Here is a 57,671-nt window from a genome sequence, read left to right as displayed (position 1 = left end):
TCCTTGTTTATGTTTACATGAATCAGATTGTCCGGGATTTCAGGTAAAGTTCTTTCGCTGGCCTTAATTCCAAGTGCCACTATGCAGTCCGCATTTTCAAATGCGTATTTTGCACGAGGGGTTGCGCGTATTCCAACCAATCCAAGGTTCAAATCGTCCTTTTCTGATATTATGCCCTTTGCATGGAAGGTTGTTGTCACCGGAATGTTGTATTTTCGTGCAATGCGCTCGATGTTGGATTTTTCTGAAATCGCACCGGCACCGAGGATGAATAAAGGTTTGGATGAAGAATCTATCAGCTCCTGAGCTTTTGTGAGATTTGACATGTCATCCTCACACAGATAGCACAAGTCAAAGTCCTGAAACTCCTCTGAGAGCAGCACATCCTTTGAAAGGTTGATGTGGATAGGCCCTTTTGGAAATGACTTGATCTCATAGATTGCCGCCCTTAAAACGTACATCGCTTCGGTTCCGTTTAAAGGATTGTATGAAGCGCGTGTGATGTTTTTAAAGACTTCAACCTGAGGCAGGCTCTGGAAATGGTCACTTCCCCTGTATTTAAGCTCATTATCACCGGTTATGACAAGAATCGGAACGTTGTCCTTGTATGCAGTTGCAACCGCCATCGTAAGGTTGAATGCTCCCGGAGAAGCCGTTGCAATGCACACCCCAACATTTCCGCTTGACCTTGCATATCCGTCTGCAGCATGTGCAGCCGCCTGTTCGTGGCGTGTGAGAATGTGTGTAATGTCTGATTCGCTAAGCGCCTTGTAGAGAGGCATTATCTGCTCGCCAGGTATTCCGAATACCTCTTTGATGCCTTCCTCTTCAAGGATTTTGACCAGATTGTCTGCAACATTCATTCTTCCTTCTCCTGATATGACCCGTCATACTCCCCTGAGCCCTTAACGTCGAAAACGACTGCCTGAGCAATCCTGTCACCGGATTTTATCTTATATTCGAAATCCCCGTGATTGTAGATCATGAACATCAGCGTTCCGTAAAAACCTGGGTCTCCAACGGCAGTCTGGACTGAGATGAATGATCGCAGGAGGGTTGAACGTGGAAGGTAAAGCATAGTGTAGCCTTTAGGAATCTTTATTTTCCTTTTGATGCTTGCAAGATATGCAGTATGCGGCTTTAGCGTGTATATGTCGCCTTCAAGCTCTTCAATTTCAGGCAGCTGCTTTTCGTTGTCAATAAGTGAGCCTCCTGAGGTCTGCACATAAATCTTATCCAATTCCAAATCGATTCCGGACGGCTGAACCAAATCGGCGAAATCCGGAAACACCTTAACAAGTTCTTCTTCACCAAGCATAATATCAAAACCTTTTAATAATTTATTTATACTATCTTTGTAATAAATTTTAATTGGTGATAAAATGCCTGTAATAACAATAGCTGGAAATGACGGAATTAGTATTGAGAAAAAAAGAGAAATGGTTAAGGAAGTATCTGAAGTTGTTGCAAAAGCATATGATTTGCCAATCGAAGCAATAACCGTACTTGTTCAGGCTTATCCAAAGGAAAGCATTGGAGTGGCCGGAGAATTGCTGTCTGATAGAGAATAATTATTGAATTGAAGGGAAATTCTTGTGAATTTCCCATAGTTCAAACCAAAAAAGAACTAGTATTTGCCTTTGCAAATACAATATGATATTGGTTTGGACGCTATTTATAAATTTGTTTTTTTATATCCCGAATCTGTTTTTTCAACAAGACCTTTGTCAATCAGGCTTTCAAGGTTTCTTGTAATCTTATCCTCGAAGTTTTTAGAGCGGTATCTGATAAGGGATTTTTTGATATCGTCAATTGAGGCTTCATTACCTATTGCATCATAAACGCTCTGCTCGAATGGCGTTAGGGTGAAAATCACATCCGTAAGTACTGACTTTTCATCGTTAATGTGCGAAAATGACCACACATCATCAGTTGCCTTTACTCCCAGTTCACTTTCAAGCTCTCCAATCAAGCCTTTAAGCTCATCGAGGTGCGGATGACTGGCCAGCCCTAACTTGTGCTTTGATATTTTCGAGAGGAATTCGCTATAGACATTATCCAAATCGAAATCATCTGTTTTTGACGAATCAAGGACATAGACCTTATCGTCAATGACCTTTACGACCTTATATGTCTGTGTTTCATCGCAGAAGTTGACAATGTCGAATTCGTTTACGTTCCAGCAGTGGTCCATGAGGAAATTCCTCACAAACTGGGCATCCTCCAGATTATCGTAATATCCGAAGATGTAATCGTCACTTGCAATCTGCTTTTTGATTACGAAGGTGTCGAAGACCCTTGTGATGTTCAAACCGTATTTGGAGTTGTTCGGATTTCTTTTATGCCTTTTGACCAGTTTATTAATAGTTTCCTGTGACGGTTCGCTTTTGTATTTGGCAATCAGATGGATTTTCCCATCAAGAACTGTTAAAACAAGATAATTATCGTTGAATTTGACTGTCTGAGGGATTTCATCAAGATTCCAGTCGTTTTCTATGAGTAAATCCCTGATGAATACCGCATCGTCCAGATTGGCAATTTTGGCATATGTTTTTGAGTTCTTGACTATACTGCAGGAGTTGACGTTTTCTCGGATGTACTTTTCGCTCATTACTTATAGGTTTATCTTAGGGATATATAATTTAATCCATTATTATAAATTTAGGCATACCTAAAAATTTAAATATGAAAAAAGTCATAGAATAACATAAGTGAAATAACACTCCAAAGTTATTTCAAAAAAATAACCCTAAGGAGGAAAACTATGATTATTGGAATTGAAAATCTTAAGGAAAAAATAAAAGAAAAAGAAGAGACGGAATAACCGTCTTTTTAACTATTTTTTAACTACAGCAGTCTTTTTGACTGTGTCTTTAAGGTAACTGCACTGATAGGTTACTTTACTTTTAACTTTGAGCTTTTTTAAAACCCCTGATTTTACTGTTACTTTTGCAATGCCCTTCTTATTGGTTTTGGCATTATATGTCTTGCCGTTGAATTTGAAAGTGACTTTTTTGTTTTTAAGCAATGTCTTGCCTTTTTTGAGTTTGGCTGAAAGCACCAGCTTTTTGGCTGATTTTTTGACTGAAACTGACTTTAATGTGATTACATGGACATTGACGGTTTTTGTTGACTTTGAGGTTTTGTATTTGGCGGTTATTGTGTGCTTTCCCGGCGCCAATGTCAATGTTGCAATGCCTTTTGAATTGGTCTTCACCTTTTTGGTGGCCTTGTCAACCTTGAGTGTGACATATGCGTTTTTGACAAGCTTTCCGTTGACATGGACCTTCATCTGGGCGTTTTGGCTTGAAACCTTAACGGCAGTCAATGTTATCTTCTCCGGCAAAATCTCAATGAATGTAAGGAGTGTAGCATTAAATCCGTTATCCCCAATATAATATGCCCATACATCGTCATAATTTCCTGCAGGGATATTTTTAAGTGACATCCTTGCCTTACCGTTTGCAAGCTCTGCAGTGTAGTTCTCATCGCCAATGGCGAAGATTACCTTTCCCTTTGCCTCTTTAATGGCGGTTACGGTGATGTATTTGTCCTCTCCGACATACATCTCATACGGACACTGGATTTCCGGGCGAATTTCAATCACTGCTGATTCATCGCTTACGTTAAAATCATCGCCTGTGTATCCTGCAGTGAGATTGTACCTGCCGGGAATCAGATTATCAATCCTTATTTTGGCCTCCCCTCCAACAAGCTTGGCGCTTTTGTAAAGTTCACCGTCAACATACACTTCAAGGCTTCCTTTTGCTGATTTTGGCAATACCAGTGACACCTCATTTTCCAAATCGAAATGTATTGCTGCCGGAGTGATGATCTTGTACTGGATTGTGAAGTTCAGGGATTCCCTCCATGGGAAGTATTTCTCATCACCCTTGAAGCTGAAATCAAAGGTATGGTTTCCGATATCCAATCTTGACACGTCAATCTCAATCCATCCTGAATTATCTATGCTGAAGTCCTTGTACGGCACGGAGTCTATGCTTATGTTAATCAGGCTCTTTTTGAAGTCTGTCGGAACGATTGCTATAATCTGGCTGTAGTCCCCATATATGAATGAGCCGAAGCGGGAGATGTCGACATAGTAGCTTGCATTGACATCAACGATTTTAGACCTGCTGAATTTGCCTGCATCGTATCTCACTTCCACCGTATGCTCACCGCAGGTCATGTCCTTGAATAGGGAGTGTATGAGGTCGCCATTTTCCTCCAGCTTATCTTTAAAAACCAGTCGATTATCCACATAGACAGTGACAATACCATCACGATTCTTGATGGTTTTTATGCTTATGCAATCGTCATGTTCAAAAACTATGTTTTTAGGCACGTGCATAAGGATATCCACCACCGTAAAATTGAAAGTTTTAGTGAATTTCCTGTAATAGCTATCCCCCATATAGACTATGGTGACGTTATGATTTCCAAAAGCCAGGGAATTGAACCTTGTCTGGTTGAGGAATGTGTAGTGGCTGGCAGTGAGATTGAAAGCATACTCACCGTCAATGTAGATTCTGATTTCGCCGTTTGCTGATTCAGGAAAGTACAGTGACACATAACCTTCAGGGTCATCCCTTAAAATCTCTTCGGCAAAGCCTCCGACAGTGTAGTTCGGTGCAAACCTCATGACCTTCAGCGTGTAGTTGGCGATTTTAATGTCATTGAAAAAGAGATTGATGAAATAATTAGCATGGTCTGAGTCCTTGTTTGCCACATATAATGAAATTGCCTCCTTAGGGATTGTTATTGCAACCTTGACTGAGGAGGATATGTTTTCATTGTAAAACTCCACATTGTTGACTGTTGCCTTGAGATTGCCTGAAGTGTTGTCGGGCAATTCAACGTCGATTGATCCCAAATCCTTTTCATAGACGGATTCATTGTATGAAACCTTAATGTCATCGGCGATTTGAGTGTCATTGACACTGTCTGAAGCCGCAACAGGACCCAAGAGACAAATAGCCATCAGAAATATGAAAACTAAAATGAGTTTTGATTTGTACATATTATAAAATATGTTACAACTACTATATAATAATAAAAAAAGAAAAAATAATGAAATTAATCATTATTTTGCAACTTTAACGCTTAGTTTTACGGTTGCCTTCTCATAGGTGGCCTGATAATTTACAGTATTTCCAACTTTGAGAGCTTTAAGAACATTAGCCTGAACAGTTGCTGTTGCAACTCCTTTTGAGCTTGTAAAGACAACATATTTATGTTTACCGAACTTGAAGGTGATCTTCACGTTGTTTATGCTTTTGCCCTTTACCTTCTTGAGGGTTGCTGTCAATTTCAGGCTTTTTGCTGATTTCTTGACTGTAACCTTCTTGAGTGTGAGGACCTGCTTTACGGTAACCTTCTTGGTGAGTGTGGTTGCCTTATACACTGCCTTGACTGTATGTTTGCCCGGAGCGTGTGTCAATACGACAGAGGCATAACCTTTAGCATCGGTTTTGGCAGTAGTGACAAGTTTGCCGTCAACATAAAACTTGACGCTCTGACCTTTTTTGACCGCTTTGCCCTTATAGTCCTTTACCTGAACTTTGAACTTGGATCCGTCAAGATAAAACATTGACATGTCCTTTCCAGATATTGATGCCTTTTTGGCGGTTACAGTGTAGTTTGCAGTATATTTAAGACTGTCCCATCCGTCATAGACTATTGAAAGCTTATGTGTACCTGCAGAAAGGCCTGCAAGTGATATTGACTGTTTTCCACCATCCAAATCAACTGATTTCAATTTGTTGGCTCCATCGTAAACTATGATGCTTCCGACAGGATTGGCATCTGAAGTCACGGTGATTGCCTTGTCGCCGTCAATGATTGTTGATGTCGGAACGCTTATGGCCGGATAAACGAGAATTTCAGCTTCATAGTCAAAAGCGCAGCTTCCGTAATAAGACAATTCGAAATAATGCTGACCGACACCGAGTTTACCGAAATCAATTGTTGCAACTCCATTTACGAATTCCACAACATCTGAGTATTCGCTGTCAAGTGAAACGTCAACTGCACCTTCAGCATAAGGCAGTGTTATTGTCACTGTTGCCTTTTTGCCGTATTGGACGTATTTATCGAATTTCAAATCAAGATTTACTGATATTTCCTTGTATTCGTCAGCGACAACATAGTCTGTACCTGAGTAGCTTATCTTCATCTTGTGGTTTCCGAATCCCAGATATGAGAGCGGAATTTCAGCTATTGACTTGTCGCCATAAGGTGCGAATCCGAAACTGGTGACTGCAGCATATACCTTGTAGTTTTCATCATATTCTGAGAGAACCAGTCTTCCCTGCGGATCTTTAGGCAGAACCAGTGAAATATGGTTGTCTTCACCAATCTTGATTTCTGAAGGCACGTTGATTTTACCGGCAACACTTATTGTCTTTTCAACTGAAAGAGGATAGTAATTGCCTTCGCCAGGGTGTGATATTGATATTACATGGTTTCCCATTTCAAGGCCTGATGCGTTGATTCCGACTTCAGTGCCGTTTTTGATTACTTCATATTGGACATTATCGACTTTAACGACAAGCTTGTCTGTACTTAATCCTTCAGGAATGTCAATGACATATAATTCATCATCTGAATAGGCTGCGGTCTCTTCAGCCGGCTTGAATGTGTATGAAACATTCATGACAACTGTCTTTGAAACTGACGGGAGATTTCCTTTCTCATATGAAACCTTGACTGTGTAAGTTTTGAATGGAAGTGATGCCATGCTTACGCTTGCATATCCGTTCTTAATTGCTTTACGACCAAATTCCTTGCCGTCAACATACACGACCAGATTTCCTGTTACGCTTGGAAGTGATTTGACTGATATTTCATCATTCTCGCCTATTACGATTGCCTCAGGAATGGTGAACACCAAATCTGTGGCCACTAAATTCACTGATTTTTCCAATGGAGAATATCTGTTGTTTCCAGAAAAGCTTAGGGTCACATTATGGTTTCCTGTGTTGAATCCGTCTTCAATATTGAATTCAAGTGAATTTAAATCTTCACATTCGAGAACGTCATAAAATTCGCCGTCAACATAGAGTGTCATCAAGCCGTCTTCTGCAGTAAGGAAATCGACTGTGATTGGGATGTTTGCCTGATTTGAAAGCACGGTTTCGGGAGCGGTAATGTTCATTTCAAAGATGTCCTTGACATATCCGTCGGCAGACATGCTATAGAAATAGCCGCTGTTTGAAGAGTATGTGATGTCAAACCTGTAATGTCCCCAGTAGAATGTTGAAAGCGGCATTACAAATCCGTCTTCCACCTGTGCACTTTTTGTTTTTTCATCAGCCACAAATGACACTTCACCTTCAATGAATCTTGAAATCTTCACGTTCATTTTACCGGTTTCGCCTTTTGGAAGGTTGATTTGAATGCTGTTTTCATCCTGAGGGGTTTTGAAACTGTTGACTATTATCTCAGGAGTTATTTCAAAGTGACCTTCGGCATTCTCGCATGCATAGTCATTACCTGTGTATCTTGCCTTGAAGTCGTGGCCTCCAAGTGCGAGTCCGTCTAAACTGATTTCAGCCAATCCATTTGTGAGCTTGGATGTCTTGACATCACCGTCGACTGAGACTTCAAGATTTCCTACTGCATTGGCCGGCAGTCTTAGGATGAATGTGGCATTGTTGAACTTCATTTGAGGAGAATATATGATTCCCGGTTTGACATTGACTGTGAGCTTTGCGGATTTGGAGCCGTATTTGTCACTCCAGGAGCAGGACACCGGTATCTGGTTTGTTCCGAGCTGGAGATTTTTCAAAGGAACTGTGATGGATGATTCCCCGTCGTTAATCTGATATTTTTCATTTCCTACTGTTATGGTTCCGGTTGCTCCGAACGGGAAGCTGATTTTTGCGGTTCCAACCTGGCCGTAGATCACGTTTTCGTTTTCGACTTTGGCGTCGAAGTAGTAATCATTGATATTATATGTCTTTGACTTTGCAACAGGAGAGTATTTGTCGTCACCGTAGAACTGGAATTTTACTGTGTTCTTTCCGAATTCATCAATAAAGACCTCGTAAGGAAGGTTTGCCCTTGCATCCTGACCGCTGTCCACCCTTTCATTGTTAATGAAAAGAAGCACTTTGGATTTCATGTCTTCAGGCAGCTTGAATGTGATTTGTGCAAATTCCCCTGCCTTTATTTCATCCGGCCAGTTCACTTCCACGTTAGGATTTACGGTTCCTGTACCATACTCGTATTCATCAAAATCCTCTTCTCCATCATCGTCATCGTCCGCCACGATATCCACATCGTCGGCAGATGTGACATTGTCTGAAATTGCTGTGTCTTGCGATGCGCTTACCGCACCCAACGTTAAAATCAGTAATAATAGACTAATCAATATGATTTTATCAATCTTCATTGTCAAAACCCCTAATTATATATTATATAATATAGGCTTGAACATTTATAAAATGATATGTAAAAAATATTTTTTAAAAAAAGAAAGGAAAGGGATTTGAATCCCTATTTTAAGATTTTGGCAGTCTTTTTGACAGTGTCCTTCAAGTATGTCGCCTGATAGGTCATCTTATTGCCGACTTTAGCATTCTTAACCACATTAGGGTTTTTTATGGTGATTTTTGCAACACCTCTTGAATTGGTTTTTGCAGTTGCCACCTTTTTGCCGTTGATTTTGAATGTGATTGATTTTTTAGCAAGATATTTGCCGTTGACCTTAGCCAATGTTGCCTGCAGAGTAAGCTTTTTGGCCGATTTTTTAAGTTTTGTGGTCTTGATGGTCACTATGTGTTTTACTGTCAGCTTTTTGGTTTGTGTTTTTCCAAGAGCTGTTGCGCTGATCTTGTATGTGCCCGGAACGTTTTTGACAGTGTAGGTTGCAACACCATTGCTGTTGGTGGTTGCTTTTCCGACCTGTTTTCCTGCAATCTTGAAGATGACTTCAGTGTTTGGAGCAGGGTTTGCGTCAGTGCCGTACACTGTAACTGAGTATTTGGCGTTTGCAGTGTATTGGACGCTTGTGTCCTTGGCCTGGATTTCAGGGTCAGTGAATACTGTAAATGAAACTGTTCTGTTTTCAGCCAGGTATTTTGCATCCCCTTCAAAGGATATGAAAGCATCATAGCTTGCAACCTTAAGGTTAGGGATTGAAACGCTTGCAGCTCCACTGTCAACAGGAGTCTTGTAATTGACCTTGTCGAGTGTCAGTGTAATCTTTCCTTCGGATTTCGGAGAGGTTATGTTTATGACCACGTCATCGCCGAACTTTACCTTTTCGGTTACTGTGACATTGATGTTTGCTTTGGCTTTTGAAACCTTAACCATTGCGGTTTTCTCATCCGCCTTGAAGTATGTATCACCTTCGTATGCGACTGCATATGTGTAGTTGCCTGCAGTCAGGTCTTTTACTTCGTATTTGGCGGCTCCGTTGACTACTGCTACTTCCTCACCGTTTACTGTGATTTTGCCTGTTGCATTCTTGCTGATGGAGATGCTGATTATGGCAACGTCACCGGCAGTGATGTCTGCACCAGTAGCTGTCAATTCAGCGTCCTTTTTGGCATATACTGTGACTTTAGCGGAGTTGGTTGAGTTCAGGTATCTGTCATCGCCCAGGTAATCGACTGTAATCAGCAACTCACCAACGCTAACGTTTTTGAGGGTTGCTGAAGCTTTGCTGTTGTTTAGAAGTTTTTCCTCACCGTTTATGCGGACAGTACCGGTTGCGCCTTCAACTGTCACTTCAACTTCAAGGTCGCTTCCTTCAACGACACTGTCCTCAACGCCGATTACAATTTCAGGAGCTGCAACCTTAGGTAGTGTGGAGACTCTGAATCCTTGGAAATATCTTTCGAATTCACCGTAGTTTCCATTGTAGATAACGCTGTATCCGTAGAAGCCAGGTTCTGCAATTATTTCGTTTAAGTCAAATGATATTGTGCCGTCGACTGTGACTTCGAATGTCTTGATTGCGTCAGGTTCGCCTTTTGAGTAGTTTGCATATACTGTCACTGTGGCTTTTCCATTGGCATCGGAAGGTAATTCTATGCTGACAGGTTCAATCTTGCCGATCTCTGAGTTTTCAATGCTGGATTGACCATATGGATACTGAACACGGAAATAGGCCCCTCTTTGGAAATCTTTAGCTTCTCCGTCGAGAGTTTCTTCGGTTGCAAAGACATGATAGTAGCCGGCCGGCAGACTTGTGAATGAATAGCTGGCCCTGCCGTCAACGATTGGAACAACGACAGTTTTGTATACATTTTCAAACTCACTATCATCATCTGTGATTATTGAAAGAACAATTCTCAATTGACCAGGTCCCTTTTCAGCTGAAACGAAGGATATTGTCTTGTTATCACCAAGGTTTGTGTAATATCTGCCCCAGTCTACACAGTCAATCCAAATATAGGTTGATACTTCCTCAACGTCATAATCATCACCGGTGTATGAAGCCTCGAAATTATATTCCCCAATACTTAAATTGGCGAATGAGTAATATGCCTTGCCGTTTTCAAATGAAACGAGTTTGCTGTCTACTACGACATTCACCATAAATCCTTCCTCATCTTCTGTTTCCTTTATGACCTTTACATTGAACTTGCCTTTTGCATCATCAGGCAACATCAGATAGGTTCCATTATCATCTCCAACAAGCATATTATTTGATACCAGCTGAATTTCAGGGTAAACTTCAAGGACATATTTGAATTCATCGGCAGGATAGAAATCGTCACCTGAGTATTTGGCCACGACTGTGTGGTTTCCAATTGAGAGCCTGGACGGATTGACTGTGAATTTTGATGAGTTTCTCACAAAGTCCATTATCTTTCCGTCAACAGTTATTGTCAACTCGCCGTTTCCCAAATCGCTTGGCACATAGACTTCGATGATGTTGTCTTCACCATAGAGGTAATTTCCTTCCATTGAAATTGCATATCCGAAAAAGACCTCCTTGCTTTGTGTGGCGATTCCGTATCTGTCATCGTCATAGATTACAGTCACGTTGTGCATTTCACGGGAAATTTCAGCCAATGAATATACGTACTGGGTCTGTTCGGTAGCACCAGCGTCAATCTTTTCTGTGAGATATGTCTTGCCGTCAACCAGGATTGTGACTGTTCCTTTGGCATCATCATTTACGCGAACTTCTATGTCGTTTGCTGAGACGTGGGTCCTGTTGTTTAGAACCATCCTGTCCGGAATGTAGATTGCTCCTGAAACCACATTGAATTTTGCTGAATCTGAGGACATTCCCTGATATTCGCTTGTGAAGTTAACTGAAAGTGAGTGTTCACCCAGGGCGAGTCCTGTGGTGTTGAGGTAGAAGTATCTTGTAAAGTCATAACCCTCTGTTTGGGTGGTTTCCACCGCTTTTCCATCCACATACAATGTGAGATTACCGTCGGCATATCTTGCTATGGTGAATTCGACATAATTGCTTGGATTGTCCTTTATTGCTTTTTCTGTAACATATGTTATGTTAACGTTGATGTCATATTTGTCGACCACATACATGGTGTGCCAGGTTCTGTCAAAATCATCCTTATTCACCTTATCATAGTAATAATTCACCACAATTGAATATTCGCCTTTGTTTAAACTGGACAATGGGATTTTAGCCTGACCGTTTACAACTTCTGCAGTAGCGAAAACCACATAATCCCCCTCAAACTCATAGTCCTGACTAAGCAGGTAAAATGCTTCTGCAAGACCATTTGCATTTTCAGAGACAGATACTGTAATATATTCCTCACTGCCGGCAATCATTGATTTTGGAAGATTGACTAGAGGAGAGATATACATGGAATAATACTCTTCCTGAACCTCATAGGAGCCGTTGAAGGAAACGAAAAGCTGGTTTACGCCCACTTTCAAATCGTTCAATACAACAGTGGCGACACCGTCTTTTGCTTCGCCGCTGCCAAGTAGATTGTAAACTTCACCGTCTTCCCCATTATAATCAATTTCATAGACACTCAAAGTACCTGTTGCATCCTTAGGCAGATTGACATAATACTTGTAAGGTTCTCCCCAGATGCCGCTTCCTTCAGATTTGATAGGCGCTTTCACTGTGATATTAGCATCGGCAGAATATTCACCGAATTTCCTATCGCCCGGATAATAGATGTGTACTGTATTCAATCCGAAATTCAATTCTGATGCATTGCAGTAATATTCTCCCATTTCCTCATCGCTAATTACATTGAATTTTTTGCCGTTTATGGTAATTACAATATCGCTTTGATTCAATACCGGACTATAAACATAGAAATAGCGACTTCCATACTCGACTTCATAGTTTGTTGAAATGCGATACATGGAGTTTGTTATATTATATTTGAAGGTGATTTCAGCCGGATTGAACAGTTCGCTTCCGGTATACACCGCCCTGAAGTCATGTTCTCCGAAGCGGTTGAAGAAATAATAGAAGTTAGGATATTCGACGTCCAAAGTATCGATCTGCTCGCCGTTTGAATAAACCTCAATCTCACCGCCAACGTCGAATTCCTCACCAGGACCTTCGCCATTAACGGAAATCCAAAATTGGACATTTTCATCATAACATACTTCGTCATACACTGTGACCTCCATAGTCACATTGTATTTCTCTTCAGGCACGTCGCCCATAACATCCTCTTCGATGCCGTCGGCGACGACCTCTTCATCAACTGGAGATTCGATAACATCTCCAGCGTCGTCATCAGCTGCCACAACGTCAACATCACCTGCTGCGCTGACAGCCCCAATTGTTAAAACCGCTAGCAACAGCAACGTTGCCAGCATTATCTTTCTGTAATTCATAATAAAACCCTATAAAAAATATATTCCATTGAATATACTTTTATTTTAGATTGCTATTTTATATATAAATTATGATTTAAATCGAATGAAATCAGCATATTTTTTAAACAATGTAAATATTTTAAAAGAAATTATAATATTTGATATAAAATATTTAACAATTTAGTAAAAAAAATAGAATGATTGTTAATTAGTGTTAAAAAAAAGTTACAATATTTTGGATTATTGGAAAATTATCTGCGCGGAATAACTTTTGAAATTGCTTGCGAGTTGAAATTACATGAAAAAGTAAATATTGATGCAATGACAATGGGAAATTAGTGTATGAAGAAGTAGACTCAAGAGTGGATTGGGAAGATCCATTCATTAAAGTATTTGCAATTAAAAAAGAGGCATATTCCTTTTTAACAGGCGTTAATGAAGATTTTGAAGGAAATGTTAAAGGATTCATTGAAGAATCACACCAACAATTCATTAACAAATTAGAAAAACAACTAAAAAAGAATAACTTCACATCAGAACACATAGAAAAAATAATATACATTTCCAAACCTTTAATCACAAACCAATGCAAATCTATTAATAATTCTATTGAAAAATACAAAAAAGACACCCTAATTTATACATCTGAATCCATTGAATATTTGTCAAATATGATTTTTTGTGATTTAGCAGAACATCTATTAAACTAACTGGATTAAAACAAAAAATATCCTCTGAATTAGAAACAGTTAGTATTGAAACTGATGTTAGACAAATAACAAAATCAAATAATTTTAAATGGATAAAAAGGAATAGTGAAAAAATTAAATATTAAAAAATATATAATTTTAAGAAGGCGGTACAATGTTGTTCATGCCAAGGAAAAAAGCTATAGAACTAAAAAAAAATCTACAAAAGGATCATGCCGAGAGATTGCGAAAAATGAATGAGGAAACATTTAGAGACAAGAAAAAATAATATCTCTAATTAGATGAAACCCCAAAATACAAAAAAAGATTTCCTCATGAAAAATAAAATTTTCAAATAATCGCTCCAAACCAAACCATTACTTTCGCCAAAATCATTTGAAGTTCAAATCATGTCAATAACGGAAAGGTACATTTCAAGTGTAAAGGCCGAAGAGTCCTATTTTTTTAAATTAAACGATTTTGAATGACATTTCCAATACGAATTCCTAATTTTCAAAAATCCACATTAACACTGCCCAAAATGGAAAACATGTGAAAAATCAGGATTTACTGGCAAAATTTTTCCATACAGTAACTGACATTAACACCCTGAAATTGAAATTAAAGACTGAAAAATCAAAAATTTGATAAATTGAAAATATCAAATTCACCAATTATCCTCCAGATGGAATTTGACATTAACATCCCACATCGGAGATTTTTGGATATTCGAGGTTGAAGCTTGAAAACAGAGATTAATGGAAAATAATTCAATTCTAGATATTGAACGAAATAGTGTTTTTAACTGATTGAAAGCATTATAATCTCATTTGAGAATTTTAAATCAAAAATCACTTCCAACTCGGCAAATGCACCATTGAAAATTAATCGACATTTAGTACCCCAATAATCTCCACTGAATATTTTTGCGAATGCAATTCACTAAAATTTTCTTCATTTTTGAGTTCATTTTCAAAATTTTTCACAATACCGACCCCCAGTAAAATGAAAATTTAAAGGTGAATTTCAAGTGTAAACGTCTGACGGCCTATTTTTGAAAAACGAAGCCCATTTGAACCTTTTTTGAAAAATTATTTTTCAACTTGAAAACGGAGATTCCACATCACTCCAAAGGGGGAAAATGTGAAAAATTCCGATTTACTCGCAAAAAATTTTCATACTATAACTAAGGCAGAATCCCTGAAAATGAAAAAGAAAGTCAAAATGAATTTTTTAAACATGGCCTGAAATCATGGCCCCCACATATATGATGAAAAATCATGACACCTCCTAAATCAACCATGAAACATGTTCTTGAAAATGTTGAATTGCAGGCCGGAAACTTGATTAATGGAAAAAAATTCTATTCAAGAAGTGACATGAAATGCCTTCAACATGACCAATTCTGCCATGTTAATGTCGATTGAAACATCCAGAAAACATACACATCATTACGCCTAGAATTTTGATGCGTTCAATGCGTCAAGTGCAAGGTCTTCGATATTGTGGGACAATCCCAGATTGTCGGCTCCGCTATCGGCAGTCTTCATCAGGAATGATTTTACATAGTTTGAATCTTTATTGAACTTCTTTTTGAACTCGTCATTTAAGGAAGTGTCCTTTTCGAGTTTTAAACTTTCCTTTGCATAAGTTGCAGCCGCCTTGAAATAGGAGGTGGTTTCGTAAAAGGAATCCCTGTATCTTGCAAACTCTTCAGGGTCGTATTGGCGGAACTTATAGCTTAAATCATACCTTGGTTCGCTGTACCTGTTTAAAGCATCCCTGAGTCTCACATCAGTCTTTTCAAGAAGCATCAATGATATCTGCCTTAAGACATTAGCATCATCTATATTCAGCTTGAGCCTGTCGGCGGAATAAGGGTAAAACGTTCCTCCCTTGTACTCCAATCCATACTCATCCGGCTCGACCTTGCTTAAAAGCTCGTCATTTTTAAACACTTCAAGAATGCCATTATAATCCTTAAGCTCCTGCAGCTGATGGAGCAGATCGTCACTTCCAACAATCAAAGGATACAGCTCCCCTTCAGACATCAGCATTGACGCCTTGTAAAGGTCCACCAGGTCACGTCTTGTATCTTCCTCAAGGCCTTTGTATTCGGAAATTATCGTATTTCTGAACTCCTCATACCTGAGATAGTACTTGTCGTCCTTCATGTAGATGTAATCCTCAATCCTGTTGAGGAATATCTTAAGAAGCTCCTGCTGGTTTGGGTTTGAAACCAGTTCCCTGTCGCTCAGTCCGTTTCCGGCAAATGCAAGTCTGGTCAATACGCTTGCTATGAACTCCTCGCCGTAGATGTTGTCTTCCTTAAGTATTTCAATAAGGCGCTTGAATGCGTCCGATACTGTCTCGCCGAAGCTTGAAATCTTCGAGACTATCTCGTCATAGGACTCGAGGCATCCCATCTCGTTGAGCACAATCCTTGCGAAAAGAGGGGATTTTGACTTGAGCATTCCCACAATCGTGTTTTTCTGACGTCTGTTCATCTCGACCAGATTGATGCCCAGATATGGCGCTATGAACTCGTATGAAACTTCGCTTGACTTCAAATCGTCCAAAGCCAATCTGTCATGGGCAACTCCTATGTCATAATCGTCTTCTGATGAAAGCACAATGTAGAAATCTTCCGGAACCCTTGTCGGAGCGAACTTGCCTATCTTATCCACATTCGACAGGATGAGAACCTCTACTCCCTTATCCTTCAGCTTGCTGAAGAAATCATAGTCGAATTCAAAGACGGAACTGCGTATCTTTTCCTCCTCCCCGTTGAATATTCCCGCTTCAGAGCCTATGCTCAGGTATAAATCCTGAAACGTGCTGCTTTTAAGGGTAGCTTCGCATAATCTGATTATTGATTTGTGGCCGTCCTTTTTAAGTGTCTGATGCCATTTTGCAAGAAGTGTGCTTTTTCCGACCCCTTCGCCTCCGTGAATCACAAGGATCTTGTTTTTATGATTTAAGAATTTGGAGTCAAGTTCCCTCAGTTTCTGTCTCTTTCCTGTGAGGCTCCTTGAGCGGAATTCAATTTCAAGATTGTGAATCATCGCATCCTCAAAGTAGATGTCCTCTGACCTGAATGGCTTTTGGTTTGGAAATGCGGCTTCAATCTGTCTTTTGAGCTCATCTAAAATCAGGTCCTTGAGGGGCTTGCCATCATGCTCAAAGTTCTCAAGCCTTCCGCTCACACCGTCCTTTGAGGCCAGCTCGGCCACTATTCCCTCGCCGTTCCATTGGCAGGTATAGTCGAAGGCCGTGAACTGCTCATCAGTTACTGACTGTTTAATCTCCTCTGACCTGTCTTCTGCTTTGCCGAAGTATATTGATTTCTGCTCCTGCGTGAGATTTACGCTGTCAAATGGGTTTTGCCTGAAGAGGAATAATGTCCTTTTTTCGAATTTCACGTTTGAAACGTCTCGAAGAATCCTCACCATAGGATGCAGGGTTGCCGATACGCTCTGCTTTTCAAGGTTCGAATACCAGTCCTGCTTCTGGCCGATAAAGCAGAGGAAAAATGATTTGTCATCATCCATATAGGAATCTATGATGTCTATGCTCTTTTTTGATGCGCATTTGAGGTCAATGTTTCTGAGAAGTATCCTCCTTTTCTTGCACCAGTCCTGAAGTTCTGAAAACACATGGTTTGAAAAGTAGTTTCTCTCCGAAAACATGTCCCTGAGGGTTGAGCCCACTATGAGCTTGATTTCAATCCATTCGTAGTTTGAGGTGAAAAACTCATCCCTTCTGACGATGTCCTGCGTGAAATGCTCCACTTCGCCTCCTTCGGTTATTGATGTTGCAGGGATGATGTTTCCTTCAAAGTTGTATGCCTTGATCTTTCCCTTGTTTGTGATTTCAAGGCTTGTGGATTCGTGGATTTCCTCTGACTTTTGTGAAGTCTTTCTGTAGAGCTTTACAAGGGAATTCTTTCTGTTGAGGATGTGTCCATCGTCGAAGTTGTTGTTGCATAATTTAAGCACACTGTCATTGTCAATGGCGTTTTTGCCGACAAACCTTGAGTTCATGACTATTGTTTCGCCCATATTCATGATGATATTGACAGCGGAGTTGTCTGTGAAGTTTATGTAGTCCAAAGTGACCTTTCCGCTTTTGTTGTATATCCCGCCCCTGTTTGAGAGCATGAATATCCTTTCGGCCGTGATTTCTCCTTCATTGAAAAATATGGCTCCACTTTGGGTCTGGCTGCAGCCTTCAATTGTAAGCGATGACAGGTTAACCTTTCCTGTGTTTTTGACGGCTCCGCCTTCATCCGCCCTTGCGTTTTTAAGTGTGAGGTTTCTGATTGTCACATTTGAAGCCGAGATGGTGAAAAGCCTTGTGAAATGGTTTGCGTCAATCGAGTATCCCTGACCGTCGATTATGATGTTTCCACGGTCAAGAACGAAGCCTTCCCTGAAGCTGAAGCACTCATCACCAGCCATGTCGAGAACAACATCACCCTTGAACCTTATGAGTGCATCCTCCTTAATGGCGTCCTCCTTAAGCAGACTGGCGTAGGTATCGTCAATCATCCTCTTGAGAGATGTGAAGTTTGACTCCTCATTTTTAAGCTTTCTGATGCGTGAGATTTCGCCGTTGTTTGCAATTCCTGTGTGGATTTCATCCTCCGAGACGTATAAAAGACCGTTGTTTATAATCTGCGGGTCGTCGTAGGATTCAATCAGAATAAGGGTTCCGTCATTTATTGTGCCTGCCCCGTAGACATTTTCAAGTTTCAATACTGCATTTTCATGGACATATACTGCGCTTTCAAGTGTGTTGAGGTGGACGTTTTTGATTGTGACGCTTTCTGCGGTTACGTCGAATATCCTTGCACCGGCATCGATTGTGTGTCCGCCTGCATCAATTGTGATGCCGTCAACGTCTATTTTTATGCCTTCTGAGTATTCAGCCTCATCTTCCGGGCTGAACTTTATGTCTGCATCCAGTTTGATTTCAGTTTTTGCGCTGTGGATTAAATCATCCAGATAGCTGAAGTTTTGGGTTTTTTGCGAATTGTCTTTAACGTCCATGAAAAGCACCTGTGATAATAGTTTTGGAGTTCATATTACATTAATTTTCACATTGCAGAGGACAAATCAAGGCATGAGTTAAATTGAAAAGTCGGTTGATTAAATTGGCATGTCCATCTGATGCCTCAAGAATTATCATACGGCATTGACATTAACGGCGAGCATTTGCATTGATGAGGTAAAAGGCGAATGCCAATATATATCAGATGCCAATCTCACCTGAACGCATGTCAGTCTAAAAAAAGTAAAATAGAGAGAGTTGAACTCTCATTTTTTAATAATTAAGGAGATTTTTATATTTCGGCATTTCATTAGCCAGCTCATCAGCATTTATTTCAACATTCATTTTTGCAAAAAATTTAGTGATTCTTTGCTTATTTTCATCCAAATCAGGATTATCTATGAAATCTTGAATTGCTGAGAAATCATCCGGATTAGAAATGCTTTCAAAATGTTCAAATTCTGCGGTACAGGATTTAGAATCAATAGACATTGTTACATACTCCATTTTTGTTAATTGTATATCATTATGTTTTTATTATTAATAAAATTTGATAATTCCCTCATACAATGAATCTTCACATTCATTCATTTTCGAGTTTTTCAAAGTGTTTACATTGCGTTAATGTGAAAATATAAGAAAACAATGATGCTTTTCTCACATCATCAATTATATTCCTATGAAATCCTTTGGCTTTTAAAATCCATACTCTCTACCATAATTAGCTCAAAAATATGATTTCTTCTTGTTATCAGATGCTAATCTTAGCTGAAAGCATGCCAGTCTAAAAAAAAAGTAAAATAGAGAGTGAAACTCCCTTAATCTGCAAAAATTTCATCATATTCAACGTCCATGCCAATACTCTGGTAGAATGCATACATGATATCCTTACCACTTGGAGTGTATGGACATTTTTCAAATTCTTTAGCGAATTTTATAACTTCAGGATTAGTTATTCGCTTTCGACAACCATATTCTGCAGTATTTAACTTGTTTGTCATATTATCATACTCCAGTCTAGTTAATTGTATATCCTTTATGTTTTTATTATTTATATATTTTGATAATTCGCCGCCATATCTCAAATCATGCATTCTATTAAACACATCATTATCATTGTACCTGCTAATACAATGTAAAAAAGAGGAAATGAAAGCGGCATCTGAAGCACCACACATTTCATTAATTAACCCTTCATGTATTCCATTAACTTTAAAAATCCAAAAATATTCAAATCCTGCAATCAACTCATAATCCTCAAAATCTCTTTTTAAGATTCCAAAATCCTTACCTGATGGAGGAGACAAAACCTCTTTCGGATGATTATGAATAGAAGATATCTGTTTACCTTCAAATTCATCATCCTCCCATGTTACATCAACATTATCATGCTCTCCAACAACACATTTAAGAATTTCACCAGTAACATAATCAAAAAATAATGCCCATTCTTTATCAAGACATCTAGTCTTTTGAATGAAATCAACCACAGTTTCATAAGCCATGTCGGTGAATTCCTCAGGCAAATCCTCTTTTTTAATCACGGCCACATCCTTATTTTCCAAATGTGTATACTCTTCGAAATCAGAATCCATATTCAACAGACTGCATACAAAAATAATCAAATATAAAATAACATTTCTAATTTTCATGGCTCTAAATTTGTAATAAAAATAATATAAACATTAATTTTTAAATTAAAAGGCAAATCATTTAATAAATGGTTTTTAAGGAACAATTTAGTGAAGTCAAAGCAATATTCTTGCCATGACATCAACATGAATTATTCAAACTCTTAAATAATTTAACTTCCAAAATTAATTACATATAACTAAAGTTACGGAGTTCAAACATGTTAAACAGGAAATTCTTGATTATATGCCTGATCATCTGCGCTTTCACTATCGCAAATGTTTCAGCCAGTGATTTGAATGATACCGATATTATCAGTGACGTATCGGATGAAGTTTTAACTCAAAACGCTTCTTCAGGCTCATTTTCCGATTTATCAACATTGATTGGAAATACTGCCCCCGGAGGTGTTTTGGAGCTGGATAAGGACTATAAGAATACGGAATCAACCAACTCCATTGCAATTTCAAAGGCAATGACCATTGACGGCAAGGGCCATACAATTGATGCCAATTCAAAAACAGGAATATTCGACGTTTCAAGTGAAAATGTGGCATTGAAAAACATTAAATTCATAAATGCTCCGGTTACAGCATGCAAATTTGAAGAAAGCGGCTGCAGCGTAATAAATTGCAGTTTCAATGACTGCTCCAATTACAACTCCGATGGCGAAGAATGCCTCTATGACGGCATCGTATCCCTGAATTCCGGCAGGATTATAAACTGCAGCTTTACAAACTGCATGTATAACACCAAAAACATAATTTATGGCGGCGTTTTAAGTGTGGAAAATACTGATGTTGTGAATTGCAGCTTTAAGAACTGCTGCTACGGTTGCGATTTGGTTTATGGAGGTGCAATAAGCTCAGAAAATGATAGAATAATCAACTGTACTTTCACATATTGCGGATATAACTCCAATCTGGTATACGGAGGAGCCATCAATATGGACTCCACCCTCATCAGGAACTGTTCCTTTTCCCATTGCGGAGATGGCTGTGAGCTAATATACGGCAATGCAATTGAAGGTTCAGGAACCATTGCAGACTGTTCCTTTATTGATTGTGGCGTGAACACTAAAGAGAATTATGGTGGAGACATGGAGTTTACAGGTCCTGGAAATCTCACAAATTGTGATTTCAGCGGCAAGTATAGTGGGGTTCGATGCAATTACTTCTGCATAGGCAACATTACCAACTGCACTTTTGAAGGCAGCATCAATAATGCCATCAGATTTTGGGGCAGGGGAGGAAATGTGACCAACTGCACCTTTAAGGATTGCAAATCCAAACCCACTATAGAAATTGACGATTACCATAAAATAAATCTCATCGGTTGCATTTTCATAAATTGCGTAAGCAATGAAGACGGAGGCGCAATCTATAATTATGCACATGATTTCGAATTCTTTGAAGGCCTTGAAGAGGAAAATGAATATGAAAACGGAACAGGGCTTCATGTTGTAAACTGCACCTTTGAAAAATGCAGTGCCAAATACAATGGAGGCGCAATCTATTTTGAAGACAAATCCGAAGGAAGCATTGACAACTGCAGCTTTAAAAGCTGCACTTCCGGAAAATACGGTGGAGCAATATACATCGGCAGTGGCGCCGATGCAAGAGTTTTGGAGTCTGCTTTTAAAAACAATAACGCTAATGCCGGAGGAGGCGCAATCTATGGAGGAATAATCTTCGATTGCGTTTTAATCGGGAACAGCAAACCTCAAATCAGCTCTCCTGATGACTACTCAACAATAGTCCACGAAGAGATGCAAACCGATGATGACGGAGTGGTCAGCTTAAGATTCCCATCAGACGCCACAGGTACCTTAGCCGTTTTTGTTGACGGAAACATGGTTGGAGTTGCCAAAATCGTGAAAGGTATCGCTTCAATTGACCTGTCCGAGTTTAAGGGCGATATTGTATTCACATTCGTATATTCAGGTGACGACAACTACAACGGATTTACAAAGGAGTCAAACGTTACAATCATCATAATTCCTGCAAAGATTATTGTCAAAAACCTTAATCTGGCATATACATCAAACAAACAGTGCATCATTACCGTTTATGAAAAAGAGGGAGTGATTGCTGTTGGAGCCAAGGTGGTTATTCTGATTAATAACAAAGTATTGCAAACACCAAAAACCAATAGTAAGGGTGTTGTAAGCTTTAAAGTGACAAAGACTCCTGGAACATACACATTGACATTGAAGTCACTGGAAAAGACAGTCGTTTCAAAACTGACTGTGAAACATGTTGTGAGCCTTAAATCCGCTACCGTTAAAAAATCCGCCAAAAAGCTTGTCTTGACTGCAAGCCTGGCTAAAGTTGATGGAAAATACCTTAAGAAAAAGAAGGTCACTTTCAAATTCAATGGCAAGAAATACACAGCAAAAACCAATAAAAAAGGTGTTGCAAAAGTAACCATCAAATCAAGTGTCTTAAAAAAGCTTAAGGTAGGAAAGAAAGTCACCTATCAGGCAACCTATTTAAAGGACACCATTAAAAAGACTTCAAAAATTAAAAAGTAAATGTTGATTCATTTACTTTAACCTATTTTTTTAAAAAAAAGAAATCAAGGAGAATTTGAATTCCCCTATTTGACTTTTATTGACACTGTTTTGCTTACAGCCTTGTAGTAGCTGCTTCCTGCATATTTAACTGTACCGGTGTATGAATCCTTTTTGGTAAGCTTTACTGAAAATGTGGCAACACCTTTGCTGCTTGTTTGGTGGTGAATGTCTTTTTGCCTATCTTAAGGGCCACTTTAGTGTTTTTGAGTATTTTTCCCTTGTTGTTTTTAGGGGTTGCAGTTACCTTTTTGGTTTTAGCCTTTACCTTGAAGGTCTTTTTGGCGGCTGTAATTACAGGTTTTGCCTTGGAAACAGTAACCTTGGCTGTGGCCTCTGACGGTACGTAGGACTCGCTTCCCGCATACTTGATTGTTGCGAAATAATCACGCTTTTGGCAACAGTTTTCTGTCGGCTTTGAATGTCTGCTTGCATATTGAAATGGTAAAAAATGTAAGAATAATTAGTATTTTAAAAAAATGAATGGTTTGAAGTGTGTTTCTAATCATTTACGAAATATGAATAGATTTCGTCCTTAACTTCAGGATGAAGCTTGAATCTGAAGTTGACGATAGGCTGGTCTTTACCGTCGATGTTTCTGTAAACCTGCTTGTATGCAAGCGGAGTCAGTTTGCCGATGTAGTAGAACTCAATTCCCTCATCGTTGCTTTTCTGGATGAATAGCTGGGTGTCCACGCCATTGTAGTTAATCAACGGTTCAAGTTCAGGTGAAGAGGTTTTCCTGTTGTTTCTGCTCATCCAGTTGAAGGTTTCCTTGTTGATGAAGTGGTCTTCGTAGTTTATTGTCTCTGATATGTCTTCAGCCTTATTGTAGGTTACGAATATCGGACAGGTATTGTATTTGATTTTATATCCTCCGATGTTCTGGCCGTTCATGAATCGTTTCCAGTTCATCAGCCTCAGGACATCCTCACGGGAGTATTTCTCATAAAGCCTGAATGGCTTTTCGTCCCTGTAGACGTTCTGGTATTTGAAAAATCCGTATTTGAGGGCATCGTTAAGGTGGTCTGTAAATGTCTGGCTTGTAAGGGCCTCTCTAAAGCCCGGAGATATTTCAAACTTATGGTCCGGATTGTCTTTCAGCTTTGCGAATGGCTCATCGTCGTAGTTGAAAAAGAGGTTTTCAGGGTTTTCAACAAGCTTTTCTATGGTGTTTGCCTGATATCCCTCGCCCTTTTCCTTGAGATAGAAGTTAAGGCTTAAGAAATTGATTGCACCCTTTATGGACTCGAACTGATCTTTAAGAGAGAAGCTGTCCTCAAGACACTTCTCAATTTGGCTGAATGTGAAGTACCCGTTGCATTTAAGACATTCTAAAATGACAAGCTCATGGGGGCGGATTCCCTTAAGCAGCTTTTTGGAGATGAACTTGAGAGCATCGGTATTGTCAATGTGTGAATCGTAATCCTCATCGATTTGTGTGAGGAAATCATGATATGTCGGGAAGTCCTTGTGGTTGAGGATTATTTCAGGATTGAAGTCTCCGTTGACGGCGAAGTCATATAATGAAGGGATGCGGCCCAGCTTGTATTTTAAGTTCATGTACTTATCCTTAAAGAGAGCCTTCCTGTTAAATGACGTGTTGTTGATTGAATCAAATATGCGCTTTTTGGAAACCTCATCGAAGTTGATTGATGAAGCCCCAGGAATGATTCTGTTTCCCTCAATGAGATATTTCCTGATTCTGTCCTTGTCATAGGTCCGATCCCCTGAAAGGGCAATCGGAATCATGAAGTTGTTCTTGTAGTTTCCGATAAAGTCAAGGATTACCACATACTCCTTGCTCTCGTACTTTCTAAGTCCCCTTCCGAGCTGCTGGATGAAGATGATTGGAGACTCTGTCGGCCTTACGAGAAGCACCTGATTGATTTCTGGAATGTCAACCCCTTCATTGAAGATGTCGACCGTGAATATGAATTCAAGCTTGTCGGGGTTTTCGTCATTGGTGAGCCTGTCGATGGCTTCCTGGCGCTTTTCCTGTGAGTCGTCACCTGTGAGGACAACGGATTTGTATCCTCGCTGGTTGAACTTTTCCGATAAAAGCTTTGCTTCCTTTTTTCTTGAGCAGAAGACTAATGCCTTTCTTCTTGGGCCTGAGTATCCGTAGAAGTCTGCCTTTTCTATCAAATAGTCGACACGCCTATCTGATGCTAACAAGTTGAAATCGGTAAAGTTATCATCGATTTCGCCGTTTTCAAACTCAACGTCAGTTATTCCGAAATAATGGAAAGGACATAACAGATCCTCTTCTAAGGCTTCCTGAAGCCTGATTTCATGGGCAATGTTATTGTCGAACAAATCATAGATATTGAAACCGTCAGTACGCTCAGGTGAAGCGGTCATTCCCAAAAGAAACTTCGGTTCAAAGTAGTTTACGACATTGATGTATGAGAGAGCCCCTGCCTTGTGGCCCTCGTCAATTATGATGTAGTCAAAGTAATCCTTTGGATATCTTGTGTAGACCTCCTCCTTGGACATGGTCTGAATGGTTGAGAAAAGATAAGGCTTGTCATAGTCCTTGGAGTTTCCGCTTAAAAGGCCGAAGTTTTCATGATCGTCAAAGACATGCTTGTATGCCTTTATGGACTGCTTTAGAATCTGTTCCCTGTGAACCAAAAATAAGAAACGTTTGGGTTTGAAGTCTTTGACTGCAAACGCTGATGCGTAGGTCTTGCCCGTTCCGGTGGCAGATACGAGGATTGCACGGTTTTCACCCTGCTTTACAAGAGTCCTTACGTTTTCAAGAAACTGCTCCTGCATGTAGTTGGGAGTGAGCGTGACATTGTCATCCCTAATCCTTTCCGTGATTTTCCGGATGTCTGTAAAGCGTCTGTTGTCCTCATAAATCTTTTCATACTTTGTTAAGGCATCGTCTAAATCATCAGCCTCATCCCAAAGTGTCTGGAATTCCTTCTTGATTTGGAAAAGCATTTCCCCTTCGGCTAGTGATGTGAAACCAACGTTCCACTCCTTGTTGACTGTAAGTGCGTTCATGGTAAGGTTTGAGCTTCCGACAATTCCCTTGTAGACATCATCCTTTCTGAAGATGTAGCCCTTGGTGTGGAAACCTTCCTTCTCCTGGCTGTAAAGCCTGACCTCGATGTTCTTGAATTGGGCTAGCTTTCGCAATGCCTTCGGCTCTGTGAAGTTGAGATAATCAGTGGTGAGGATTTTCCCCCTGATGTTGTTGCTTTCAAGATACCTGAACTCTTCAAGCAAAGGAGTGATACCTCCCATGGTGATGAAAGCGGAGCTAATGATGAACTCGTCACACCCCCTAAGCTCGTCTCTTATGGAGTTTATGACCTTGTTGTTTCTGTCATTGTATAAAAGCTTGGGGCGTAGATCCTCGCTTGAGCCTGAAAGCTGGTTTATGAATGCGGTCTCGGCGCCCTTGAGTATATTTTCCGGATTCATTTGGAAAGCTCGATTTTTTCTTTTTCAAGATGGTCAATAAGTTCGTTGATTTTGTTCAGCTGGACTTCGAAGATTTCCGCTCTCGGTGAATCTCCAAGCTTTACCAGCTTTGATTCAAGATTTGATTTAAGAGCGGTTGCATCCTCAAGTCTCTTTTCAATGTTTTCAATGTTGTCGGTATCCATGTCTAGTCACCCATAGTCTCCTTCAGGTATTCGATGATTTTGATGTCTGCAGGAATCCAGTTGACAGTGCCAAGCTCTTCTTTTGAAAGCCACCTGGCGTCATTGTGCTCGAGAAGCCTTGGAGTTCCTTCGGTGATTACCGCTTCAAAGCAGGACATCTTAAGATAAAAAGTAGGATATTGGTATTCAAGGTCCAGGGCGAATTTTATGGGTTTTATTGTGCAGTCCAGTTCCTCTCTGATTTCCCTTATGAGAGCATCCTCCTTGGATTCATCTTTTTTAATCTTTCCGCCCGGAAACTCCCACATGTTGATGAATTCGCCGTAGCCTCTTTTTGTGGCCAGGATTTTGTTATCCTTTTTGATAATAGCTGCAACAACGTTTAAGGTTTTCATGTTAATCTCCTGGTTAAATATTTGGCAGCTTACGTTATAAATTTATACATTAGAACTGACCCAATCACGAGTAACCAAACCATGATTAAACAAAAGGGTTTTAAGCACTTCTTTGATGAATACTTCGAGGTTATTCTCTTCAACATTATCATTTCCAGGAGTTAATGAGAATGCCCCTACAGAAGGAATGATCAAATCAGATTCCCTGAATCGTTTTGTTTTGCTTCCAGGATATAAAACGTAAGAACCTTCAGTTTTTAAAATTGAATCCTTGTAAGTGTGCATCTTATAAATGTCCCCATCCTTAAAGACATATTCTTTTTCTTCAAGAGAATCCCTTCTTTCTATTTCCTCATCCAGGTCTGTTGATGTTTCGATTTTTGAGTAAAAATCAACAATCTCAAGTTCGGAACGATATTTAGCATCAAAGTGAACATAATGTTCAAATTCACCGATTGTAACAAGCAATGTGTAATCAGGCTTGAATGCGAGCGAATAGGAACGGTAATGAGAGTTATCCGAAAATCTCAAATTATAAAACAGATTTATGTCAATTTCATTGTCATGCAAAAACAGTTTGAATCTCTTGAGTGATTTGACACCTTTTTTGATTCCAATTGACCAGTTGTCCCTATTAATCTCAAACACATCTTCAAAATTGATTTTCTTAACACTCAAATCATTTAAAACCTTTAAAAGTTTGAAATAACACCAATATTCATATAATTCACTCAGTTTTTTCTCAAATCCTTTGAATTGACTGCTTACCTCATCCCAACTTAATCTGAATGAGAATTCAAGCATCAAAAAATAATGGAAGATTTCTCTGTAACCTTCCTTCTTCTGAAGGATTTGTGAGTTAAATGGAACATAATCCATTGTTGAGATGTGATTAAAGAATTTTGCAGATAAAAAATAACCGATTTCATCTCTAAATGACAATAGCTTATCGTTAATGTAGCCTTCCTTTGAACTTGCCAACAACTTTTCAATTAGCCCCTGAATTAGCTCCAAAAAGTATTTGAAAAACCTGTTTTCGGGAATGTCAATAATGTCCTCATGTTTTATTTGGTCAATTTCATAAGGAATATATCCATTCAATTTACGGACAATCTCAAAATCAGCATCTGATTTAAATAAATTATTTGGCTTTGATACAATATTTTTTAAGGTATTCTGATTAACATTTGAAGCGAATGACAACGGCACCGTTTCAGCATGTTCCTTAAGTTGTGAATGTAGGTTTTTTGACAAATATTCAAATATTGATGGCAAATTTTCCGGTCTGAACAAATATTCAAGAAACATGAAATCTTCATATAATGTCTCTTTTGGTCGATTATCCAAATCAAATTCCTGATACAATGGAGAATTAACTTCAAAAATAAGACTTAAGGCATGCTGTGATAAATCAGCAATCATTGCCGAATATTGACTAAAATAATCGATCTTTTTGGACCTAACCTCTATTGGAATTTTGATTGATTTAATGTTGTCTTTTTTAACGTCAAAAAAGGATTTACCAACATAGCTTCTGAAATTCAGCGTTCCTGCAACCATATATTTCTTATTGTCTCCCAAATCAAATCTAAATGGCTTGAAATGATTATCGTTGATTTTAGTTAGTGAATGCAATACATCATATGTTGCATCAACATCATCGGATTCAAACAGTACCTGATATTCCGTTTCTTCCAGAAACATCAAATTGGCAAAATTAGATTCATTATTCTCCCAATACTGAATTGGAGTTAAATTATCCGGCTCATCAACAAACGGAATGCTTTCCAACGTTATCGTATGAGATAAAGGAGTTGTAAACTCCTTATTGGCACGATAATCCAGAGAGCTAACGCTTAAAATTCCGATTTCATTTGAAAATTCATCCGTTAAATGAATAATTACCTTTTGCTCAATCATTTAAATCTTTAATTTATAAATGAAACGTATCTTTGATCTGACAATACTTTGGACATGTTCTGAAGTTTTACTGCGGAAGTGTAATATCTGCAATCCTCTTTGTTAATGTCAATGTTTTTAGGGTTTTCATTATTGTTTCTTTCTTCCAAACACAAGTTGAATAACTTAGTTAAGACATTACCGATAGCTTTTTCAGACCCATGCAACTTTGGAAGGATCTTTTGTTTAATTTGAGCATCAAAGTATCTCTCCCAGTTATCCCATTCATCTGGAGAGTTTTCATATCTCCATGCTACAACCATGAATCTTAAGATTTCGTTGATTACCCTAAATCCGAAGTCAAAACTGGATCCCTTAAGAGTTTCCTGAAATATTGTGAGTTCCATTGCTAATGTGTCCCATAAACTATCGTTATTGTATGTAATTTCCGATAATATGTCCTTTAAATCTTGAATATTTAATTCTGAAATATTAGAATCAACTAAAGGGGACTGTAAATACTCAATGTTCCCTTTAAAATCATCACCATCCAGACCAGAAACCATATAATCCCATGCGCTTAATGTATCAAATTCAATAGTATTTGCCCTATCTAAAACTTTAGGAGAAAACATGTAAGTGGTTTCATCAACATTGACTGTTCCAATTGTAAAAAGATTATTTGGTAATGTTAATGTCTTATCCTCACCATACAAGGGAATTTCTTCACCACTTTCAATAGCAGATAAAAAGTCAGCGAAATATCTTTCAACATGAGATAAGTTCATTTCATCTAAAATAAGGAAATATGGGCATCCCATGTTAATTTGTGCATCTTCAATAAGATCATAAGCAGGAGTTGATTGATAATCCTCTGTTATTACATTATAATACCCTACAATATTTGTATTGTCTGTCCAGTTTGCTCCAACAGGGACAATGATATACTTATCCTCAGATCCTCCCGTTAAATCAGATCTAATGCTTATTGAATCAACAATATCCCATTCCGGTTCGAATTCTTCAAAATTAAAATCCACTAAATTTAATTTTATATTTACCTTTTCGCCATCATGTTCTTTAAGGTACGTTTGTAACCTCTCATTCTTAGAAAAAGTTAATTTAGATAACACCCTAAGTTTAGCATCAGACAGTATCCCATCAACAATTATTTTACAATCCACTTTCCCTTTTCTGAAAGGAGAATATTTGAAAAAATCATGGTCCATATTCCATTGACGGTCTTCCTGTGCAGATTTATTAGAATTTTGAGTGAGATAAATTGAATCATCAATGGGTAGAGCATCATCCATGATTTTTTTAATGCCCTCTACGTTTATAAAAATATCAATCGGATATTCTTTTTGAGAAAATTTTTTAATGCCTAGTTCATCACATAAGTTCTTCAAATGGTCCATTAAAACAGGATTAGTGTAATCTAATTGAATTGTTAAACCTATTCCCCCCTTTGCAGGAATTCCATCAACTACTAATTCACATTTTGATTCACACTCTTTAATGGGTAAAAAACCACGAAAATAATTTTTTTCAAGAGTCCAACCCATACTATTCCATGAAGAATAATTTACATTCCCTTTAACTTTCACATAATCCTCTTCGGGTTTAAGGGAAATTAATCCCGAATTAGTGAATTTAGCAAACAATTGTGACAATTTTGTTTTACCTGTTCCAGAATTTCCAGTTAAAATAACAAAGGGTTTTACTTTTAAAGATAACAAATAATTTTCAATTAATTCTTTATCAAAGCAATAACCCTCAGATATTAAATAATTATAAAATGAATTAACTTCCATATTAAAAACCTCCCCAAAGCAATTTTACGAAATGACAACAATTTTTCATAATCACTACAATTTATATATAAACATATATTAAAAACTGATGATCAAGAGTATTAAATAAATTATATACATAATATTAAAGATAAAATATTCATACTTGTATAACAAATATACATAAACAAAAAAACTCAATAAGGGATTAAAAATGACATCAACGATAATCTGTGAAAACTGTGGAAAAATATATAAAGACCTCGAAAATTGCCCAAAATGTGGAACATCCAACCCCCATTACGAAGAAGAAAAAGATAAACAGGACAAAAATAAACCATCAATAATCTGCCAAAACTGTGGGAAAATATATAAAGACAGTGAAATTTGCCCAAATTGTGGAACATACACCATACATAACGAAGAAGAAATCAGAAGAATAAAAGAAGAAAATAAAAAAATAAAAGAAGAAAGAGAACAAGAATATCTAAACAAAATCGATAAAAGAGAGAAAATTAATGAAGAATATGGATTCACTAACGATGAAATATTTAAAATATATCATGATGAAGCAAAACAAGCAGACAAAGTATACAGAGCATATGTTACATATGGAATCTCAAGAATAGAAAAAGTAAATGGGAGGTTTCTAGCATCCAATTAATAAAATTAGATGTTTTAAGCCAACAAAATAATCAGATTATACAACAGAATAATGAAATTATAGAGTTATTAAAAGAAATAGCTGAAAACACAAAGTAATCAAATTAAAAAATCATTGCATAATTTAGCAGTTAACAACTTACTTGATTAATTTAATTAATCATTTTTTTGTATTATGTGAAATCCGATAAACATCAACAAAACCATATTTTAACTCATAAAAATGTTACTAAAACAATGCACACCGACAAAACACAACCAAAAACCTACAATGACATTAACACCCACGAATCCACATTAACAACCGCAAAACAGAACCTGCATATATATCCACAAAACCAAACAACCCTAAAACCGCAAATGCCAACCGTTAATGTCAAAACCAGTCAATTAAAAGCAACATAACCCTGCATAATAGCTCTATGAAAAAAGACATTTCAAATTAAATTAACAAAAAAAGAAAAAGAGAGAATTACATTTCCAATTCTCCACGTTTCCATTTTTCCTGCCTTTCAACAAGGTCGGAATATTGCTTTCCAACCTCCATAGGATGTTCGCCATCGGGATCAACCACTATTCCATTGCTGTCATAATAAACGTTGATTTCCTCATCATAGTGAATCTCGTTTGATTGGCTTGAAGATTCCTGAGTTGGCTGCTGCACTTCGCTTTCGGAAACCTTCTCCCTGATTTCCAGATCCTGTGAAGTGCTGTTTGCTGAGAAATTCTCATTGCCTGCATAAGTGCAGTTGACTACATAATTTCCTGTAATTTCATTTAATTTAAGTCCCCCGCCACCATTGTTATCTGTGATTATCGAATAGGAATCCTCTGTTCCGTCTTCCCCTATAAGAGTGATGCTGACATTTTGATTTGATATTCCTGCACCCTCCATGTCAGTTAGCTTGAATGTTATGGTGTCCCCATCGTATAAACTTGAATTGCTGGTTATGGTTATTTTACAGTCTTTTTTAGCATTCAAGGACGGCATAAACATATATCCAACAATGAATGCCAAAATTATGGCAATTATCACCAATAGAACAATTATAATATTCTTATCTTCCATTTCAATCCCCCAATTATATATTGTTGGGCTATGGTAATATAACTTGTTAAAAGCCGGTGGTAATGTGACATTAACGACTGAACTGGCCAAACTCAAACTAAATTTTTGCAAGGATATGTCCATAACAGCAAACAAGTCAAAAACCGCAAAACCCAATCGTTAATGTCAAAACCAACTTATACTTCCCCATAAAAGCCAATCAGATAACACCAACAATCATGATAATGACATTACCATCCACGATTCCACATTAACAACCCCATAATTAGACCGGCATATATATCCGCAAAACCAAACACCTCTAAAACCGCAAAACACAACCGTTAATGTCAAAACCAACCAATTAAAACCAACACTACCGACTTAAAACAAAGCAGACCCCACCACTCATGAATAAAAAGACTGCATTAAAATGCAGAACGTTGCGAAAAGTAAATCACCTATCCGAATCGTGCTCCTTTTTCTGTTGAAGCAGGCGGTCATGCACTGCTCTAAAATTCGAATCTTCCCCTTCAAGCATTTTTTCAACTTCCGCATTCACGCCATCATACATTTTATCCACCATACCGTTGTACTTCATACGCAGTTTATAGGCGTTGTAGGGGATGTTTTCCCTCCACCAGTCAACCTGCCTGACATATACATTATTGTAAATTCCAAGGACCATTCTGGCACATTCTTTGTTTTCATCAACTATTGTCAGGGCTAAAAAGTCCTTGAATCCCAGTTTAAGGGCCATCCCCATAAGGAAGAAGTTCATTGTGCGCAGGTCCTCGTCAGACAATTGCCCTCCTGCATCCTGAGTGTGAATCAAGTCTATGATTTTCCGGTAGTTTTCGTTTGTTCCATCCATGTATCCCTCGAATCTTTCCTCAATCACCTTGTTCATTGCGTTTTTAAAGCATTCCGCATTTCCATTGCGGTGTTCCACATAATAGCTCAATGCAGGAAGCATATTGTCGAGAATATATTCGTATGACTTTGCAATCAGCCTTCCATGGGAAGTCCCGTCACGACTGAGTTCCTCATGTATTGCACCTGTCCTTTTCATGACGTCGTACATCTCTATTGAAAATCCTGTCTCTTCAGTATAGAGCTTGTATACCGCATTGAAATAATTGCTTAGGATGTCATTTGGAATGTCGAAATCAGGGTTGTCTTCAAGCTTCAGCGCGATCCATTTTTTAAAGACTTCCTCCGCCTGTTCGGGACGATCCCCGGTCAGGGAAAAGAGCATTACAGCAGTGTGATATATTGTGTCAAGCCATGTGCGGTTTCCAAGCTTTTCTGCCATGTTCATTGCTGCTGTGAGCCTTTCAGCGCCTTCATACATGTTTTTGAACATTGCAATTCCGGTGGCCGCTTCAAAGAGTGCGACTATCGCTTCACTGGCGTCTGAATCCTCATCCACATAGTCTTCAAGCATCATGTATCTGTCCATGGCTTCGTCCTGCATGCCCATGGCCTTGTAGCATGAGGCCTGCCATTTTACGGCTGAAAAAATCCTTGATCGCTCCTGAAGGCTATTGGCGAGGTTTTCAAGTTCCTTGAAAACTGAAAGAGCATCCTCGTATTTTTCCATCCTGTATAGTGCCTGGGCTTTGAGGTAAATGGCATCGAATCTCTGAATGGTGCCTTCAGCTGAAGCGGCCATCATCTTTTCGCCATGTTCAAGAGCTTCGGCGTATCTTGCCTCATCAAGCAGGCTTTGGCCATGCACGTAGTCTGAGTTTTGCGCAAATGCTCCTTTTGTATCGGCCATACTTATGATGGAAATCTCATCGCCCAATCCTCCGTGAGCTGTCATGAGGTCCAAAAGAGGTCTCAGTATGCTGTCATCAATCTCCTCTTCATGCTGGGCCTTTTCGAAGATGTCGCTGAAGCTGTCCCTGATTGAATGGTCAGTGTGCTTTTCAACAGCAGTCCAATAGCTCAGCATGTATGCCAGATTCCTGTCGCAGAGAAAAGTGAAGTATTGTCTGTTTGAGATGAAGTGATAGAGCCTTTCATACTCTTGCGCCTCAAGAAGCTGCCATGGATATTCAAGGGCGATTCTGGAGTTGAGCCTTGTTCTGTAGTCTGCAATAGATCCTCCAAAAGAATCGGCGATTGCCGCAATCATGGTTCGAAAAATGTCGCCAAGTTTCTCTTCAAAGTAGTCTGCCATTGCAATGCGGGTTTTCCTGATTTGCAAATCCCCATCCTGCCCGTTCCATGCGTATTTTGAGGCGGCATCAACGGCAACTGAATCCGCAAAGCGAAGAACAATCTTTCCTTCGCTTAGGTTCTCCTTGAGAAATGGCCTTAATGTTTCAAGAAAGCGTGAAAGATACATGAAAGGAATCTTTCCTTCGCTGAACTCATGGAAACTGTGCATCTTGAGTTCATCCATGACTTCCTTTTGGCCTGCAAGCAGTCCCAACAGCTCATCATCAGAGAGTCCCTCCCTTGAAGCGAGAATGAATCTCACAGTGTGAAGGCACAGAAGCCTGTTCACCCGCCTTTCATCTCCAAGTCCAGTGAAATAGTCATCAAGCACATCACTGTGGGAATGCAGAGATATTTGAGGAGTCATGTCCCCTCTCCAGGTTGAGGCATCATGAATCATGTCGTTTAAAAACTTCAAGTCCCTCTTTTTGGCGAATGCATCAAGGATTGCATCGCTCTGCATTCGTGTGAGCCTTCTTGCCTTAAGGGCAAGCGAATGCTTTAGAATTTCAGAGGCATCCTTCACATCAAGGGGAGGCACTTCAACAAGGCGATGCCTTCTTTTGACATTGTCCGGAAATGAAGCGTAGAAATCACGTGTCATTGACATGTAAATGCGAAGATTCGCATCTTCAAGGTCCATAAGATAGCGCACAAGCCATTTCGGATTTTTTGCATTCTCAACACCGTCAATCAGGATAACCACAGGTGATGTGAAAGGATTGTTTTGGATGTAGAGCTGGGGGTCTGAAATGGAGTCGGCATTTTCCACTCCCGCTTCTGCAAGCACACTCCTCAAAAGGCCGTTTATGTCTGCGGCATTTCCGCTCTCGGCAATGAAACGGGGGATGACCGTGGACCTTTTGGATTTGCGCCTTACTCTAAAGGCAAGTTCCCCCATGAGCATGCTCATGCCGCAGCCTTCATCTCCAATGAGGACAACATCCTCCTTCCAAAGGCCCCTAAACCTTGACATTTCAGGTAGCTTCAGTTTCGAACGGCTTCCCAATTGGAAGTTTTCATGGCATTTGCCGGCGTAATTCCAGTGATGGCGCACTTCATCGGCCATCGGATGCTCCTCCATCTTTTCAAGCTCAGCAAGGATGTTCTTCTCAAGCCTGCGATACACTTCATCGCAAAACTTTTCAATAATCACCTCATCACTGAATTTCCCGTCTCCGGAAATGTCGGCAGCGTATGTGTAGGCATCCGGAAATGCCTTTTTCAGGATGTCCTTGAGGTGTGATGACATTCTCATGGCAGGATAGTCCAAATCACCGTTGAATCCAACATCATAGAATTCCTGAAGAAGGTTCGCCGGAACTGCGTTGAGGTTTCTGATGACGCAGTGAACGTTTCCTGAAATGTATTCGGGAAGCTCTTCACGTGCAAGGATTTCCCTGTGTGTTGCAGAAGCGGAAATCTCAATCACTTCCCTTTCGCTTAAATCCGCTTTCTCAGTTGTCCTATCCAGCGCCGATCTGATGGAAACTTCATTTTCTGATGCTTCCCTCCTGTCTTTGAGGACGTAAATCGGATCCATGGCATTTGAATCCCTGACCCATTCGGATTCGATTATTCCCCTGTCGTCATCTGAAGATGCCCGGATTAACTTCTTAAATAGCTTTTCACGTATTTGAAGAGGAAGAGGTCTCCATCCATACCTGTCGCCTGCAAGGATTAGGAAGTTGGGCCTTGGAGTTATCCGGGCTGTCCTTCTCACCTCATTTAGGCATATGTCAAGAGTGTTGTATGCCCTGCCTTCATCTTCAGATATTCCCCATCTCAAATCAACCGCATGAAAATAAGCTCCATGCTTAGCGCAGAGCTTTTCAAGCTTTGGAAAAACCGTTTCGTGAAGCGCATTTCTTTCATTTTGAAAATCAAGAAAACTTGATGAAATAAATACCCTGAATGTTGCCATGATCTTTTCTCCATTATCCTAGAAAATGAGTTTGCCAATAATCATTTCTGATTAACTATCTTGAATTCAAGATATATAAAAAATAGACATGGCCGCCAAGGGCAATGAAGGCAAGTGAAATTGACATTAACAACCGCAAAACACAACCGTCAATGTCACTAAAACTGGCCAATTAAAACCAACACAACCAAAACAAAACAGATAACAGCTGCATCCAACCAAAAAGCGACATTAACAACCTCAAAACAGAACCTGCATATATATCCGCAAAACCAAACAAACCCAACCGTTAATGTCAAAACCGGCCAATTAAAACCAACACCGACAAAGACAAATCCACAAAACACAACCGTCAATGTCACTAAACTGTTACTAAAAATATGCAAAAATGACAAAAACGGACAATGACATTACCATCCACGATTACGCATCAACAACCCAATAATTAGACCTGCATATATATCCACAAAACCAAACAGTCCCAAAACCGCAAATGTCAGCCGTTAATGTCACAATGATGTTATTAAAATTAATCAAAGCCGAACAAAACCGATTAAACAACAATAAAATACATATAAAAATGACAAAACACAATATACCAAAATCCAAACAAATCAAAAACTGCAAAAGCCGACCGTTAATGTGAATAACATGAACCAAACCAAAAAAGACAAAACCGACATTACCATCCACTATTCCACATTAACAACCGCAAAACAGAACCTGCATATATATCCTCAAATCCAAACACCTCTAAAACCGCAAATGCCAGCCGTTAATGTCAAAACCAGCCAATTAAAACCAACACCAACAAAGACAATACCGCAAACCCCAACCGTTAATGTCACTAAACTGTTACTAAAAATATGCAAAAATGACAAAAACAGACAATTACATTAACAACCGCATACATAACCGCAAAACCCAACCGTCAATGTTACTAAAAGCATGTAAAGAGACACAAGCAGATGAATGCCGCAATCAATACCGATTGCCTTTAAAAAAGGATTCCCACACTTCCCAATCCGGCAACTGCACTTTAAAAAATAGAAAAGGACAGAGTGACGTTGCTTAAGCGTGCACTCATTTATAAATCACTGATTCTATCTTAAGTTCAGGATTGATTTCGGATATCTTTTCGGAGATATAGTCAATGAGCTTCGCCATGTTTTCGGCAGGTGTGGAAAAGAGATAGATGATTTCCTCTTTAACTTCCAGATCTTCAATTAAAATTCCTTCAATCGGACGGAATAGCGGCTTGTAGCCCTTGCAATATCCGTATTCGGTTATCACGTTTTTCCACTGGTCTATCTGTTTGTAGGTTCCTTTCGGTATTGTCTTGAGATTTTCCAGGCTGATTTTTATGGCTCCGACAGATTCTATTGTGGTGTAGAACTTTCCGGTATCCATGTTCCTTATTGAATAATCGGTTCCGAGCTCATTGAGCTCCTTGACCATTTCCTTTAATTTTGCATCGATTATTGCATCGCTTTCACCTGTGATATTAAAGAAGGTGAGGTCTTCGACAATGTCGTCAATGCTTATCGGCTCCACATCGAAAATGAGATGTGATGATGACTGGGAGGCGAAATCGGAATATTTGAATATCACCCTGTTTACATCATCTATCCTGTCCTTATCCATAGTTACCACTGAAAGTTTTCTCATTACCGTCATGAATATATTATATCTAGTTTCATAAAAATAAGGTTTTTGCTTGAAGCCGGATTTATGCAATCGGCATCACTGACAACATATTGCCCGATTGTCTAAATAATGGGGTCCAAATTGCAAAAACAATTGAAAATCATATTTAATGGATAACATTAATATGGATGTTGTTCAAATAACATATCAGTTTAAGATAATTTTTTACTGGAGGAATCAAGTTTGCTAAAAAAAACAACAATACTGCTTGCAATATTTCTTGTAGGCCTGCTTGCAATCACAGCCTCAAGCGCTGCTGACAACACCACAGATGCCAGCATGGCACAGGATACAACCGAAATTGAAATGATGAACTACGAACCCGCCGATGAAATCCTCGCCGCAGAGGATACTCCCATGCTCAAGGCAAAGGAAATCAACGTGACCGGAAACAGCTTCAAAGACATCCAAAATGCGATTTTGCGTGCAGACGACGGAGGCACCGTCTACCTTGATGGAATCACATATTTTGGAGATGGAAATGAAATCATTGTGATTAAATCCATTAACCTTATCGGCAAAACAGGCACCGTCCTGGACGCCCAGAAAAAATCAAGGATATTATACATACAACATGACGATGTGGTTTTAAAAGACATCACGTTCATAAACGGCAACACCAACGACTTCGGAGGAGCAATCTTCTGGGACAGCAGCAATGCCCACATCTTAAACTGCAGCTTTGAAAACAACACAGCAACACTCGGAGGAGCAAACAACTTCGATAAAGCACTAACTAACTCAACAATAAACGGAAACTACAACCACAACACCGCAGACCAGGGAGGAGCAAACACCTTCTACGGCACACTAACAAACACAACAATAACCGGAAACTACAACCACAACACCGCAGAATACGGAGGAGGAGCAAACCACTTCGAGAAAGCACTAACCAACACAACAATAACTGCAACATTCATCAACAACAGAGGATCCAACACAGTTTACATACAAGAATCTGATCAAAGCAACATAATCAAAGACTCCATATTCATAAACAACACCGGCAACAATATACGAGTCAAAAACGGAAACATCCAGGTCACAAACTGCTGGTTTGGAAACACCGCATCAAACTACAACACAGACATGACCAACTCACAAGGAATCACAACAGACAACTGGTACTTCCTCGACATCACCCTAAACGACACCAATGCAACAGTAAGCTAAACAACCTCTACAAAAACGGAAATGTAATCAAAGACGATAACTGCAAACTGCCGGACATAAACATGACACTCACCGCAACAAACATGAAAGTACCCGACACACAAACCATGAAAAACGGAAACCTAAACATCCCAATCACACCTACAGGAAGTGGAATAAGCCTGAAAGCAAGCTATGAAACAGCATCATACACAAAAAGCATAGGCGACTTCGAACTCCTGCAAAACATAATCAGCAAAGCCCAGGAAAACACCACCATAAACCTAAACCGCAGCTACACATACACCCAAGGCCTTGACACAATAACCGAAGGAATAATCATCGACAAACCACTGACAATAAACGGAAACGGATTTACAATCAATGCACAGCAATCCACAAGAATATTTAAGATCACCTCAGACAACGTGACAATCAAAAACCTCACTCTCATAAACGGCAAAACCCAAGGCAAGGGAGGAGCAATCTACTGGGCGAGCAACAATGCCCACATCTTAAACTGCAGCTTTGAAAACAACATCGCAACATACAACGGAGGAGCAAACTACTTCGATAAAGCACTAGCTAACTCAACAATAAACGGAAACTATAACCACAACAAAGCACACGATAATGGAGGAGCAAACTACTTCTGGAGCACACTAACAAACACAACAATAAACGGAACATACAACAACAACACCGCAACATACGGAGGAGCAAACCACTTCCAAAACACACTAACAAACACAACAATAAATGGAACATACAACAACAACGACGCACTTAACGGAGGAGCAAACCACTTCGAGAAAGCACTAGCTAACTCAACAATAAACGGAAACTACAACAACAACACCGCACAAAGAGGAGGAGCAAACAACTTCAACGAAAAACTAACCAACACAACAATAACCGGAAACTACAACCACAACAAAGCAGATATAGGAGGAGCAAACACCTTCCGCAACACACTAACCAACACAACAATAACAGGAATTTACATCAACAACAGAGGATCCAACACAGTTTACATAGTAGAATCTAATCAAAACAGCTTAATCAAGGACTCCATCTTCATAAACAACACAGGCAACATATATGTCGGAAACGGAAACATTCAGGTCACAAACTGCTGGTTTGGAAACACCGCATCAAACTACGACACCGACATAACCAACTCATGGAGAATCACAGCAGACAACTGGTACTTCCTCGACATCACCCTAAACGACACCGATGCAACAGTAAGCCTAAACAACCTCTACAAAAACAAGCAAACAAGCAAAGACGACAACTGCAAACTGCCGGACATAAACATGACACTCACCGGAAAAAACATAAAAGTACCTGACACACAAACCATGAAAAACGGAAATCTAAACATCCCAATCACACCTGAAGATGAAAAAATAAGCCTGAAAGCAAGCTATGAAACAGCATCATATACAAAAGGCACAGGAGACTTCGACATCCTGCAAAGCATAATCAACAACGCCCAGAAAAACAGCACAATTAACCTGAACCGCAGCCACACATACACCCAAGGCTTCGACACAATAACCGAAGGAATCATCATCGACAAACCGCTTACAATAAACGGAAACGGACACACAATCAACGCAAACCAATCCACAAGAATATTTAAGATCACCTCAGACAACACAACAATCAAAAACCTCATCTTAGCAAACGGCAACACCACAGGCAACGGAGGAGCAATCTACTGGGAAAGCAGCAACGCCTACATCTTAAACTGCAGCTTTGAAAACAACACCGCAACAATAGAAGGAGGAGCAAACCACTTCTACAACACACTAACAAACTCAACAATAACCGGAACATACAACAACAACACCGCAACCAGAGGAGGAGCAAACCACTTCGTATATGCACTAACCAACACAACAATAACTGGAACATACAACCACAACACCGCAACACTAGAAGGAGGAGCAAACCACTTCACAAATACACTAACAAACTCAACAATAACCGGAACATACAACCACAACACCGCAACAATAGAAGGAGGAGCAAACGCCTTCTACGGCACACTAACAAACACAACAATAAATGGAACATACAACAACAACTACGCACTTAACGGAGGAGCAAACCACTTCATACAGACCTTAAACACAACAATAACAGGAACATACAACAACAACACCGCAAGTATTGGAGGAGCAAACCACTTCTACGGCACACTAACCAACACAACAATCAACGGAAACTACACAAGCAACAAAGCACGATACGGAGGAGCAAACACCTTCCGCAACACACTAACCAACACAACAATAACAGGAATTTACATCAACAACAGAGGACCCAACACAGTTTACATAGAAAAATCTGATCAAAGCAACATAATCAAGGACTCCATCTTCATGAACAACGCCTACAACATAGAAATCGAAAATGGAAACATTCAAGTCACAGACTGCTGGTTTGGAAACAACGCATCAAACTACAACACAGACATGACCAACTCACAAGGAATCACAACAGACAACTGGTACTTCCTCGACATCACCCTAAACGACACCGATGCAACAGTAAGCCTAAACAACCTCTACAAAAACGGAAATGTAATCAAAGACGACAACTGCAAACTGCCGGACATAAACATGACACTCACCGCAACAAACATAAAAGTACCCGACACACAAACCATGAAAAACGGAAATCTAAACATACCAATCACACCTACAGGAAGCGGAATAACCCTGAAAGCAATATATGAAACAGCATCATACACAAAAAGCGTAGGCGACTTCGAACTCCTGCAAAGCATAATCAGCAGCACCCAGGAAAACACCACCGTAAAGTTGAACCGCAGCTACACATACACCCAAGGCCTTGACACAATAACCGAAGGAATCCTCATCGACAAAGCTCTGACAATAAACGGAAACGGACACACAATCAACGCAAACCAATCCACAAGAATATTTAAGATCACTTCCGACAACGTGACAATCAAAAACATCATCTTAGCAAACGGTAAAGCCTAATACTATGGAGGAGCAATCTACTGGGATAGCAACAATGCCCACATCTTAAACTGCAGCTTTGAAAACAACACCGCAACATACGGAGGAGCAAACCACTTCAACAAAGCACTAACAAACACAACAATAACAGGAACATACAACAACAACACCGCAACACTAGAAGGAGGAGCAAACCACTTCCAAAACACACTAACAAACACAACAATCAACGGAAACTACACAGGCAACACCGCAGGTACCGGAGGAGCAAACAACTTCCAAAACACACTAACAAACACAACAATAACCGGAAACTACACAGGCAACACCGCAGGTACCGGAGGAGCAAACCGATTCGCAAATACATTAACCAACACAACAATAACTGGAAACTACACAGGCAACACCGCAGGTACCGGAGGAGCAAACTACTTCTTCGAAAAACTAACAAACACAACAATAACCGGAAACTACAACAACAACACCGCAACACTAAATGGAGGAGCAAACCGATTCAAAGATACATTAACCAACACAACAATAACAGGAATATACATCAACAACAGAGGACCGAGCACAGTTTACATAGCAGGATCTGATCAAAGCAACATAATCAGGGACTCCATCTTCATAAACAACACCGGCAACAACATAGAAGTCGGACAAGGAAACATCCAAGTCAAAGACTGCTGGTTTGCAAACAACGCAACAGACTACAACATGACACCAAATGCAGTAAACGTCAAACTCGACAATTGGCTCTTCCTGAACGCCACAGCAAACCCTAACGGAATTTCACTCCTGCAAACAGCAGACATTACATTCAGCCTGTATTCATATGTTCCTGACTCAGGAGTATCCGAGTACAACTCAAGCAGAATGCTTCCATTCGAATTGAACTTGACCTCAAACGGTAAAATCGACAAAAACACAACCCCATTAGACAGTGCCGTGAAATATACTCCAAAAGGCTCTGGAAAAGGCAGCGTGACCGCCACATTCATAACTGCAATAGAAAGCATTGAATTTGAAATCACTAAAATCGACCCTGAACTCAAAGCCAGCGCAGGTGAAATCACATACGGCGAGAATGCAACAATCACACTCAGCTACAACAGCACAGCCACCGGAAACATAAACATTACCTTAAACGGCAAAAAACACGCAAGATCATTTGAAAGCCTTGCCCTCAACACCAAAGTCACACTTCCGGCCGACATACTTCCGGACGAATATGACGTTACAGTAACATATTCAGGCGATGGGAACTTCCTAAACGCAACCGCAAAGACAACACTGACAGTCAACAGACTGGATTCAAACATCCAAGTCCATGCTTATGACATCAATGTCACTGAAGCTTCAGGAGTGATGTTTAAAGTTGCACTACCTGAAAACGCAACAGGAACACTGACATTAAGCAACGGCGACATCATAAACGTGACCAAGGAAGGAGTAAAAGAGAACGGCAAACTGATCATCAACATCAAAAACGATGAATATGCTGTCGGAAAATACAACTGGACATTCAACTATCTTGGAGACGACATATACCTCAACTCCACAGCAGATGCAACCTCAAACATACTCATAATCAAAACAGAAATCATCCCAGCCAACAGAACAGTTGAACTTACCTATAATGACACATCCAAAGTCAACTTTACGGCAATCCCTGAGGGCATCTCACCAATCGCATTCAAAAGCAGCAATTCAAGCATCGTAAGTGTCGATTCACAGGGCAATATTGTCGCAGCAGGAGCCGGCAGCGCAAAAATCACAATCGAGTTTGAAGGAAATGCAACACATGCAGAATCAAACGCCACAGTGACAGTCACCGTCAAAAAGGCAGAATCAACACTTGACATCACTAACGTGATTCTTGATTACGGCAATACCGCAAACATAACCGCAAAAACAGAAGGAGCAGACGGAATAACAGCAAAAATCAACAGCCAAACCCTAAACGTCAACAACTACACAATACAGATTCCAATTTTAGATGCCGGAAACTACACACTAACAGTAACCACAATACCAGATGCAAACCACAACCCAACAACAAAAACAGCAAACATTACAGTCAACAAAATCGACTCCGCACTGACCATTGATAATGTCGTTATTGATTACGGAAAATCCGCAAACATAACCTCAAAAACAGAAGGAGCAGACGGAATCACAGCAAAAATCAACGACGAAAACCTAACAGTCAACAACTACACAATACAGATTCCACTCTTAGATGCAGGAAACTACACACTAACAGTAACCACAATACCAGATGCAAATCACAACCCAACAACAAAAACAGCAAACATTACTGTCAACAAAATCGACTCCACACTGACAGTCAACGACACCATAGTCGATTATGGAAACACAGCAACCGTTAATGTAACATCCGAAGGCGCAGACAAAATCACAGCACAACTAAACGACAAAGAACTAACCATAGAAGGAAACACCATCCAGATTCCAATCTTAGACGCCGGAAACTACACACTAACAGTAACCACAATACCGGACAAAAACCACAACCCAACAACACAAAAAGCAAACATTACTGTCAACAAGATAGACTCCACACTGACAGTCAACGACACCATAGTCGATTATGGAAACACAGCAACCGTTAATGTAACATCCGAAGGCGCAGACAAAATCACAGCACAACTAAACGACAAAGAACTAACCATAGAAGGAAACACCATCCAGATTCCAATCTTAGACGCCGGAAACTACACACTAACAGTAACCACAATACCGGACAAAAACCACAACCCAACAACACAAAAAGCAAACATTACTGTCAACAAGATAGACTCCACACTGACAGTCAACGACACCATAGTCGATTATGGAAACACAGCAACCGTTAATGTAACATCCGAAGGCGCAGACAAAATCACAGCACAACTAAACGACAAAGAACTAAGCGTCAAAGGAAACACCATCCAAATTCCAATCATTGACGCCGGAAACTACACACTGACAGTAACCACAATACCTGATAAAAACCACAATCCGGTAACCGAAAGCGCTGAAGTGATTGTTCTCAAGCAGAACGCAACACAGACTGTTGCAATGCCTGAAAACATGACTGTAGGTGATAATGCAACCGTTAATGTCAATCTGCCTGAAGACGCCCAAGGAAACGTGACACTCACAATAAATGGTGAAAAGATTACAACAATACCTGTAACTGAGGGAAGCGCAAACCTCACAATACCATCACTGGCTGCAGGAAACCACACTGTCGAAATCGCATATTCCGGTGACGGCAACTACAACCCAACCACCGAAATCAAAGAAATCGAGGTTTTAAAGGACAATGCCACAGCAGACATTGAAATTGACGACAACACAGTCACAATCGATCTTCCAAAGGATGCTAGAGGAAACATCACCGTTAAAGTGGACGGCGAAGAAATATCCACCGTACCGGTAGAAAACGGAACAGCAAACGTAGAACTGCCTGAAATGAAAGCTGGAAACCACACTGTCGAAATCACATACTCAGGTGATGACAAGTACAATCCAAGCGCAAAATCCGTCACAATAAGCATAGCCAAGAAAAACACAGAACTGACTGCAGAAGACATAAACGCAACCTATAAAGTTGACAAATACCTTGAAATCACACTAAAAGACGCAAATGCAGTCCCATTGGCAAATGCCACAGTAACAGTAACACTAGACACAACCAAAAACTACACCACCGATGAAGAGGGCAAAATCACAATAAAAGTCAGCAACATGACTCCAAAGACATACACTGCCGAAATCATCTTCAAAGGAGACAGCGAACACTTTGGATGCAACACCACCACTAAAATCACAGTCAAAAAGGCAACACCAAAAATAACAGCAAAGGCAAAAACATTCAAAACAACTGTCAAAACCAAAAAATACACAATAACACTAAAAGACAACACAGGAAAAGCAATCAAAAACGCAAAAGTCACCCTCAAAGTCAAAGGAAAAACATACAAGGCAACCACCAACTCCAAAGGCAAAGCAACCTTCAAAATCACAAAACTGACCAAAAAGGGAACATACAAAGCCACAATAACATACAAAGGAAACAAATACTACAACAAAACAACACAAAAAGCAAAAATCACAATCAAATCCGCCTGGAAAACCGTATCCAAAGGAAGCAAAGACAAAACAACAGTCAAAAAAATACAAAGAGCACTTAAAAACAACGGCTACTACCTCCACTATAAAGGCTACTACCTAATGATCGACGGAATCTACCACGACTGCACACAACGCTCAGTCAAAGAATTCCAAAAAGCAAACCACCTCAAACAAACAGGAAAAGTAGACGAAAAAACAGCCAAAAAACTAAAAATAATCTAAAAAAATAAGGAGCAATCCTTATTTTACCCTTTCTTTTTTTCAAGGCATTCCATACAACCACCGTTAATGTCAAATAACCTATCATCAACAACTCAATTTTAAAAAAACGAATTATAGGGTAATGAGATATGATATCCCATTACCTATTCAAACAATGTGACAGACATACTCTCAATAAGCAATGCCGTTTGCTTCAAGTTTAGCCTTTAAAGATTCAATTTCAGCATCTTTCCTAGAATTGATAGCCTCAATTTCAGCATCTTTCCTAGAATTGATAGCCTCAATTTCCTTTTCTTTGTCGGCCAACTTTCTTTGCAAACGTTGCCTTTCGAAATCATCCACATATTCAGCTACCATGCGCAGCCTATCATTTTCAGCAGTTCTTTCCAACATATCTAACAACTCATCCATTTTTGGTGTTTGGCCAAAATATTTGGTGACCATTATAGACAATCCGAAGGCGACATGATTTCTAAAAAGACCTTTTAAGGACATGTCCCTTTCAAACAATTGGAGGATCCTTTCAAGGACTTTTTCTGCCTTATTTTTAGGAGAAAACATCGGCAGATATACCATGTCCAAACCATCATCCTCGGTTAGTTTGATTTGATTATCTATTTTTTCTTCAATCTTTTTTAATCTTTTGGTTATTTCCCCCCAAGAGATGTGGACATATACCGGTTTTAGAATATCGGAAGATACTCTACTGTATTGTCTTTTTGAGGATTCAAAACCGTCAGTTATAATGACTACGGTAAGTACGGGCAACCCATAGTATATTTTAGCGTAATCCTTATACTCTGAGAAGATTTCTATTTTTTCTTCGGTTACTTTAGATGATTGAAATTCGACATTGATCAATATTCGTTCATACAATCTGCAATTATCCGGCTCAACCAACATCAGCCAATCCATTTCCCCTTCGCTTCCATCCCTCTTGACGATTCTTGTCGTGAAATTCCTAACGAATTTGCCGGGCAATCGGAAATACTTGTGCAGAATCTCGGGAATCAATTCTGAAAAGTATACATTTGTCACATCGTTCGGGTGGTGAACTTTCCTTTTTCTAGACAAGTCAAACACCTCAAAAAATTATTTTTTTGAGATTTCATGAAATCTAAAATAAAAGTGTACAAGTACAGATTATAATTTATATCCAAAGTATATAAACTTTTAACAACAAAAAAGCAATATTAAGTTGAATAAATAAAAAACAAGGCCAAATCATTATTGTTTTCAACCTGTAATTGTAAATACACATTGCCAATAATGACAAAAAAAGAAGGAAGAAAAATAAGAGGTGCCGGAAAAGCCCGGCACGGATAATATATGGGAGTTTGAATGTCTATTTTCTTCTGGTAATGACTGCAGCTCCGCCGAGAACGGCGCCGACAGCAAGCAATGCTAAAATAGGATTTCCGGTAGCAAGCATTGTGTGAGGTGCTGTTGCATTTCCAGTCACGTTTCCAGTAGCGTTTACATCTTGAGGAGCGGTTACGGTTTCGTTTACTGGTTCACCGGTAGCGTTTTCAGCAGTCTGGTTGTATTGGCTTCCAGCATATCCGCCCATTTCGCCTGCAGCGTATTGGCTTCCGGCATATCCGCCCTGATCCATATCATAGTTGCTTCCAGCATAGCCCCCTTGGTCCATGTCGTAGCTGCTTCCGGCGTATCCAGCCTGATCCATATCATAGTTGCTTCCGGCATAGCCGTCCTGACTTACATCCTCAGCACATACAACTCCTGCTGAGGCAATTACGCAAAATATTGCAAGTAATGTTAACAGTTTTTTTGTAATGTCCATAATAATCACCTTAATGAATTTTAATTGAAGTGTTTCAAGAGAAGGAAGTTCTCTTTGCACAAGTAACTATATGAATAAGGCCATATATAAAGTTTTTCGAATGTAAGTGCTCACTTGCATCTTAAAACAACTAAAAAAGAATTTTAAAATAGAATTATGAAAAAACAATGAAATTAAAAGCAAATTATTAAAATTTAAAGATTTTTAAAAAGATTAATTCTTCCACTTGCCCATGGCAACGACGGACCGCCAGTGCCAAAAAAAGCAATGCAGAGCTAAAAGCACCAGTACATCAAATTGCATATTTCAAGCAGCTTAAAAATATTTAGGCAAGCAAAAATAAGAATATTTTTAAATAATAGCTTAAAAATAATAATAAACATAACACTCTCGTGTTATGCTAAAAAAATTTTTAGTTTAAGTTTATCTAAGGGTTTCCCTTAGATTTACTTACACAATCTCAAACCGCCAACATCGCCCAATCAAAGCCTCAACCATCAGCAAAGATTCATGTAATCACATTTTGACAAAATCAAAAAACATCACAAGAAATACCAATTGCTTTAAATATCAAAAGGATTATAAAGAATATTGGCTTTAAGCTTTTAATAAACGATAGGAGGCGAATTACATGGCTGAAAAAAACATGATTGTTGCACTGATTATCTCCTTCATATTTACAGGTCTCGGTATCGCATATGCCGGCGACGTCAAAAAAGGAGTGATCTTATTTGCAATCGGTGTCGTGCTGAACATCCTGGGAATGTGGGTGAGCCTGATATTTTCATACATCTCAATCATCGTATGGATTGTTGCATTGTACCTTACCTACCAGGAAGTCAAAGCTGTCAACGGAGAATAATTTAACTAAATTATTCTTTTTTATTTTTTATATAGCTGGTTTAAAAGCAAATTTTAGGAAATGACCAAAGCATCAATATACTTAACCAACCATCAAATCATTTTACTGTTTTTCAATTTTAAATCAATTTAATGACATCTAAAATCAAGCATTTTATAGGATAATTTTGGCCGGAAAATGCTGCGGAAAAATCCAATCGAAAATGATATCAAGGATGTTTCTCCCAAAGCAATTTTACAAAGTGGCAACAATTTTGCGAAATGACTGCAATTTTAAAATTAAGGCCATAATCTACATTACGAAGTAAATGTTTACATCAAATCGATTTTCTGGCGAAAACTTTTATATACCTGCGAGTTTAAAGTATTATCCAACCAACCGATTTGAAAAAAAATAGTTTAAAAGAAGGCATACATATGGACATTAAAATCGAAAACGACCATAACATTGACTACGACCCGGAATTCCTATCAAAAATAAAGGAACTGATAAAAGAAGGATTCGACAAGCTCAAATCATTTGTAAAATCAAAAAAAGAATCAAGATACAAATTCTATTACGAACTTGAAGAAAAACTAAACCAAATTTCAAATTTATTGAGGAGCAATGAGTTTTTTAAAAACGAATTTAACTTCCACCTCCTGATAAAAAGCGAAATTCTATACATTGTCAACAAAAACTGAGAAGATGCATCATTTGACCATTGCAATTTTGCATTGGAGTTATTTGACTTTTTTATTGAAATATGGGATGCTAAAAACAGATTATACAACAATTTCTCAGAAAAAGAAATAGACGCCTATAAAAAATCACAAATCATCTTTAAAAATAGATTTCACAAATTTAGAAGAGAGTTCTATCGGAATATCAACGAATACGATGATGATTTCAATGAAAAAGAGAGGTATGAATTTGCAAAAAGTTTAAGGGAGATAGATTAACTATCTCCAGATGGCCTGATTTTGGTCAGGATTACCGCAAACACCAAAACTCCAATGATAATAACCAAATCAACCATTATCTCAAAGCTTTTGGCGGTTGAAAACAGCTGAACAATACCGATTGCCCATATCACAATCAGAACAATAGGCAGGAGATACTTTATCACGAATGACCATGTTTTTCCGACCTTGAATGTTGAATGCTCGTTGAGGGCAGGAAGGAAGTGTTCAACTCCATAAAACCATGCGAATATTATGCACTGCACGCCAATCAGAAGCAATATTCCGAACTCGTTTACAAAGGAATCGATGATTCCGACAAGATAGCTGCTGATTCCGGTTGTCAGAAGAAGTGAGAATGCACATCCGATTATGCACAATACTGTTGCGGTCTTCTTACGGGACCATCCGAGCTTTGCGGATGTTGAGCTCAGCATAGGCTCCAGGAATCCTAAAGCTGAAGTGACTCCAGCAAACAAGATTGCCAGGAAAAGCATCGGAGCCAATATGCGGCCGATAGGACCCATGATGTTGAAAATCATCGGGAACACGATGAACACAAGCCCTGTGCCTTCAGTGACCAGCTGAACCATAGGTGTTCCGGCGGTGACTGACATGTATCCTAGAATTGAAAAGACTCCGAATGCTGTGCATATTTCAAATCCGGAGTTTGATGCAACAACAATGAGAACGTTGTCAATCAGCTTGGAGTTTTCAGGAAGGTAGCTTGCATATGTAAGCGCAATGGCCTGGCCCATACTCAATGAGAAGATGATTTGGGCGAATGCCGCAAGCCATATGTTGACGTTTAAAAGCATGCTCCAGTCGGGAGTGAGCAGGGTGTCGATTCCAAGGCCCGCACCAGGCAGTGTCAGCGCATAGACGATTATGATTGCCATTATCACAAAGAGCGCCGGGATGAGAATCTTTGAAACCTTACCGATTCCCTTGTCGACGTCCCTGTGTGAGATGAACCACAGGACAATCCATAACACCAGCACGCCGACGGTTGTTGGAATGAGAAGGAAGCTTGCATTTGACAGATTGGAGCTTCCGCCCACAGTGCTTACGAAGTACTGTGCAGTGTCTGTTCCCCAGTTGAAGGTGAAGCTGCTTAAAAGGTAAACCAGATCCCAGCTTAGAATCACCATGTAATAGATAGTTACTATAAACACGAAAAGGACCAGTATCCAAGCGATTATTTCAAACTGCGGTTTTATCTTCTGCATTATCTTTGAAAAGGAATCCTTGAAGCTGAATCCCACACCATATTCCAATATTAAAAATGGAACTCCCATGATAGCTATTGCTACAAAATAAGGAATGAAAAATGATCCTCCACCATTAGAATACAGTACATAGCTGAAACGCCAGATATTACCTAGTCCAACAGCAGCCCCAATCATAGCAAAAATGAATGCCAGTGACGAATCCCATTGTGCTTGTTGAGTCATGATAAGATTTTTATTGTAAGATGTAAATAAAGTTTACATGATGAATGCCTTTGACAAATTTTTGATGGGAGATACCGGAAGCATCAACTGGTGCTTTGAAAACAGACATTTCATAGAAAGACTGGATGAAAATGGAATTTCAAGAGATTATGTTGTCGATTGCCTTTTAAACGAAGAGCCGATTAGCTACGAGCATGTTGAAGGCGACAAATATGCAGCGGTGTTCAAGGCCCCTCCATCAAAGGACTACAAGGAGATAAGGGTGCTGATGGCATGTTCATCAAGTTCCATTGACCTTGTAACCGTCATGAGAAACAATGAAACAACAACCAATCGCCAGAACAGGCAATATCAGTCAGACAAAAAGAAAAAGTTGGAAAAAAAGCGCCTGAAAGCAATGTCAAAAAGAAAATGGTAAAGGTTTAGTGGATAAACCTTTAATGATGTGCATTCCATCCGCCATAAAGGAACTGCTCAACGATTTTGTATGTTGTGTCCCCTATGCAATATTTTATGCCGTTGTTGGTCATGAATTTTGCAGGGTTGTTGATTCCCTTAAAGCTTTTCGGTGAGAAATTGTCATCCCATGCACGTTTCAGATAGCCGAATTTTGTAATGTCATTACGGAATTTGCTCATCTTTGCTGATACCCAGTCATCGGTATACCATGCAGGCGTAATGACTGCTTTGTTCTTTTTCAATAATCCACCGTAATATCCGTAGGTCATTTCCTTTATTGTGGCCGCACACAATCCATTATAGAACGGCATGTAAACCGCATTTTTCACTTTCTTGTAGTTGATTGAATGCTGGCCCGGACCTATTCCCTTTACGATGACTTTCCATCCGGCCTTGCGGAGTTTATTAGCTACATCCTTGAGGAATGCCTTGGTGAACCCTCCGTCGGCATCGATTAGAACAGTCCTGTATTTTGTGCCGTACGGATTTTTGATGTTCTTTATGGTCAGCTTGGAGCTTCCCTTTGAAGACTTGATGTTCTCCTCTCCGCCGTAGCTGTACTTGATGGTGTATTTTCCCTTGGACATGTAGATTGTCAGGGCGGCCACACCTTTGGAATCTGTCTTTTTGACGTAATTCTTCTTGTTGACTGTGAATGTCACCTTACGTCCGGAAATAGGAATCCCGTCAGCGGTCAAAGTGACCTTGAATGTCTTTTTGATTCCCGCATAGGCATTCATGTTGGATGCTTTCAAGTTTGAAACCGGTTTTGAGAGAATCAGAATCTTCTTGGAGCCTGAAATCGGCTTGAAGTCAGTGTCATTGAAATTGAACTTGATAGTGTAATAACCTTTGGTGAGGTTCAGTGCGAACTTTGCCACACCACCGTTGTCGGTAATGACCTCAGAAACATTGTCCTGAACTGTAAAGTAAACGCTTTTGTTTGATATGCCGCTTCCGTTCTTGTACTGCAGCTTGACGTCGAATGAATCGCCGACAACATAATTCTGTTTGGAAACCTTAGCGAATGAAGCGTCCTGGACTCCGGTTGTGTTTGCACTGAGAATATCAGAGTCAGATGCGCTTGCAGTAAGGTTTGCATCAGCATCATCTGCTGCACTTACGCCCGCTATAATGAAGAGCACCACAAGTGCAAATGAAACTGCCAATGCACATTTTTTCATCGAAATATTTTCACCCCATTTTTTTGAATGTACATTATTCTATATCAAAAACACTATATAAATGTTTTTAAAACCTAAATCGGCTTAAATCAAACCAAATTAATAAAAAAAGATTAAAAAAGATGTAAAATTAAATTAAAAATACCAATTAAAATAAAATCAGCTATAATAAGCTTAAATAAGTCAGATTGAAATTAAGAATAAGGGAGTATAATCAAATATTGAACTTTGGAAATTTAGGGTTTTAAAAATAAAAAGAGAAATTTAAAAGATATGCCATGACATATCAGTTAAATTCAAGTTGATTTGATGTATTTTACACACATGCATTCAGATTCGGCCTGTTTTAATTGATTTCATGAATTTTTTAAAGGTTCTTGAAATTGATCATGTTGAACAGTGAATATCTGAACACTATAACACCGCTTGCTCCACCGAAAGCCGCATTGTCTGCATCGTTAATCAGGTTTGATGCAGGCAGCTTCTTGACGTAGCTGTCGGAATAATAGCCCTGAAGCCCTGTGAGGACTATGGCTCCATTTGACTGCTTGACAAACTGCTGGGTGACTGACTTGATCCATGCGGAATTCTGATTGTAGTTTCCTTTATAGACCATCGGAATAATCATGTCAAGATACTTGGTCATTTGCGGAATGTCCTGGCCGTAATAGTATTTCATTGCACTTGGCTCGGCCATCACTGCAGCGGACACAATCAGTGAGGAGTTCAACTTATGCAGCTCGTTGCACGCTTTTTTAGTGAAGTATGTGATTGCATCAGCACCGTTTGCATGCTTGTATGCTGTTCCGGGGAACCTTATGTAGTCGAAGTGTATTCCAGCAACCCCTTTGACTGAAGCGTATTCCTTTGCGTCATCGATTATGGAATTGAAAAGGCTATACTTGTATTTTCCACTGCTTGTCACCGGTGAAATCCAGCTTCCATCGTTGAATGCCATCATCCAGATGTGGACGTTGATTCCCAGGGATTTCGCTTTACAGGCAAATGCTGAAACTCCGCTTTTTCCATATAATGTGAAAGCATATTCGTTGAGGAAAATCTGATTCACACCTTTCTTGGCCATGGTCTTGAGGTTGACTGACTTCATGTCAGAGCCGAATAGCCAGAACCCGTTGTACTTGAGGTTGTTTGACTTCACCTTGATTGTGTATGAATTGGATGAGGCCTTGTATACCTTGGTGTTGTATGAGCTTACTGAGACCTTATATGAGCCCATGTTCTTCTTGATGTTGAAGGTGACAAGCCCTTTGCTGTCTGTCTTTTTGGTGTAGGTCTTTGAGCCGAACTTCATCACGATTGTCTTGGATGCAAGCGCATTGCCACGAGCGTCCTTGTACTTGAATATCAAAGGAGCTGAGGTCTGATGCCTGTATGTGAGGGAATTCATCCTGACAATCTTTGTAGGCATTCCCTTTTTCACGGTTATCTTGGATGAGCCGCTTGCTGATTTGGCGTTTTTCACACCCTTGAATGTGTATTTGATTGTGTATGTCCCTTTGGCAAGGTCTATGTTAAGGGTTGCCTTTCCCTTAGAGTTGGTCTTTACGGTGTATGTCTTGCCCTTGATTTTAAAGACCACTTTCTTGTTTGGCATTTTGATTCCTCCGGTTGTGAGGCTGACCGTATAAGGATTTGCGACCCCTACATATGCAACATAGCTGGAGCCTGAAATCTTTGATTTCGTATTGCCGACGATTGTGACGGTTTTTGAACCCTTTACAGGAGCGTATCCTTCATGGGTGAAGGAATATGAAAGGGTGTATGTTCCCTTTGCATACAGCTTGAAATAAGCGTAACCGTTGGTGTCGGTTTTCACTTTTGAAACCTTGTTTTTGAAGTTGACCTCAATTTCCTTGCCAGATATTCCTTTTCCGTCTGCATCCAGAAGACGGATGGAGAATTTGGAGTCCTTGATGAAGACGCTCTCGGAGGAGGTCTTGACTGAAGTCTGTATGATTTTGTCTGAATCGTTGTCCTGTGAATCATCGCTTATATTAGCGTTTTCACTTTCGCTGCCGTCTGACTGATTGTCATCAGCGACAACTTCGTTTTCGATTGCATCAACGCTGAGAGCTACAGAATCATCTGAAGCCAGCGTGTCTGTCGTTTCATTGATGTCGCCTGCACTTACGCTGGCCATGCATAAAAATATGGACAGGAAAATGCATGCGACGAATATTTTCTTGAAATTGATATTAATCACCTTTAGTTAAATTGAATTGTAATTTTCCAACGCCGTTGCTGATTTGCATCTGCGGACATTGAGGTTTCAGGGAACCTAAAAGAGAGCTTCCGTCATTAGGCTCTGAGAAGTATGGGATGCAGTTGTTCAGGTGAACAGGATAGAGTGTGCAGTTGCATGCATCGCCGTACAAATCGTACAAAACGAAATATGTATCCTGTGTGGTTTCAATGCCTGAATCGGATACGAAGTCTCCCAGGCTGTAGAATATAGGCTTTCCATTATACATCTCAACGCCCTGAGCCACGTGCGGATTGGATCCCACAACGGTGTCTGCGCCGTATGCTACGAGTTCATGGGCAACCCTCTTCTGGTCGTCATTAGGGGTATCGGAATATTCCTTTCCAAAGTGCATATAGACAATCACAAAGTCGCCTGCCTCTTTAGCTTCTGAAATTTGCTTTTCTGCAGTGCTGCTGTCATATGCGGAATATCCTGGGGCCAATCCGTGTGCATAAGGCACCTCATCATAGCTGTAATTTTCAAAATTGCTTGAATCCATGTAGTTGAATACGGTTATTCTTCTGCCGTTGATTTCCTGAGTCACATTCTGATGGGACTGGTTTTCGTCCTCTCCGACACCAAGATGAGCAATATGGTTCTCGTCAAGCGCTGAGAGAGTGTCCCTCATTCCGCTGATTCCGAAATCGAATATGTTATTGTTTGAAAGTGCAGCAATGGTATTCTCGTTTCCACGGGCAAGGTCAACAAATCTCGGTTCGCATTTTACCGGATTCTGGCTCTTTACGGCCTTGTCTGAATATGTCGCCGCATTGTCGAAGTTGAAAATGAACATGTCTGCGGCTGATGTGACATTGCTTACTCCTTTGAATACTGATTCAGTGCCGTTTACAACACTCGGCACATTGTTTGCAAGCATCACGTCTCCTGCAACCGCTATTGTAACTTCATGAGTGTCAGGAGTGAAGAGCCCTCCAAAGAGAGCCATCCATGCAAATATCAAAACCGCAATCGCAACAATCGGAAGCAGCAGTCTCGGATTCATAAATCATTCCTCAACTTCAACGGCCTCTTCATCTTCGGAGAACAGCTGGTTAAGCATCCAGTCTGCATCGTATTCCATGATGTCGTCATAGCCCTGGCCCATCCCTAAAAACATAATCGGCTTTTTGATTACATAACCGATTGAAAGTGATGCGCCTCCTTTGCTGTCCGCATCGGCCTTGGTGAGGATGACTCCGTCAATGTCGATTGCCTCATTGAATTTCTTGGCCTGTTCGGTTGCGTCGTTACCTGTAAGGGCGTCTCCGACGAAGATTACCAGATCGGGTTTGGATACCCTTTTGATCTTTTTCATTTCATCCATAAGGTTTGTGTTGGTCTGCATTCTTCCGGCAGTGTCAATCAGGACCAGCTCCTTGCCCTGTGCCTTTGCATGCTCCACGGCATCGAATGCCACCGCCGCAGGGTCTGAGCCTTTCTGGTGCTTGATGATTTTAACACCGACATTATCAGCGTGATATGTCACCTGTTCAATAGCTCCAGCCCTGAATGTGTCTGATGCGGCAATTACAGGAGTGTATCCTTTTTTTAGATAATAATTGGCCAGTTTACCGATTGTTGTGGTTTTTCCTGTACCGTTGATACCTACAAACATGACGACAAGTGGTTCTCCCTGTGCCTTTTTCTCTTCAATCATCTCGGTCATTGATTTTCCTGGAATGTCGATGATTTCAGCCACGGCATCCCTTAATGCAATGAAAGTGTACTCGGTAATGTCGTTGCTTCTTTTAATTTTCTTTCCAACCAAATTGTTCTTTACGCTGTCTACAACTTCTGAAGCCACTTCCATAGCTACATCGCCCTGGAGAAGTTCCATTTCCAGTTCAAAGAGAATATCATCAACATGCTTTTCCTGAATGGTTTTTTCACGGACAAATGAGAACAGCCCTCCGCTTGCTTCACCGTCGGCAGAAACGTCTTCCTTATCCTTTTTGCTTCTGCTCCAGAAGTGGGATTTTTCCTCTTTTTCCTCTTCGGCTTCTTCTTTATCATCATCTTCATCTTCATCAGACTCGTCATCAGAACGGAACCTTGACAAAAAGCCAGACTTCTTCTCTTCAGACTCATCCTCCTCAGAAACTTCCTCTTCTTCAAAAGCTTCATCTTCACTAGCTTCCTCAGTTTCATCTTCCTCAGACTTGTCATCAGAACG

40 protein-coding genes (1 of these 40 running past the window's edge) are annotated in these 57,671 nt (G+C 39.7%); 16 read left to right on the top strand and 24 right to left on the bottom strand.

Annotation, left to right across the window (positions count from 1 at the left end; all coding sequences use genetic code 11):
- Together Q0W26_RS00200 and Q0W26_RS00195 are read right to left on the bottom strand one after the other, a co-directional pair.
- Positions 1-863: the 5' portion of a thiamine pyrophosphate-binding protein gene (locus Q0W26_RS00200; RefSeq protein WP_298521310.1), read on the bottom strand. 670 nt of this gene lie to the left of the window's left edge; the window shows 863 of its 1,533 coding nt (coding positions 1-863); the start codon lies at positions 861-863; the stop codon falls past the left edge of the window.
- The gene (locus Q0W26_RS00195) at positions 860-1,318 is read right to left on the bottom strand and encodes a deoxyuridine 5'-triphosphate nucleotidohydrolase (RefSeq protein WP_298521308.1); all 459 of its coding nucleotides are present in this window, start codon (positions 1,316-1,318) and stop codon (positions 860-862) included. Before Q0W26_RS00195 ends, Q0W26_RS00200 begins: the two co-directional genes overlap by 4 nt.
- Before the next feature lie 64 nt (positions 1,319-1,382).
- Between Q0W26_RS00195 and dmpI the strand changes: the two genes are divergently transcribed.
- Positions 1,383-1,571 (top strand): 4-oxalocrotonate tautomerase DmpI, encoded by a 189-nt coding sequence (dmpI, locus tag Q0W26_RS00190; RefSeq protein WP_298521306.1) that lies wholly within the window; start codon positions 1,383-1,385, stop codon positions 1,569-1,571.
- A 104-nt stretch (positions 1,572-1,675) separates the two neighbouring features.
- Here the strand turns inward: dmpI and Q0W26_RS00185 are convergent, their stop codons facing one another.
- The 4 genes from Q0W26_RS00185 to Q0W26_RS00170 form a co-directional block, all read right to left on the bottom strand.
- Complete coding sequence (locus Q0W26_RS00185) at positions 1,676-2,611, bottom strand: hypothetical protein (protein ID WP_298521304.1); 936 nt, start codon at positions 2,609-2,611, stop codon at positions 1,676-1,678.
- Positions 2,612-2,836: 225 nt separating this feature from the next.
- Positions 2,837-4,981, bottom strand: a complete 2,145-nt coding sequence (locus Q0W26_RS00180) for a hypothetical protein (protein WP_298521303.1) — start codon at positions 4,979-4,981, stop codon at positions 2,837-2,839.
- Positions 4,982-5,083: 102 nt separating this feature from the next.
- The gene (locus Q0W26_RS00175; protein ID WP_298521302.1) at positions 5,084-8,395 is read right to left on the bottom strand and encodes an Ig-like domain-containing protein; all 3,312 of its coding nucleotides are present in this window, start codon (positions 8,393-8,395) and stop codon (positions 5,084-5,086) included.
- Positions 8,396-8,499: 104 nt separating this feature from the next.
- On the bottom strand, positions 8,500-12,798 hold the full coding sequence (locus Q0W26_RS00170) for a hypothetical protein (RefSeq protein ID WP_298521301.1): 4,299 nt from the start codon (positions 12,796-12,798) through the stop codon (positions 8,500-8,502).
- Positions 12,799-13,118: 320 nt separating this feature from the next.
- Here Q0W26_RS00170 and Q0W26_RS00165 point away from each other — a divergent pair, with 320 nt between their 5' ends.
- Both Q0W26_RS00165 and Q0W26_RS00160 read left to right on the top strand, forming a co-directional pair.
- Positions 13,119-13,490 carry a hypothetical protein gene (locus Q0W26_RS00165; RefSeq protein ID WP_298521300.1) on the top strand — a complete coding sequence of 124 codons (372 nt, stop codon included), beginning with the start codon at positions 13,119-13,121 and terminating at the stop codon, positions 13,488-13,490.
- Between the two features lie 1,259 nt (positions 13,491-14,749).
- Positions 14,750-14,896 carry a hypothetical protein gene (locus Q0W26_RS00160; protein WP_298521299.1) on the top strand — a complete coding sequence of 49 codons (147 nt, stop codon included), beginning with the start codon at positions 14,750-14,752 and terminating at the stop codon, positions 14,894-14,896.
- 30 nt (positions 14,897-14,926) lie between these two features.
- On the opposite strand, the gene Q0W26_RS00155 is transcribed toward Q0W26_RS00160, so the two are convergent.
- From Q0W26_RS00155 to Q0W26_RS00145, 3 genes are all read right to left on the bottom strand, one after another.
- Complete coding sequence (locus Q0W26_RS00155) at positions 14,927-18,520, bottom strand: ATP-binding protein (RefSeq protein WP_298521298.1); 3,594 nt, start codon at positions 18,518-18,520, stop codon at positions 14,927-14,929.
- A gap of 274 nt (positions 18,521-18,794) precedes the next feature.
- Positions 18,795-19,013 carry a hypothetical protein gene (locus Q0W26_RS00150; protein ID WP_298521297.1) on the bottom strand — a complete coding sequence of 73 codons (219 nt, stop codon included), beginning with the start codon at positions 19,011-19,013 and terminating at the stop codon, positions 18,795-18,797.
- 326 nt (positions 19,014-19,339) lie between these two features.
- Positions 19,340-20,116 carry a hypothetical protein gene (locus Q0W26_RS00145; RefSeq protein ID WP_298521296.1) on the bottom strand — a complete coding sequence of 259 codons (777 nt, stop codon included), beginning with the start codon at positions 20,114-20,116 and terminating at the stop codon, positions 19,340-19,342.
- Between the two features lie 257 nt (positions 20,117-20,373).
- Here Q0W26_RS00145 and Q0W26_RS00140 point away from each other — a divergent pair, with 257 nt between their 5' ends.
- Together Q0W26_RS00140 and Q0W26_RS00135 are read left to right on the top strand one after the other, a co-directional pair.
- A complete protein-coding gene (locus Q0W26_RS00140) occupies positions 20,374-22,686 on the top strand; it encodes a right-handed parallel beta-helix repeat-containing protein (RefSeq protein ID WP_298521295.1) in 2,313 nt (770 codons plus the stop codon).
- A gap of 260 nt (positions 22,687-22,946) precedes the next feature.
- On the top strand, positions 22,947-23,075 hold the full coding sequence (locus tag Q0W26_RS00135; protein ID WP_298521294.1) for a hypothetical protein: 129 nt from the start codon (positions 22,947-22,949) through the stop codon (positions 23,073-23,075).
- A 151-nt stretch (positions 23,076-23,226) separates the two neighbouring features.
- Here the strand turns inward: Q0W26_RS00135 and Q0W26_RS00130 are convergent, their stop codons facing one another.
- From Q0W26_RS00130 to Q0W26_RS00110, 5 genes are read right to left on the bottom strand one after another with little or no spacing between them, the layout of a single operon-like run.
- Positions 23,227-26,163: a DEAD/DEAH box helicase gene (locus Q0W26_RS00130; RefSeq protein WP_298521293.1), complete on the bottom strand. Its 2,937-nt coding sequence runs from the start codon at positions 26,161-26,163 to the stop codon at positions 23,227-23,229.
- A complete protein-coding gene (locus tag Q0W26_RS00125) occupies positions 26,160-26,348 on the bottom strand; it encodes a hypothetical protein (protein WP_298521292.1) in 189 nt (62 codons plus the stop codon). The genes Q0W26_RS00130 and Q0W26_RS00125 overlap by 4 nt, the downstream gene beginning before the upstream one ends.
- Before the next feature lie 2 nt (positions 26,349-26,350).
- A complete protein-coding gene (locus Q0W26_RS00120) occupies positions 26,351-26,743 on the bottom strand; it encodes a (deoxy)nucleoside triphosphate pyrophosphohydrolase (protein ID WP_298521291.1) in 393 nt (130 codons plus the stop codon).
- Between the two features lie 42 nt (positions 26,744-26,785).
- A complete protein-coding gene (locus Q0W26_RS00115) occupies positions 26,786-28,663 on the bottom strand; it encodes a DUF2357 domain-containing protein (protein ID WP_298521290.1) in 1,878 nt (625 codons plus the stop codon).
- Positions 28,664-28,671: 8 nt separating this feature from the next.
- Complete coding sequence (locus Q0W26_RS00110; RefSeq protein WP_298521289.1) at positions 28,672-30,456, bottom strand: McrB family protein; 1,785 nt, start codon at positions 30,454-30,456, stop codon at positions 28,672-28,674.
- Between the two features lie 193 nt (positions 30,457-30,649).
- Between Q0W26_RS00110 and Q0W26_RS00105 the strand changes: the two genes are divergently transcribed.
- Both Q0W26_RS00105 and Q0W26_RS00100 read left to right on the top strand, forming a co-directional pair.
- Complete coding sequence (locus tag Q0W26_RS00105; RefSeq protein ID WP_298521288.1) at positions 30,650-31,099, top strand: hypothetical protein; 450 nt, start codon at positions 30,650-30,652, stop codon at positions 31,097-31,099.
- Positions 31,100-31,335: 236 nt separating this feature from the next.
- Positions 31,336-31,503, top strand: a complete 168-nt coding sequence (locus tag Q0W26_RS00100) for a hypothetical protein (protein ID WP_298521287.1) — start codon at positions 31,336-31,338, stop codon at positions 31,501-31,503.
- A 67-nt stretch (positions 31,504-31,570) separates the two neighbouring features.
- Here Q0W26_RS00100 and Q0W26_RS00095 read toward each other — a convergent pair whose 3' ends face one another.
- Complete coding sequence (locus Q0W26_RS00095; RefSeq protein ID WP_298521286.1) at positions 31,571-32,167, bottom strand: hypothetical protein; 597 nt, start codon at positions 32,165-32,167, stop codon at positions 31,571-31,573.
- A gap of 436 nt (positions 32,168-32,603) precedes the next feature.
- Complete coding sequence (locus tag Q0W26_RS00090) at positions 32,604-36,299, bottom strand: DUF4062 domain-containing protein (RefSeq protein ID WP_298521285.1); 3,696 nt, start codon at positions 36,297-36,299, stop codon at positions 32,604-32,606.
- A gap of 651 nt (positions 36,300-36,950) precedes the next feature.
- Here Q0W26_RS00090 and Q0W26_RS00085 point away from each other — a divergent pair.
- Positions 36,951-37,199: a hypothetical protein gene (locus tag Q0W26_RS00085; protein ID WP_298521284.1), complete on the top strand. Its 249-nt coding sequence runs from the start codon at positions 36,951-36,953 to the stop codon at positions 37,197-37,199.
- The gene (locus Q0W26_RS00080) at positions 37,174-37,374 is read left to right on the top strand and encodes a hypothetical protein (RefSeq protein WP_298521283.1); all 201 of its coding nucleotides are present in this window, start codon (positions 37,174-37,176) and stop codon (positions 37,372-37,374) included. Before Q0W26_RS00085 ends, Q0W26_RS00080 begins: the two co-directional genes overlap by 26 nt.
- An 8-nt stretch (positions 37,375-37,382) precedes the next feature.
- Here Q0W26_RS00080 and Q0W26_RS00075 read toward each other — a convergent pair whose 3' ends face one another.
- On the bottom strand, positions 37,383-37,943 hold the full coding sequence (locus Q0W26_RS00075) for a hypothetical protein (protein ID WP_298521282.1): 561 nt from the start codon (positions 37,941-37,943) through the stop codon (positions 37,383-37,385).
- Positions 37,944-38,189: 246 nt separating this feature from the next.
- Here Q0W26_RS00075 and Q0W26_RS00070 point away from each other — a divergent pair, with 246 nt between their 5' ends.
- The 3 genes from Q0W26_RS00070 to Q0W26_RS00060 all read left to right on the top strand — a co-directional run bounded on the left by Q0W26_RS00070 (position 38,190) and on the right by Q0W26_RS00060 (position 46,528).
- Positions 38,190-39,182, top strand: a complete 993-nt coding sequence (locus Q0W26_RS00070; RefSeq protein WP_298521281.1) for a hypothetical protein — start codon at positions 38,190-38,192, stop codon at positions 39,180-39,182.
- An 83-nt stretch (positions 39,183-39,265) separates the two neighbouring features.
- Positions 39,266-42,181: a hypothetical protein gene (locus tag Q0W26_RS00065; protein ID WP_298521280.1), complete on the top strand. Its 2,916-nt coding sequence runs from the start codon at positions 39,266-39,268 to the stop codon at positions 42,179-42,181.
- 699 nt (positions 42,182-42,880) lie between these two features.
- A complete protein-coding gene (locus Q0W26_RS00060; RefSeq protein WP_298521279.1) occupies positions 42,881-46,528 on the top strand; it encodes an Ig-like domain repeat protein in 3,648 nt (1,215 codons plus the stop codon).
- Positions 46,529-46,699: 171 nt separating this feature from the next.
- Here the strand turns inward: Q0W26_RS00060 and Q0W26_RS00055 are convergent, their stop codons facing one another.
- Both Q0W26_RS00055 and Q0W26_RS00050 read right to left on the bottom strand, forming a co-directional pair.
- Entirely contained in the window at positions 46,700-47,602 is a 903-nt protein-coding gene (locus tag Q0W26_RS00055) for a hypothetical protein (protein WP_298521278.1), read from the bottom strand.
- A 271-nt stretch (positions 47,603-47,873) separates the two neighbouring features.
- Positions 47,874-48,332, bottom strand: coding sequence for a hypothetical protein (locus Q0W26_RS00050; RefSeq protein WP_298521277.1), 459 nt, complete (start codon positions 48,330-48,332; stop codon positions 47,874-47,876).
- Positions 48,333-48,963: 631 nt separating this feature from the next.
- On the opposite strand from Q0W26_RS00050, the gene Q0W26_RS00045 reads away from it, so the two are divergent.
- The 3 genes from Q0W26_RS00045 to Q0W26_RS00035 all read left to right on the top strand — a co-directional run bounded on the left by Q0W26_RS00045 (position 48,964) and on the right by Q0W26_RS00035 (position 50,135).
- Positions 48,964-49,194 carry a hypothetical protein gene (locus tag Q0W26_RS00045; protein ID WP_298521276.1) on the top strand — a complete coding sequence of 77 codons (231 nt, stop codon included), beginning with the start codon at positions 48,964-48,966 and terminating at the stop codon, positions 49,192-49,194.
- 416 nt (positions 49,195-49,610) lie between these two features.
- Positions 49,611-49,877 carry a hypothetical protein gene (locus Q0W26_RS00040; RefSeq protein WP_298521275.1) on the top strand — a complete coding sequence of 89 codons (267 nt, stop codon included), beginning with the start codon at positions 49,611-49,613 and terminating at the stop codon, positions 49,875-49,877.
- Between the two features lie 33 nt (positions 49,878-49,910).
- Positions 49,911-50,135: a hypothetical protein gene (locus Q0W26_RS00035; protein ID WP_298521274.1), complete on the top strand. Its 225-nt coding sequence runs from the start codon at positions 49,911-49,913 to the stop codon at positions 50,133-50,135.
- On the opposite strand, the gene Q0W26_RS00030 is transcribed toward Q0W26_RS00035, so the two are convergent.
- Positions 50,132-51,589, bottom strand: coding sequence for a sodium-dependent transporter (locus tag Q0W26_RS00030; RefSeq protein ID WP_298521273.1), 1,458 nt, complete (start codon positions 51,587-51,589; stop codon positions 50,132-50,134). The two genes, Q0W26_RS00035 and Q0W26_RS00030, sit on opposite strands and share 4 nt — an antisense overlap.
- A gap of 37 nt (positions 51,590-51,626) precedes the next feature.
- Here Q0W26_RS00030 and Q0W26_RS00025 point away from each other — a divergent pair, with 37 nt between their 5' ends.
- On the top strand, positions 51,627-52,007 hold the full coding sequence (locus tag Q0W26_RS00025) for a DUF4258 domain-containing protein (protein ID WP_298521272.1): 381 nt from the start codon (positions 51,627-51,629) through the stop codon (positions 52,005-52,007).
- A 19-nt stretch (positions 52,008-52,026) separates the two neighbouring features.
- On the opposite strand, the gene Q0W26_RS00020 is transcribed toward Q0W26_RS00025, so the two are convergent.
- The 4 genes from Q0W26_RS00020 to ftsY form a co-directional block, all read right to left on the bottom strand.
- Entirely contained in the window at positions 52,027-53,232 is a 1,206-nt protein-coding gene (locus tag Q0W26_RS00020) for a hypothetical protein (RefSeq protein WP_298521271.1), read from the bottom strand.
- 367 nt (positions 53,233-53,599) lie between these two features.
- Positions 53,600-55,393, bottom strand: coding sequence for a putative glycoside hydrolase (locus Q0W26_RS00015; protein ID WP_298521270.1), 1,794 nt, complete (start codon positions 55,391-55,393; stop codon positions 53,600-53,602).
- Positions 55,394-55,448: 55 nt separating this feature from the next.
- Positions 55,449-56,501, bottom strand: coding sequence for a CapA family protein (locus Q0W26_RS00010; RefSeq protein WP_298521269.1), 1,053 nt, complete (start codon positions 56,499-56,501; stop codon positions 55,449-55,451).
- Positions 56,502-56,504: 3 nt separating this feature from the next.
- Positions 56,505-57,671: signal recognition particle-docking protein FtsY (ftsY, locus tag Q0W26_RS00005; RefSeq protein ID WP_298521268.1), on the bottom strand; the 1,167-nt coding region annotated here is incomplete at its 5' end.

Origin of the sequence: uncultured Methanobrevibacter sp., from assembly GCF_947169325.1 — an archaeon.
Lineage (GTDB): Archaea > Methanobacteriota > Methanobacteria > Methanobacteriales > Methanobacteriaceae > Methanocatella.
Note: the sequence above shows the minus strand (reverse complement) of the source record. Positions and strands in the feature narration are given on the sequence as shown.

What these genes read in the sequence shown, in the direction of transcription:
- Q0W26_RS00195 (WP_298521308.1), bottom strand. Translation starts at nt 1,318, where the DNA reads ATGCTTGGTGAAGAAGAACTTGTTAAGGTGTTTCCGGATTTCGCCGAT.
- dmpI (WP_298521306.1), top strand. Translation starts at nt 1,383, where the DNA reads ATGCCTGTAATAACAATAGCTGGAAATGACGGAATTAGTATTGAGAAA.
- Q0W26_RS00185 (WP_298521304.1), bottom strand. Translation starts at nt 2,611, where the DNA reads ATGAGCGAAAAGTACATCCGAGAAAACGTCAACTCCTGCAGTATAGTC.
- Q0W26_RS00180 (WP_298521303.1), bottom strand. Translation starts at nt 4,981, where the DNA reads ATGGCTATTTGTCTCTTGGGTCCTGTTGCGGCTTCAGACAGTGTCAAT.
- Q0W26_RS00175 (WP_298521302.1), bottom strand. Translation starts at nt 8,395, where the DNA reads ATGAAGATTGATAAAATCATATTGATTAGTCTATTATTACTGATTTTA.
- Q0W26_RS00170 (WP_298521301.1), bottom strand. Translation starts at nt 12,798, where the DNA reads ATGAATTACAGAAAGATAATGCTGGCAACGTTGCTGTTGCTAGCGGTT.
- Q0W26_RS00160 (WP_298521299.1), top strand. Translation starts at nt 14,750, where the DNA reads ATGACACCTCCTAAATCAACCATGAAACATGTTCTTGAAAATGTTGAA.
- Q0W26_RS00155 (WP_298521298.1), bottom strand. Translation starts at nt 18,520, where the DNA reads ATGGACGTTAAAGACAATTCGCAAAAAACCCAAAACTTCAGCTATCTG.
- Q0W26_RS00150 (WP_298521297.1), bottom strand. Translation starts at nt 19,013, where the DNA reads ATGTCTATTGATTCTAAATCCTGTACCGCAGAATTTGAACATTTTGAA.
- Q0W26_RS00145 (WP_298521296.1), bottom strand. Translation starts at nt 20,116, where the DNA reads ATGGATTCTGATTTCGAAGAGTATACACATTTGGAAAATAAGGATGTG.
- Q0W26_RS00140 (WP_298521295.1), top strand. Translation starts at nt 20,374, where the DNA reads ATGTTAAACAGGAAATTCTTGATTATATGCCTGATCATCTGCGCTTTC.
- Q0W26_RS00130 (WP_298521293.1), bottom strand. Translation starts at nt 26,163, where the DNA reads ATGAATCCGGAAAATATACTCAAGGGCGCCGAGACCGCATTCATAAAC.
- Q0W26_RS00125 (WP_298521292.1), bottom strand. Translation starts at nt 26,348, where the DNA reads ATGGATACCGACAACATTGAAAACATTGAAAAGAGACTTGAGGATGCA.
- Q0W26_RS00120 (WP_298521291.1), bottom strand. Translation starts at nt 26,743, where the DNA reads ATGAAAACCTTAAACGTTGTTGCAGCTATTATCAAAAAGGATAACAAA.
- Q0W26_RS00115 (WP_298521290.1), bottom strand. Translation starts at nt 28,663, where the DNA reads ATGATTGAGCAAAAGGTAATTATTCATTTAACGGATGAATTTTCAAAT.
- Q0W26_RS00110 (WP_298521289.1), bottom strand. Translation starts at nt 30,456, where the DNA reads ATGGAAGTTAATTCATTTTATAATTATTTAATATCTGAGGGTTATTGC.
- Q0W26_RS00105 (WP_298521288.1), top strand. Translation starts at nt 30,650, where the DNA reads ATGACATCAACGATAATCTGTGAAAACTGTGGAAAAATATATAAAGAC.
- Q0W26_RS00100 (WP_298521287.1), top strand. Translation starts at nt 31,336, where the DNA reads ATGCACACCGACAAAACACAACCAAAAACCTACAATGACATTAACACC.
- Q0W26_RS00095 (WP_298521286.1), bottom strand. Translation starts at nt 32,167, where the DNA reads ATGGAAGATAAGAATATTATAATTGTTCTATTGGTGATAATTGCCATA.
- Q0W26_RS00090 (WP_298521285.1), bottom strand. Translation starts at nt 36,299, where the DNA reads ATGGCAACATTCAGGGTATTTATTTCATCAAGTTTTCTTGATTTTCAA.
- Q0W26_RS00085 (WP_298521284.1), top strand. Translation starts at nt 36,951, where the DNA reads ATGAACCAAACCAAAAAAGACAAAACCGACATTACCATCCACTATTCC.
- Q0W26_RS00080 (WP_298521283.1), top strand. Translation starts at nt 37,174, where the DNA reads ATGACAAAAACAGACAATTACATTAACAACCGCATACATAACCGCAAA.
- Q0W26_RS00075 (WP_298521282.1), bottom strand. Translation starts at nt 37,943, where the DNA reads ATGGATAAGGACAGGATAGATGATGTAAACAGGGTGATATTCAAATAT.
- Q0W26_RS00065 (WP_298521280.1), top strand. Translation starts at nt 39,266, where the DNA reads ATGAAAGTACCCGACACACAAACCATGAAAAACGGAAACCTAAACATC.
- Q0W26_RS00060 (WP_298521279.1), top strand. Translation starts at nt 42,881, where the DNA reads ATGACACCAAATGCAGTAAACGTCAAACTCGACAATTGGCTCTTCCTG.
- Q0W26_RS00050 (WP_298521277.1), bottom strand. Translation starts at nt 48,332, where the DNA reads ATGGACATTACAAAAAAACTGTTAACATTACTTGCAATATTTTGCGTA.
- Q0W26_RS00045 (WP_298521276.1), top strand. Translation starts at nt 48,964, where the DNA reads ATGGCTGAAAAAAACATGATTGTTGCACTGATTATCTCCTTCATATTT.
- Q0W26_RS00040 (WP_298521275.1), top strand. Translation starts at nt 49,611, where the DNA reads ATGGACATTAAAATCGAAAACGACCATAACATTGACTACGACCCGGAA.
- Q0W26_RS00030 (WP_298521273.1), bottom strand. Translation starts at nt 51,589, where the DNA reads ATGACTCAACAAGCACAATGGGATTCGTCACTGGCATTCATTTTTGCT.
- Q0W26_RS00025 (WP_298521272.1), top strand. Translation starts at nt 51,627, where the DNA reads ATGATGAATGCCTTTGACAAATTTTTGATGGGAGATACCGGAAGCATC.
- Q0W26_RS00020 (WP_298521271.1), bottom strand. Translation starts at nt 53,232, where the DNA reads ATGAAAAAATGTGCATTGGCAGTTTCATTTGCACTTGTGGTGCTCTTC.
- Q0W26_RS00015 (WP_298521270.1), bottom strand. Translation starts at nt 55,393, where the DNA reads ATGGCCAGCGTAAGTGCAGGCGACATCAATGAAACGACAGACACGCTG.
- Q0W26_RS00010 (WP_298521269.1), bottom strand. Translation starts at nt 56,501, where the DNA reads ATGAATCCGAGACTGCTGCTTCCGATTGTTGCGATTGCGGTTTTGATA.